Annotated in this window: 45 protein-coding genes and 2 pseudogenes; 22 read left to right on the forward strand and 25 right to left on the reverse strand. The window is 70.8% G+C overall.

The genetic code is table 11. The features are described 5' to 3' along the window. On the forward strand, positions 1-870 hold the full coding sequence (locus tag ACYVPE_RS22440) for an ABC transporter permease (protein ID WP_461035470.1): 870 nt from the start codon (positions 1-3) through the stop codon (positions 868-870). Beyond that, entirely contained in the window at positions 867-2,495 is a 1,629-nt protein-coding gene (locus ACYVPE_RS22445; RefSeq protein ID WP_461035471.1) for a dipeptide ABC transporter ATP-binding protein, read from the forward strand. Before ACYVPE_RS22440 ends, ACYVPE_RS22445 begins: the two co-directional genes overlap by 4 nt. A 22-nt stretch (positions 2,496-2,517) precedes the next feature. Here the strand turns inward: ACYVPE_RS22445 and ACYVPE_RS22450 are convergent, their stop codons facing one another. Next, entirely contained in the window at positions 2,518-3,585 is a 1,068-nt protein-coding gene (locus ACYVPE_RS22450) for an LLM class flavin-dependent oxidoreductase (protein ID WP_461035472.1), read from the reverse strand. Between the two features lie 485 nt (positions 3,586-4,070). On the opposite strand from ACYVPE_RS22450, the gene ACYVPE_RS22455 reads away from it, so the two are divergent. The 5 genes from ACYVPE_RS22455 (at position 4,071) to ACYVPE_RS22475 (ending at position 8,439) form a co-directional block, all read left to right on the forward strand. Continuing rightward, entirely contained in the window at positions 4,071-4,661 is a 591-nt protein-coding gene (locus ACYVPE_RS22455; protein ID WP_461035510.1) for a GNAT family N-acetyltransferase, read from the forward strand. Beyond that, positions 4,604-5,584, forward strand: coding sequence for an amino acid ABC transporter permease (locus ACYVPE_RS22460; protein WP_461035473.1), 981 nt, complete (start codon positions 4,604-4,606; stop codon positions 5,582-5,584). The genes ACYVPE_RS22455 and ACYVPE_RS22460 overlap by 58 nt, the downstream gene beginning before the upstream one ends. After that, positions 5,581-6,351, forward strand: a complete 771-nt coding sequence (locus ACYVPE_RS22465) for an amino acid ABC transporter ATP-binding protein (RefSeq protein WP_461035474.1) — start codon at positions 5,581-5,583, stop codon at positions 6,349-6,351. Before ACYVPE_RS22460 ends, ACYVPE_RS22465 begins: the two co-directional genes overlap by 4 nt. A gap of 45 nt (positions 6,352-6,396) precedes the next feature. Further along, on the forward strand, positions 6,397-7,380 hold the full coding sequence (locus tag ACYVPE_RS22470) for an ABC transporter substrate-binding protein (RefSeq protein ID WP_461035475.1): 984 nt from the start codon (positions 6,397-6,399) through the stop codon (positions 7,378-7,380). Between the two features lie 129 nt (positions 7,381-7,509). Then, a complete protein-coding gene (locus ACYVPE_RS22475) occupies positions 7,510-8,439 on the forward strand; it encodes a class I SAM-dependent methyltransferase (RefSeq protein ID WP_461035476.1) in 930 nt (309 codons plus the stop codon). Here ACYVPE_RS22475 and ACYVPE_RS22480 read toward each other — a convergent pair. The 7 genes from ACYVPE_RS22480 to ACYVPE_RS22510 all read right to left on the reverse strand — a co-directional run bounded on the left by ACYVPE_RS22480 (position 8,417) and on the right by ACYVPE_RS22510 (position 16,008). Further along, complete coding sequence (locus ACYVPE_RS22480; protein WP_461035477.1) at positions 8,417-9,505, reverse strand: NAD(P)-dependent alcohol dehydrogenase; 1,089 nt, start codon at positions 9,503-9,505, stop codon at positions 8,417-8,419. The two genes, ACYVPE_RS22475 and ACYVPE_RS22480, sit on opposite strands and share 23 nt — an antisense overlap. Positions 9,506-9,507: 2 nt before the next feature. Continuing rightward, positions 9,508-10,926, reverse strand: a complete 1,419-nt coding sequence (locus ACYVPE_RS22485) for an aldehyde dehydrogenase family protein (protein ID WP_461035478.1) — start codon at positions 10,924-10,926, stop codon at positions 9,508-9,510. Positions 10,927-10,934: 8 nt separating this feature from the next. Further along, a complete protein-coding gene (locus ACYVPE_RS22490; RefSeq protein WP_461035479.1) occupies positions 10,935-11,678 on the reverse strand; it encodes a (5-formylfuran-3-yl)methyl phosphate synthase in 744 nt (247 codons plus the stop codon). Positions 11,679-11,977: 299 nt separating this feature from the next. Then, entirely contained in the window at positions 11,978-13,171 is a 1,194-nt protein-coding gene (locus tag ACYVPE_RS22495; protein WP_461035480.1) for a cytochrome P450 family protein, read from the reverse strand. A gap of 257 nt (positions 13,172-13,428) precedes the next feature. Beyond that, positions 13,429-14,226 carry a hypothetical protein gene (locus ACYVPE_RS22500; protein ID WP_461035481.1) on the reverse strand — a complete coding sequence of 266 codons (798 nt, stop codon included), beginning with the start codon at positions 14,224-14,226 and terminating at the stop codon, positions 13,429-13,431. A gap of 865 nt (positions 14,227-15,091) precedes the next feature. After that, positions 15,092-15,502, reverse strand: coding sequence for a hypothetical protein (locus tag ACYVPE_RS22505; RefSeq protein ID WP_461035482.1), 411 nt, complete (start codon positions 15,500-15,502; stop codon positions 15,092-15,094). After that, positions 15,499-16,008, reverse strand: a complete 510-nt coding sequence (locus ACYVPE_RS22510; protein ID WP_461035483.1) for a SigE family RNA polymerase sigma factor — start codon at positions 16,006-16,008, stop codon at positions 15,499-15,501. The genes ACYVPE_RS22505 and ACYVPE_RS22510 overlap by 4 nt, the downstream gene beginning before the upstream one ends. Positions 16,009-16,216: 208 nt before the next feature. Between ACYVPE_RS22510 and ACYVPE_RS22515 the strand changes: the two genes are divergently transcribed. Next, positions 16,217-16,555, forward strand: a complete 339-nt coding sequence (locus tag ACYVPE_RS22515; protein WP_461035484.1) for a hypothetical protein — start codon at positions 16,217-16,219, stop codon at positions 16,553-16,555. Positions 16,556-16,604: 49 nt separating this feature from the next. Here the strand turns inward: ACYVPE_RS22515 and ACYVPE_RS22520 are convergent, their stop codons facing one another. Beyond that, on the reverse strand, positions 16,605-17,036 hold the full coding sequence (locus tag ACYVPE_RS22520; protein ID WP_461035485.1) for a peptidoglycan-binding domain-containing protein: 432 nt from the start codon (positions 17,034-17,036) through the stop codon (positions 16,605-16,607). A gap of 376 nt (positions 17,037-17,412) precedes the next feature. Between ACYVPE_RS22520 and ACYVPE_RS22525 the strand changes: the two genes are divergently transcribed. After that, complete coding sequence (locus ACYVPE_RS22525; protein WP_461035511.1) at positions 17,413-18,372, forward strand: glycoside hydrolase family 43 protein; 960 nt, start codon at positions 17,413-17,415, stop codon at positions 18,370-18,372. A gap of 54 nt (positions 18,373-18,426) precedes the next feature. Here the strand turns inward: ACYVPE_RS22525 and ACYVPE_RS22530 are convergent, their stop codons facing one another. Further along, entirely contained in the window at positions 18,427-18,897 is a 471-nt protein-coding gene (locus ACYVPE_RS22530) for a hemerythrin domain-containing protein (protein ID WP_461035486.1), read from the reverse strand. 263 nt (positions 18,898-19,160) lie between these two features. On the opposite strand from ACYVPE_RS22530, the gene ACYVPE_RS22535 reads away from it, so the two are divergent. Beyond that, entirely contained in the window at positions 19,161-20,207 is a 1,047-nt protein-coding gene (locus ACYVPE_RS22535) for an NAD(P)/FAD-dependent oxidoreductase (protein WP_461035487.1), read from the forward strand. A gap of 137 nt (positions 20,208-20,344) precedes the next feature. Here the strand turns inward: ACYVPE_RS22535 and ACYVPE_RS22540 are convergent, their stop codons facing one another. Continuing rightward, on the reverse strand, positions 20,345-21,574 hold the full coding sequence (locus ACYVPE_RS22540) for a Gfo/Idh/MocA family protein (RefSeq protein ID WP_461035488.1): 1,230 nt from the start codon (positions 21,572-21,574) through the stop codon (positions 20,345-20,347). Positions 21,575-21,675: 101 nt separating this feature from the next. On the opposite strand from ACYVPE_RS22540, the gene ACYVPE_RS22545 reads away from it, so the two are divergent. Both ACYVPE_RS22545 and ACYVPE_RS22550 read left to right on the forward strand, forming a co-directional pair. Continuing rightward, complete coding sequence (locus ACYVPE_RS22545; RefSeq protein ID WP_461035489.1) at positions 21,676-22,572, forward strand: helix-turn-helix domain-containing protein; 897 nt, start codon at positions 21,676-21,678, stop codon at positions 22,570-22,572. Positions 22,573-22,641: 69 nt separating this feature from the next. Further along, positions 22,642-23,177, forward strand: a pseudogene (locus tag ACYVPE_RS22550) (MerR family transcriptional regulator); the annotation flags it as partial. 33 nt (positions 23,178-23,210) lie between these two features. Here ACYVPE_RS22550 and ACYVPE_RS22555 read toward each other — a convergent pair. After that, complete coding sequence (locus ACYVPE_RS22555) at positions 23,211-23,852, reverse strand: nucleotidyltransferase domain-containing protein (RefSeq protein WP_461035490.1); 642 nt, start codon at positions 23,850-23,852, stop codon at positions 23,211-23,213. 606 nt (positions 23,853-24,458) lie between these two features. Here ACYVPE_RS22555 and ACYVPE_RS22560 point away from each other — a divergent pair. Both ACYVPE_RS22560 and ACYVPE_RS22565 read left to right on the forward strand, forming a co-directional pair. Next, positions 24,459-25,649 carry an NAD(P)/FAD-dependent oxidoreductase gene (locus tag ACYVPE_RS22560; RefSeq protein ID WP_461035491.1) on the forward strand — a complete coding sequence of 397 codons (1,191 nt, stop codon included), beginning with the start codon at positions 24,459-24,461 and terminating at the stop codon, positions 25,647-25,649. Positions 25,650-25,658: 9 nt separating this feature from the next. Continuing rightward, positions 25,659-26,594: a sigma-70 family RNA polymerase sigma factor gene (locus tag ACYVPE_RS22565; protein WP_461035492.1), complete on the forward strand. Its 936-nt coding sequence runs from the start codon at positions 25,659-25,661 to the stop codon at positions 26,592-26,594. Positions 26,595-26,982: 388 nt separating this feature from the next. Here ACYVPE_RS22565 and ACYVPE_RS22570 read toward each other — a convergent pair whose 3' ends face one another. Further along, positions 26,983-27,279: a hypothetical protein gene (locus ACYVPE_RS22570; RefSeq protein ID WP_461035493.1), complete on the reverse strand. Its 297-nt coding sequence runs from the start codon at positions 27,277-27,279 to the stop codon at positions 26,983-26,985. Between the two features lie 227 nt (positions 27,280-27,506). Then, positions 27,507-28,031, reverse strand: coding sequence for an RICIN domain-containing protein (locus ACYVPE_RS22575; protein ID WP_461035494.1), 525 nt, complete (start codon positions 28,029-28,031; stop codon positions 27,507-27,509). A 1,568-nt stretch (positions 28,032-29,599) separates the two neighbouring features. Here ACYVPE_RS22575 and ACYVPE_RS22580 point away from each other — a divergent pair. Then, a complete protein-coding gene (locus ACYVPE_RS22580; RefSeq protein WP_461035495.1) occupies positions 29,600-31,750 on the forward strand; it encodes a ribosome-inactivating family protein in 2,151 nt (716 codons plus the stop codon). A gap of 272 nt (positions 31,751-32,022) precedes the next feature. Here ACYVPE_RS22580 and ACYVPE_RS22585 read toward each other — a convergent pair whose 3' ends face one another. Continuing rightward, entirely contained in the window at positions 32,023-32,340 is a 318-nt protein-coding gene (locus ACYVPE_RS22585) for a hypothetical protein (RefSeq protein WP_461035496.1), read from the reverse strand. An 87-nt stretch (positions 32,341-32,427) separates the two neighbouring features. Here ACYVPE_RS22585 and ACYVPE_RS22590 point away from each other — a divergent pair, with 87 nt between their 5' ends. Then, positions 32,428-32,709: a hemopexin repeat-containing protein gene (locus ACYVPE_RS22590; RefSeq protein WP_461035497.1), complete on the forward strand. Its 282-nt coding sequence runs from the start codon at positions 32,428-32,430 to the stop codon at positions 32,707-32,709. Positions 32,710-32,762: 53 nt separating this feature from the next. Next, complete coding sequence (locus tag ACYVPE_RS22595) at positions 32,763-33,242, forward strand: hypothetical protein (protein WP_461035498.1); 480 nt, start codon at positions 32,763-32,765, stop codon at positions 33,240-33,242. A 98-nt stretch (positions 33,243-33,340) separates the two neighbouring features. Here ACYVPE_RS22595 and ACYVPE_RS22600 read toward each other — a convergent pair whose 3' ends face one another. The 3 genes from ACYVPE_RS22600 to ACYVPE_RS22610 all read right to left on the reverse strand — a co-directional run bounded on the left by ACYVPE_RS22600 (position 33,341) and on the right by ACYVPE_RS22610 (position 36,383). Then, a complete protein-coding gene (locus ACYVPE_RS22600) occupies positions 33,341-33,586 on the reverse strand; it encodes a hypothetical protein (protein ID WP_461035499.1) in 246 nt (81 codons plus the stop codon). Positions 33,587-35,096: 1,510 nt separating this feature from the next. After that, entirely contained in the window at positions 35,097-35,507 is a 411-nt protein-coding gene (locus ACYVPE_RS22605; RefSeq protein ID WP_461035500.1) for a hypothetical protein, read from the reverse strand. A 633-nt stretch (positions 35,508-36,140) separates the two neighbouring features. Further along, positions 36,141-36,383, reverse strand: a complete 243-nt coding sequence (locus tag ACYVPE_RS22610) for a hypothetical protein (protein WP_461035501.1) — start codon at positions 36,381-36,383, stop codon at positions 36,141-36,143. 1,403 nt (positions 36,384-37,786) lie between these two features. Between ACYVPE_RS22610 and ACYVPE_RS22615 the strand changes: the two genes are divergently transcribed. After that, positions 37,787-38,515 (forward strand): DUF6193 family natural product biosynthesis protein, encoded by a 729-nt coding sequence (locus ACYVPE_RS22615; protein ID WP_461035502.1) that lies wholly within the window; start codon positions 37,787-37,789, stop codon positions 38,513-38,515. Positions 38,516-39,301: 786 nt separating this feature from the next. Here the strand turns inward: ACYVPE_RS22615 and ACYVPE_RS22620 are convergent. Both ACYVPE_RS22620 and ACYVPE_RS22625 read right to left on the reverse strand, forming a co-directional pair. After that, on the reverse strand, positions 39,302-39,586 hold the full coding sequence (locus ACYVPE_RS22620) for a CBS domain-containing protein (RefSeq protein WP_461035503.1): 285 nt from the start codon (positions 39,584-39,586) through the stop codon (positions 39,302-39,304). A 293-nt stretch (positions 39,587-39,879) separates the two neighbouring features. Beyond that, entirely contained in the window at positions 39,880-40,458 is a 579-nt protein-coding gene (locus tag ACYVPE_RS22625) for an HAD family hydrolase (protein WP_461035504.1), read from the reverse strand. Between the two features lie 495 nt (positions 40,459-40,953). On the opposite strand from ACYVPE_RS22625, the gene ACYVPE_RS22630 reads away from it, so the two are divergent. From ACYVPE_RS22630 to ACYVPE_RS22645, 4 genes are all read left to right on the forward strand, one after another. Next, a complete protein-coding gene (locus ACYVPE_RS22630; protein ID WP_461035505.1) occupies positions 40,954-41,571 on the forward strand; it encodes an HAD family hydrolase in 618 nt (205 codons plus the stop codon). Between the two features lie 207 nt (positions 41,572-41,778). Then, positions 41,779-42,036, forward strand: a complete 258-nt coding sequence (locus tag ACYVPE_RS22635; protein WP_461035512.1) for an erythromycin esterase family protein — start codon at positions 41,779-41,781, stop codon at positions 42,034-42,036. 278 nt (positions 42,037-42,314) lie between these two features. Continuing rightward, on the forward strand, positions 42,315-43,145 hold the full coding sequence (locus tag ACYVPE_RS22640) for a hypothetical protein (protein WP_461035506.1): 831 nt from the start codon (positions 42,315-42,317) through the stop codon (positions 43,143-43,145). 80 nt (positions 43,146-43,225) lie between these two features. Beyond that, positions 43,226-44,236: a serine/threonine-protein kinase gene (locus ACYVPE_RS22645; protein ID WP_461035507.1), complete on the forward strand. Its 1,011-nt coding sequence runs from the start codon at positions 43,226-43,228 to the stop codon at positions 44,234-44,236. A 425-nt stretch (positions 44,237-44,661) separates the two neighbouring features. Here the strand turns inward: ACYVPE_RS22645 and ACYVPE_RS22650 are convergent, their stop codons facing one another. The 5 genes and pseudogenes from ACYVPE_RS22650 to ACYVPE_RS22670 form a co-directional block, all read right to left on the reverse strand. Continuing rightward, complete coding sequence (locus ACYVPE_RS22650; protein WP_461035513.1) at positions 44,662-46,146, reverse strand: CHAT domain-containing protein; 1,485 nt, start codon at positions 46,144-46,146, stop codon at positions 44,662-44,664. A gap of 149 nt (positions 46,147-46,295) precedes the next feature. After that, positions 46,296-46,568 carry a helicase associated domain-containing protein gene (locus tag ACYVPE_RS22655; protein WP_461035514.1) on the reverse strand — a complete coding sequence of 91 codons (273 nt, stop codon included), beginning with the start codon at positions 46,566-46,568 and terminating at the stop codon, positions 46,296-46,298. A 517-nt stretch (positions 46,569-47,085) separates the two neighbouring features. Continuing rightward, positions 47,086-47,337, reverse strand: a pseudogene (locus ACYVPE_RS22660) (helicase associated domain-containing protein); the annotation flags it as partial. 375 nt (positions 47,338-47,712) lie between these two features. Beyond that, on the reverse strand, positions 47,713-48,321 hold the full coding sequence (locus ACYVPE_RS22665) for an NPCBM/NEW2 domain-containing protein (RefSeq protein WP_461035508.1): 609 nt from the start codon (positions 48,319-48,321) through the stop codon (positions 47,713-47,715). Positions 48,322-48,913: 592 nt separating this feature from the next. Then, positions 48,914-51,331: a helicase associated domain-containing protein gene (locus ACYVPE_RS22670; protein ID WP_461035509.1), complete on the reverse strand. Its 2,418-nt coding sequence runs from the start codon at positions 51,329-51,331 to the stop codon at positions 48,914-48,916. Positions 51,332-51,911: the final 580 nt, after the last annotated feature.

Genomic DNA, 51,911 nt, shown 5'->3' on the forward strand with positions numbered 1-51,911 from the left:
GTGGCCGACCCGCCGCCGCCGCCGGCGGCGGCGGCGACGGTCGGCGCGGGGCGGCCGCGGCCCCGCCTCGGGTACTGGCTGCGGCGGCCGGGGCTCGTCCTCTCCCTGCTGGTGGTCGCCGCCGTGCTGACGGCGGCCTTCCTGCCCGAGCTGTTCACCTCGCGCGACCCGCTGGCCGGCGTGCCGGCCGAGAAACTGCGCGGCCCCAGCGCGGAACACCCCTTCGGCACTGACCAGTTGGGACGCGACCTGTTCGCCAGGACGGTGCACGGCGCGGCGCTCTCGCTGCGCGCCACCTCGCTCGCGGTGGCGTTGGGGCTGGTGGCCGGCTCGGCCATGGGGCTGCTCGCCGGCGCGCTCGGCGGCCGCGCGGACGACATCCTGATGCGCTGCGCCGACGTACTGCTCGCCATCCCCGCGCTGCTGCTGTCGCTGGCCATCGTGACCGCGCTCGGCTTCGGCACCACCCGGGTGGCGATCGCGGTCGGCGTGACCAGCGTCGCCGGGTTCGCCCGGGTGATGCGGGCCGAGGTGCTGCGGGTGCGCGGCACCGTCTACGTGGAGGCGGCCCACGCGGCGGGCGCCCGCCGCCACTCGGTGCTGCTGCGGCACGTGCTGCCCAACGCGGCAGGCCCGGTCCTGGTGTTCGCGGCCGTCGAGTTCGGCGCGGTGGTGCTCGCCGTCTCGGCGCTCAGCTTCCTCGGCTACGGCGCGGAGCCCCCGACGCCCGAGTGGGGCTCGCTGGTCTCCGCTGGCCGCGACTACCTGGCCGGCGCCTGGTGGCTCACCACCTTCCCCGGACTGACCATCGCGGCCACCGTGCTGGCCGCCAACCGGATCGCCCGCGCGTGGGAAGGCGAGGACCGATGACCCAGGAGACCCCAACGGTCACCACGCCGCTGCTCGCCGTGCGCGGACTGCGGGTGAGCTACGGCCGGGCCGAGGCGGTGCGCGGCGTCGACCTGGAGGTGGCGCCCGGCGAGACCGTGGCACTGGTCGGCGAGTCAGGATCGGGCAAGTCGACCACCGCGCACGCCGTCATCGGGCTGCTGCCACGCGGCGGCCGGCGGACCGCGGGACAGCTCCTGTTCGGCGGGGAGGACCTGGCCGCCGGCGGCGAGCGGGCGCTGCGCGCCAGGCGCGGCTCCGACATCGCCCTGATCCCCCAGGACCCCTATCTCGCGCTCAACCCGGTCCAGCGCGTCGGGCGCCAGGTCGCCGAGAGCCTCCTGATCCACGGCCTCGCCGACCGGGCCGGAGCCCGGGAGCGGGCCGTCGAACTGCTGGCCCAGGCCGGATTCGACGCACCCGAGACGCGGGCCAGGCAGTATCCGCACGAACTGTCGGGCGGGATGCGGCAGCGGGTGCTGATCGCCATCGCGCTGGCCGCCACACCCCGGCTGGTGATCGCCGACGAGCCGACCAGCGCGCTGGACGTCACCGTCCAACGCCAGGTCCTCGACCACCTGGAACGCCTGACCCGCGACCGCGGCACCGCGCTGCTGCTGATCACCCACGACCTGGGTGTCGCGGCGGACCGGGCACAACGGACCGTGGTGATGTCACGCGGAGAGGTGGTCGAGGACGGCCCCACACACGAGGTGCTGCGCGGCCCCCGACACCCCTACACCAGGCGGCTGTTGGCGGCGGCCCCCAGCCTGGCCGGCACCCGGCTCGTCGGCTCGCGCGCCGCGCGCCAGCCGGACGCCGGCCCCCTGGTGGTGGCCGACCGGCTGGTCAAGGACTTCCCGCTGCCACACTCCGCCGGCACCCGGCGGCTGCGCGCGGTGGACGCCGTCAGCCTCACCATCGCCCGCGGCGAGACGTTCGCCCTCGTCGGCGAGTCGGGCTCGGGCAAGTCGACCACGGCCCGGATGGTGATGCGGCTGACCGCCCCCACCTCGGGCACCGTGACGTTCGACGGGAAGGACGCCACCGCGCTCACCGGCGAACCGCTGCGCCGGCTCCGCCGCCGGATGCAGATCGTCTACCAGAGCCCCTACGCCTCCCTCGACCCGAGATTCTCGGTCGCCGAGTCCATCGGTGAGCCGCTACGGGCCTTCCGCACGGCCGGCCGGCGGGAACGTACACGCCGCGCCGCCGCGCTGCTGGAACGGGTGGCGCTGCCCGCCAGTGCGCTCCACCGTCGCCCGGCCGAGCTCTCCGGCGGCCAGCGGCAACGGGTCGCGATCGCCAGGGCGTTGGCCCTCGAACCCGACCTGGTGGTGTGCGACGAGCCCGTCTCGGCGCTCGACGTGTCGGTGCAGGCCCAGATCCTGGAGCTGCTCGCCGAGCTCCAGCGTGAGCTCGGTCTTAGCTACCTGTTCATCTCCCACGATCTGGCCGTGGTGCGGCAGATCGCGCACCGGGTGGGCGTCATGCGCGCCGGCCGGCTGCTGGAGACCGGCACCACCGAGCGGATCTTCGCCGAGCCCCGCCACGCCTACACCGAGGAACTGCTGGCCGCCATTCCCGGCAGGACGGCGGCGAGCTGACCCGCCAGGGCCGCGTGCTCGTTCAGGCGGCGGGGGACCACAGGCGGGTCGGCGCCTCCCTGCGGAGCACCGGGGCGATCTCCTCAGCGAACCACCGGAGTTGCTCCTCCTGCTCGGCGCGGTCCAGGCCGAAGCCGTCCACCGTGACGGACTGGAGGTCATGCCGGTACGCCGCGTGGAAGTCGAGGATCTTCTCGATGATCCGCTGCGGACTCCCGATCAGCGCCGGGCCGTTCTCGATCGCCTCCTCGATGGTGCGGAACGGTGTGTTGTAGCCTGCCCTGCCGACCAGATGCGGCTTGAAGTTCTGTGCCACCCGCGCCTCGTAACGCTCCCTCAGCCGGGCGATCGCCCGCTCGGTGGTGTCCGCGACATAGAGGCCGCCGGAGCCGGCCGCCACGTGCGCGCCGGCCGGGTCGTGCCCGTACGCCTCGAACCGCTCACGGTAGTGCGCGAGCAGCCTCGCGTACGCCGCGCGCGGCTGGATGGCGTTGGCCGTGAAGACCGGGTCGCCGTGTCTGGCGGCCAACTCGGTCGAGTGGGGGCTGGTGGCCGAGCCGTGCCAGACGCGCGGCGGCCCGGCGAAGGGGCGCGGCACGGTGGTGACGCCCTTGAGCGCGGGCCGGAACTCGCCCTGCCAGTCCACCCCTTCCTCTCGCCACAGCCGGCGCAGCAGCTCGTACTTCTCCGCCTGGTACTCCCACTGCCGCGCCTCGTCGAGCCCGAAGAGGTCGAAGTGCCCTGCCTCGGCGCCCTTCCCGACGACCAGCTCCATCCGGCCCCGGGACAGCTGGTCGAGGGTGGCGTAGTCCTCGGCCACCCGCACCGGGTCGAGGATGGCCAGCACCGTCACCCCGGTCATCAGGCGGATCCGGGAGGTCCTGGCGGCCAGCGCGCCCAACAGGACGGTGGGGCTGGAGGAGACGAACGTGCCGGCGTGCCGCTCGCCGACGGCGTAGGCGTCGAAGCCGAGGCGCTCGGCGAGCACGCCGTTCTCGACCACCTCGTCGAACCGCTCGGCGGTGGGGGTCACCGCACCGGTCACGGGGTGCGGCGCGTTGCCGACGATGGTGAGGACGGAGAACCGCATGGCAACCCTTCCGACGGACCCGAACCCCACTCTGCTCGCCGGTTGTTGCGGGGGTGTGGCGGGCACATGGCGGGCTGTCCGGCGCGAGGTCGCACATCGCCGCGACCCGTGGACAAGCCGGAAGCACCTTTGTTAGCTTCGCGTCGTCCCACCCGGCCACGCACGCCGGGTGCCGTCGTTTCCGGCTGAGGGGGTCGGCCATGCACGCTTCACGCCGGGTGCCGCTGGTCCGCCGCCTCCCGATCGACCTGCGCCGCTCCGCCAGCTGTCTCTGTAGCTGAGCCACCAGCGGGCGCGTGCCCGCGCCGCCGTCACTCCTCGCCGGGGCGTGCCCCGACCCGTGCCTCCGCGCGCTCCCGTGCCGAGCGCCGAGTGCCGGTGCCCGAGTGCCCGGCCATCGGCCCACTTCTCCGACTCCCGCTCCCTCGACCAGGAAGCCAGGAAGCGAGATCACCGCCGTGACATCGACGAACCCACGGGCCCGGCTGCCCGGCCAGGACGACGACGACCGACTCGTCGTCATCCGGGCCCGGATCTCCGACCCGCTCACCCGACCCCTGCTGCACGAGCTCGAACGGGAGTACACCTCCCGCTACGGAGGCAGCGCCAGCGACGAGATGACGCGCTACCCGGACCAGGAGTTCGCCCCGCCGGACGGCCTGTTGCTGCTCCTGCTCCGGGACGACGAGGCCGTGGCCGGCGGTGCCTACCGCCGGTATGACGGCGACACCGCGGAGCTCAAGCGGATCTGGACGCACTCCGGGCACCGCAGGCGCGGTCTTGGCCGGCGGGTCGTCCTCGAACTGGAGCGGGCCGCGGCCACCCACGGCTACCACCGGATCTTCCTGACCACGGGACCGCGTCAGCCCGAGGCCCGCGGCCTGTACCTGGCCAGCGGCTACACCCCGCTCTTCGACACCGAGGCCGACCCCGAGACCATCGGCCCCCTGCCGTTCGAGAAGCGCCTCCGCACGCCTCCCCGTCCTTCCGACCCGCCTCAGCGACCGGAGCCGCCGACATGGACATCGCGCCCCCCGGCACCGCCCGCCCCGACCCGGACCTCCACGACGACCTGAGCACGCTGCGGATCGTCCCCGCCCGCTACCACCTCCGCTGGCTCGGCGGGATCGCCGTGCTCGTCCTGCTCGCCCAGTTCGCCCACGGGCTCGCGACCAACCCGGGCTGGGACTGGCCGGTCTTCTTCGACTACCTGCTCGCCGACAGCGTGCTCGGAGCCGTCTGGCTGACCGTACAACTCACCTGCTACGGAACCGCGCTCGGCTTCGCCCTCGGCATCGTCATCGGCCTGATGCGGCTGTCCGACAGCGTCATCCTGCGTGGCGTCGCCTGGGTCTACGTCTGGGCCTTCCGCTCGATACCGCTGATCGTCCAACTCCTCTTCTGGTTCAACCTGGCCTATCTCTACCGGGAGTTGGGCTTCGGCGTCCCCTTCGGCCCGGTCCTGTGGCAGGTCGAGACCATGGACCTGATCGGCGCGACGACCGCCGCGGTCATCGGCCTGGCCCTCCACCAGGCGGCCTACGCCGCCGAGATCGTCCGCGGCGGCCTGCTGGCGGTGGACCCGGGGCAGCGGGAGGCCGCCGCGGCGCTCGGCATCCCCCGGCTCAGACAGCTGCGGCGCATCGTGTTGCCGCAGGCGATGCGAGGCATCCTGCCCAACGCGGCGAACGAGGTCATCTCGCTGTTCAAGGGCACCTCCATCGTCTCGGTGATGGCGATCGGCGAACTCTTCTACCAGGTACAGGTCATCTACGGGCGCAACGGGCGGGTCGTACCGCTGCTGATGGTCGCCACCGTCTGGTACATCGTGCTGACCACCGTGCTGTCCGTCGCGCAGTACTACGTCGAGCGGCGCTTCGCCCGTGGCGCCGAGCGCGAGCCGTCGCCCTCCCCGCTGCGCCGGCTGCGCACGCGGCTCGAAAGCCTGCGAGCCACCGGTCCCGGGCCACGCGGACCCGTGGAGAGGAGGGCCAGATGAGCACGGCGGACGCGATGGTCGACGTCCGTGGCGTCCACAAGTGGTTCGGCCGGCTGCACGTGCTGCGCGGCGTCGACCTGCGCGTCGGAGCCGGAGAGGTCACGGTCGTCCTCGGCCCCTCGGGATCCGGCAAGTCCACGCTGCTGCGGGGCATCAACCACCTGGAGCGCCTCGACCGCGGCACCGTGCGGATCGACGGCGAGCTGATCGGCTACCGCCGCGCCGGCCGGACGCTCCGCGAGCTGAAGGAACGCGACGTCCTGAGGCAACGGGCCCAGATCGGCTTCGTCTTCCAGAACTTCCACCTCTTCCCGCACCTCACCGCGCTGGAGAACGTGACCGAGGCCCCGCTCGCCACCCTCCGCCGCCCGAGGAAGGAGGCCGAGGCACAGGCCAGGACGCTGCTGGCCCGCGTCGGGCTCGACGACCGGGCCGACAGCTATCCGCGCCAGCTCTCCGGCGGGCAACAGCAGCGGGTGGCCATCGCCCGCGCGCTCGCCCTGGAGCCCAAGGTGCTGCTCTTCGACGAACCGACCTCGGCGCTCGACCCCGAACTCGTCGGCGAGGTCCTCACGGTGATCAGGAGCCTCGTCGGTGCCGGCACCACCATGATCGTCGTCACCCACGAGGTGGGCTTCGCCCACGAGGTGGCCGACACCGTGGTCTTCATGGACGAGGGCCGGATCCTCGAACAGGGCCCACCACACCAGGTGTTGGACAGCCCGCGGCACGCGCGGACCCGCGCCTTCCTGTCCCGGGTCCTCTGACCACCCCGCCCTCCCGTTCCGTCCAGTCCGCGGAAGGACCTGCCCATGCCCCGCCGTACCGCCCGTCGCCTGGCCACCGCCCTGACCCTCGCCGCAGTCACGCTGGGCCTCACCGCCTGCGGTGAACCCGAGGACGACCCCGCCCAGGACCCGGACCGCCGGGAGAACGCCTCCGACGTCGTCGACACCAGCCCCGAGCAGGACCGGATCCGCACCGAGGAGGTGCCGGAGATCGCCGCCCTCGTCCCGGACGAGATCCGCGACCGCGGCACCCTGGAGGTCGCCGACTCGGTCGGAGCGGTCCCGCCGCTGAACTTCTACGCCACCGACGACGAGACCGTGATCGGCGTCGAGACCGACATCGCCACCCTGATCGCCGACGTGCTCGGCCTCGAGCCGCGCTTCAACACCGTCGACTGGGCCAACATCTTCGTCGGCCTGGACAGCGGCCGCTACGACGTCGGCGTCAGCAACATCACCGTCACCGAGGAACGCAAGGACAAGTACGACTTCGCGACCTACCGCCTGGACAACCTCGCCTTCGAGGCCCCCGCCCGCGCCGGCTGGACGGTCGAAGAGCCCGAGGACGTGGCCGGCCGACGCATCGGCGTCGGCTCCGGCACCAACCAGGAGCAGATCCTGATCTCCTGGAGCCGGCAGAACGAGGCCGCCGGCCTCGAACCCACCGACATCGCCTACTACCAGACCCCGACCGACTATTACCTGGCCCTCGCCTCGGGCCGGCTCGACGCCTACCTCGGCCCCAACCCCAGCGCCGCCTACCACTCCCGGGTCAGCGGCGAGACCGAGATCATCGGCACCTTCTCCGGCGGTGGGGACGAGATCCAGGGCGAGATCGCCGCCACCACGAGGAAGGACAACGGCCTGGTGGACGCCCTGGCCGCCGCGCTCAACGAGGTGATCGACAACGGCACCTACGCCCAGGTCCTCGACCGCTGGGGCCTCGCCGACGAGGCGGTCGAAGCCTCCGAGATCAACCCGCCAGGACTGCCCCGCCAGGACGGCTGACCGCATCCGGCCGTCCTCGGCACCCACGGGCGAGATTCCTTCGAACGAGCTACTTTCGCCGGTTCTCCGCGCAGCGGAACACCGCGGCTCGGATGATGAAGGCGCTGCTCGCGCCGATGGAGGACACACATGCTCGACACACCCCCTCGCAACACCGATACGGACGGCGGTGTGGACGGCGGCGTCGGCCTGACGGCTCTCCTGGTCGCCGCCGCGCGGGCCATCGAGACCCACCGCGCCGACAGCCTGGCACGCGACCCCTACGCGGAGCACTTCGTGCGCGCCGCGCCGCCGTCCGCGGGCTGGCCGGTCGACCTCCACCAGGTGCCGGACGGGGAGGCGAACCCGCTGTGGGGGCGGTTCGCCCGCTACTTCGGGCTGCGCACCAGGGTCCTTGACGACTTCCTCCTCCGCTCGGCGGCGGGCGGCGCCCACCAGGTCGTCCTGCTCGGGGCGGGCCTCGACACCCGGGCCTTCCGGCTCGACTGGCCCGCCGGCCGCGTGGTGTTCGAGGTCGACAGGGACGCCGTGCTGGCCTTCAAGGACCAGGTGCTCGCCGACGTCTCCGCCACCCCGAGGGCGACCCGGGTGCCGATCCCGGTCGACCTCCGCGCCGACTGGGTCGGCGCGCTCACCGACGCCGGCTTCGATCCCGCGGAACCGACCGCCTGGCTCGCCGAGGGGCTGCTGTTCTACCTCCCCAGCGCCGCCGAGACCTACCTCGTCGACACCGTGGCCAGGCTGAGCGCCCCGGGCAGCGCCCTCGCCTACGAGGCCAAGCTCGAGGAGGACCTGACGAAGTACCGCGACAGCCGCCTCTACACCGCCACCAGGGAGCAGATCGGCATCGACCTGCTCAGCCTGTTCAACCTCGAACCGCGGCCCGACTCCATGGCGGCCCTCGCGGACCGCGGCTGGGACACCTCGATCCACACGCCCTTCGACTTCACCCGCAGCCTCGGGCGCGGCCCGCTGCCCGAGCCGAACGACGCGCTGGACGGCAACCGTTGGGTGTTCGCCACCAGGCCCAGGTCCGTCAGGGAACCAGCACGGGCTTGACCACGCGGCCCGCGTCGAAGTCGCGTTCGGCCTCGGCGACGTCGACGAGCGGATAGGTACGGATCAGCTCGTCGAACGGGAACCGCCCGGCCCGCCACAGCCCGATCAGGCGCGGAATCAGCAGCCCGGGCACCGCGTCCCCCTCGCAGACGTGGGAGATGCTCCGCCCCTGGTCGAGCGCGCCGGGCTCGATCGGCAGCGCGGTGTGGAGCCGCGCCACCAGAGCCAGACGACCGGTCGGGCGCAGGGCCAGGAGCGCGTCGTTGATCAGCGGCGCCGAGGCCGTGGTGTCGAGCGCGTACCGCGCCCCGCCGTCGGTCAGTCGCCGAACGCGGCCCGGCAGGTCGGCCGACGCGGCGGGCAGCGGGATGGCGCCGAACCGCTCGGCGAGGGCCAGCCGTTCGGGGTGCCGCTCCACGGCCACCGCCAGCGCCCCCGCGGCGGTGGCCGCCATCACCGCGGCCAGGCCCACCGCTCCGGCCCCGAGGACCACCAGGGTGTCGCCCGGCCGCACCCCGAAGGTGTTCAGGACGGCTCCGGCCCCGGTGAGGAAGCCGCAGCCGAGCGGTCCGAGCAGTTCCACGGGCAGCGCGGCGTCCACCCGGACGGCGTTCCTGGCCGAGACCAGCGCGTACTCGGCGAACGAGGACTGCCCGAACCACCGGGGAGCCAACGCGCCTCCCGCCGCGTCCGTGAACCGCGCCGCCTGCTCCGCGCGCCCCCCGAACAGGTTCAGCGCGGCGAAGGAGTCGCAGTAGGCGGGCGCCCCGGCCAGGCAACTCCCGCAGCCACCACAGGAGTCGAAGCTCAGCACCACGCGATCGCCGGCACTCAGCCCGGTGTTCGGGCCGCCCGTCTCCACCACGACCCCGGCACCCTCGTGGCCGAGCACCGCCGGCAGCGGCGAGCGGCCCGCCGACCGCCGGACCGCGAGATCGGTCCGGCACATCCCGCAGCCCGCGACCCTGACCAGCACCTCGCCGTCGACCGGCCCCGCGTTCAGGACCACCTCCTCGACCGCGAACCGGCCCTCGTACGAGCGCAGCACCGCCGCGCCGAACCTCATCGTCACGCCCCCTCGGGACGGCGCACCTCAGGACGGTGCACCACGAACGGCCTGAGGTTCCCGTAGAACCCCCACGGCCCGCCCGCCACGCCCACCCCGCTCTCCTTGACGCCCGCGAAGGGCTGCGCGAGCGACAGCTCGCCATGGTGGTTGATCCACGCCGTCCCGCACTCCAACCGCTCGGCCACCGCCTCCGCCCGGTCGAGATCGGTCCCCCAGACCGAGCCGCCGAGACCGAAGCCGGTGCCGTTGGCCGCCTCGACGGCGTCGTCGAGGCGCGCGTACGGCAGCACCGGCAGCACCGGGCCGAACTGCTCCTCCGTCACCACCGGGCTGTCCGGCGGCACGTCGGCCAGGATCGTCGGCGCGAAGAAGTAGCCCGGCCGGTCGAGACGCTGGCCGCCGACCACCGCCCGGGCCCCGTCCGCCAGGGCCCGGGCCGTCCCGCGTTCGACCCGGCCCAGCTGCGGGGCGTTGTTGACCGGCCCGACTCGCGAGGCCGGATCGAGCCCCGCCCCGACGACGACGCTCTTCGCCCGCTGCGCGAGGGCCTCGACCACCTCCGGGTAGATCCGGGCCGGGGCGTAGACCCGCTTCACCGCCATGCAGACCTGCCCGCAGTTGCGGAACGCCGCCCAGAACAACCGGTCGGCGACCCGCGCCACGTCCACGTCGTCGAGCAGCACCGCGGCGTCGTTGCCGCCCAGCTCCAGGGTGACCCGGGCGAGCGACGCCGCCGCCCCGGCCGCGACCGCCCGGCCGGTGGGACCAGAACCGGTGAACGTCACGTGCCGGATCCCCGGATGGGACGCCAGGTGGGCGCCGAGCGGCTCGCGACCGGTGACGACCGTCAGCACGTCGTCGGGGAGCGCGGCGGCGACGACGGACACCAGCAGCCGGGTGGCGAGGGGCGTGAGGGGGGACGGCTTGAGCACCATCGTGTTGCCCGCCGCGAGCGCCGGCGCGAACTTCGCCGACGCCAGCTGGAGGGGAAAGTTCCACGGGACGATCGCGGCCACCGGCCCAAGGGACCGCCAGCGGACCTCGCTGCGCACGGGGCGACCGTCCACGATCGGCAGGGGAGGGGCGTCCAGGTCGGCGAAGTACCGCAGGCGGGCCGCCGTCCTGGCGACCTCCGCGTACGACTCGGCCAGCGGCTTGCCCTGCTCCCGGGTGAGCAGCGGGGCGAGGTCCCGCCCGGCCGCCTCCACGGCGTCGGCCGCCGCGCGCAACGCGGTGGCCCTGGCGGCCGGATCCGCCCGCCAACCCGGCCAGGCCGCGCGGGCCCGGCCGACGATCCCGTCCAACTCCTCGGGGCGCTGGTCGGGAGCCTCGTCGAACGCCTCACCCGTCGCCGGATCGACGACCGCGAACCGCCCGCCAAGACCCGAGGACCCGCCGCGGGACCCACGCGTCGGCATCCGGGCGGTCAGCCGGCGGCGGCGACGGCGGCCGCGTGCCGGTCCATCTCCGCTCGGAAAGCGGCCACCAACTGCGGCTGGATCCGCCCGCCGTTGCGGTCGCCCCGCTCGCAGACCGCCCCGCGCACGCCCACGATGTCCGTGCCGATGCGGGTCAGCGCGCCGAGGTCACCCGCCGTGACGCTGCCCGCGAGCGCCGCCAGCAGACCGGCCCCGTGGGCCAGCCGCACGAACTCCGCGCAGCTGTCCGGCGGAACGTGGTCGAACAGCCGGCTCCCGTCCTTGATCGCCGTGTCCAACATGGCCGCGTCACAACCGGCCCGTCGAGCGATGTCGGGCAGCGCGAGCGGATTGACGCAGCCGATCCGGTGCGCGTCGGCATACCCCGAGGCGACGACCAGGGCGTCGGGCCGATGGTCCTTCACCGCCCGAACCACCCCGCGCATCACGTCGACGGCCTGTTCCGGCGTCGTGCATCCGTAGAGCCCCACCTTGATGTACGAGGCCCCGGACACGACCGCCCCGAGCGCCGCCTGGGCCACCGTGCCGGGCTTGTACGGCACGTCGCCGACCGTGGCGGACACCGGCGTCTCCGCCGGGACCGCGTCGCGGATCTCCCTGATGACCCACGGGAAGTTCGCACCGAGCGAGCCCTCGTCCGGCTTCTTGACGTCGACGATGTCGAGATGCTGCGCGGCCTTCGCGCAGACGAGGGCCTCCTCGACGCTGTCCGGAGAGATGAGAAGCAACAATGTGGACCCTTTCGACGGCATGCCCACCCGGCCGACGGGCGCCTGGGGCACGGGCGATCTGCTCATTGTCGACGTCACCCGGCGATCACCGGGAGGGCGCGCGATCACCGAACGAGTCACTCGCCGTGCCCCCCGACGCGCCGTGCACGCCCCCCGTGGTGACACCGGCGGTGCCCACCGCCGAGCAACGGCCCGACCTGCTGCCGCTGTTGGGCGACGTCAACGACCGGCCCCCTTCATGCGGCAGGATCCGGTCGCGTCGCGGTCCTTCGACGACGCCGAAGCGGCCGCGGCCGGTGTCACCAGCGGACGGGGAGGTGGCGGGGGCCACGCACGATGATGCCGGGGTGCCACGACAGGCTGGCGGGGTGGGTGTCGAGGGCGAGGTCGGGCGCGCGTTCCAGGAGGGTGCGGAGCGCGACGCGGGCCTCGAGGCGGGCCAGTGAGGCGCCGAGGCAGTGGTGGATGCCGTGGCCGAACGCGATGTGGCCGCTGGTCTCGCGGTGGATGTCGAAGCGGTCGGGGTCCGGGAAGCGGGCGGGATCGCGGTCGGCGTCGGCGATGACGGGCAGGACGAGCGCGCGGTGTGGGATCACGGTGCCGGCGATCTCGACGTCCTGGGCGGCGAAGCGGATGGCGGGCGCCAGCACCGGGCCGTCGTAGCGCAGGATCTCCTCGACCGCGTTGTCGAGCAGCGACCAGTCGGCGCGCAGCGCGGCCAGCTGGTCGGGATGGCGTAGCAGGGCCAGCACGCCGTTGCTGATCAGTCCGACGGTGGTCTCGTGGCCGGCGAGCAGCAGGATCCAGCACATGGCGAGGAGTTCGTCCTGTGAGAGCTGGTCACCGTCGCCGTCCGCGGCGTGCAGCAGCGCGCTCAGCAGGTCCTCGCCCGGCTGTTCGCGCTTGTCGGCCAGCAGCCCGGCCAGGTACTCCGTCATCACGGCCCGGATCTTCGGAATCTCCTCCAGGCTCCCCGCCGTCAGGGTGCGAGACCACTGCCGGAAACGCTCGCGGTCCAGGTCGGGGACGCCGATCAGCTCGCAGATCACGGTGATCGGCAGCGGGAAGGAGAAGGCGGCCACCAGGTCGGCCCGCCGACCTGGCGCTGCCAGCATCGAGTCGAGCAGCGCGTCGGTGATCTCCTGGACGCGCGGGGCCAGGGCCGCGATCCGGCGGGCAGTGAACTCGCGCGAGACCAGCCCGCGCAGCCGCGTGTGGTCGGGCGGATCCGAGTTCAGCAGGTGCGCGCCCGTTCGCTCGGGCCCGCCCTCGCCAGGGCCGCCCGCCAGGGATTTGACGAGCCGCGGATCCGCCAGGGCGGCGCGCGCCTCCCGGTGGCCGAGGACGAGCCAGGCGGGAGAGCCGTCGGGCAGACGCGCGTAGTGCACCGGTCCGCGCTCGCGCAACACCGCGAAGTACGGGTAGGGGGCGCGGGAGAAGTCCTCGCCTTCGGCTGCCAGATCGACGATCTCGACCGTCCGGGGCTCCGTCACATTCGCTCCTTGATCGCGAGAGGGGGAGGAAGCCCGAGCGGCATCGACTCCCTCCGGGCGGGCGCCGCCCGGGCCCAGGCTGGCCCCTCGTCCCCCACCCCCGGGCGAAACCGACCACCCATCACCCGTCCGGGGGGACCGGGTTCACCCCTGAGGGCTGCCAACCGGCCTCACGACGGGCGGAAACGGCGCGCGAACTCGCCGGCGTGATGAAGGTGCGAAGGGCCGCCCCGGCCGCGGCACCCGGCAGGCGGCGCTCACGGCACGTCCGGGTTGGCCGGGGTCACCACCACGACCTCGGTCTCGTCCGGCGGCAGATAGCGGGCCCGCACCACCATGCCGGGCTGGAGTCGTCCCACCGCGGTGGCCGGGACGGTCTTGTCCTGGGTGATGTCGAACATCGAGCCGTCGGCGCGCGTCACCCGGAGCGTCAGACCCACCACCGCCGCGTCGCCACGGACCTCGCCGGTCGGCGCCATCGCCAGGACGACGGCCGTCGCGTCGACGCCCTCCTCGCCGATCCGCAGCTGCCGCGGCGTGATCTGCCCCTTGGCCAGCCGCACCCGGTTGAGCGTCCGCTGCACCTCCCGCGGATCGGCGTCCGACGCGAGCACCACCCGTCCGTCGCCACCGCCAGGGCGGTACCTGACGGGCAGTTGGAGGCCGGGCCGCAGCGTGGCCAGCTCGGTCAGGTCCACCACGCGCCGCAGCACGGCCCGGAACGACTGCCCCTCCGTCGTGTCGACGTCGAGCAGGATGTCCAACTGCGGCTGGTCGTTGACGGAGAGCCCGGTCCGCGCCGTCGACGCCACGGTGCCGATGGCGAGGGGCGCCCCGTGGAACGCCCGCGGCACGTCGCCCCGCGCGGAGCGGCCGCCCCACCCCGTGAGCCTCCTGAGCAGGAACAGGTCGGGCACCACGAACAGCAGCAGGACCGGCCCGGCGAGGAAGCCGTTGAGCCAGCCGGACGGGCCGTCGCCGCTCAGCCCCTCCAGCACGTAGGGGACGGTCAGCCCGAGGCCGACGATCGTGACGAGCCAGGTCATGATCCTCATGGACGGGTTCCTCTCGACTACGGGCCGGCGGACGCGTCCGCTCGCCCCGCCGACCGGCGATTCGAACGCGTGCAGCATCGCGACGGCCCCCGCCCTACCGATCACACCTTTTCGATCGGGCCGCGCCCCGCGGGCGGCGGAGGCGTTCTCGGTATCGGCCGAACGGTTCCACCATCGAGAGGAGGGCTACGCCTTGACCGACGCGTTCACCCGAGAACCGCGCTGGGACGGAATCCGGCCGGCTACGCCCCGCCGTCTACACCGCCATGCGCACCGCGGCCCACGACACCGAACTCGGTGGACACCCGGTGCCCCGACGCGCCTTCGTCGCCGCACTGTCCTCCGTCACCCACCTCGACCCCGAGCCGGCGGGGCCCGCCGGAGCCGCCACGGCTGGTCGCGGTAACCCTCGTTCCCAGCCGAGGCGGCCGCGTCGTGCCACGCCGACGCACCCGGCACCGGGGGCCGCCACCCGCTACACGACGCGGCGGGACCGGACGCGACGACTCGCGGCCAGCCGTCTCAACCGGGACGTCCGCCACGCCCGGCGCACCGGAAGGCGGGCGGTCCTACCTCCTCGACGGAGCGGGACCGGGCCGGTACGGGGCGGTGGCGTCCGCTCCCAGGGCCGCGTCCCCCGTACGCCGCCGAAGGAGGCGGCACTCGGGACGGAGAGCGCCAAGCAGCGCGGATACGACGCTTCGTCGTCAGACGTGTACTCACCTATGGCATAGCTCACGGAAAGGATCCTCAGCACGTGCGGTGGGGTCAGGACAGCGGCGGTCGCGACGTAGAGAGATCACAGCACGCATGATGCGCGCGCCCCGGCCCGCGGGCAAGCACGTTTTTGGGCCCGCCGGCGCGGTCAGCGGGAGGCGGACGGCGCGTTCTCCGCCTCCTGGGGATTCGAGGAGGGCACGGCCTCGTCGACGTCTACGGGCGGATCCTCGGGACCCGCCGGCCGGGGCGTGGGCTCCGGGGGCGAGGGGGTCCCCGCCGGCTGGACCGGCTCGACGGGTGGCCGCTGCTCCGCCTGCCACAGCGTGCCGGTGGCCGACACCGCCACCAGCAACGCGGTGACGACGCCCGCCAGCACCGCGGCCCCGCGGCGCCTGCGGACGCGACGACCGCCGGCGACCGCCGCGTCCGTCAGATCACCGAGCGGCGGCTCGGCACCCGACCCGACGACGATCTCGAACACCTCCCGCGCGTCGTCACCCTCGGTGGGCCCGCCCCACTCCTCGTCGCCGCCCGACCTGTCCATGACCTGTGTCATCTCCCGCGCACCTCGCCGACCTCCCGCTCGATGAGCCGCCGCAGGTGGGCCAACCCCCGGGCGCTCTGGCTCTTCACCGTGCCCGTGGAGATCCGGAGCGCCTGCGCCGTCTGTTCCACGCTCCAGTCCTCCCAGTACCGGAGCACCAACACCGCCCGGTAGCGCGGCGGAAGGGCCATCAGCGCCGCCTGCATCACCATCCGCAACTCCGGCTCGGGGCCCTGCCCCTCCGGCAGCTCCGGCACCCGCTCCACGGCCTCCTCACGCCAACCGCGCCTACGGTGCTGGTCGATGAAGGTACGGGTCAGGATGGTTCTGGCGTACGCCTCCACGTGGCCGTCGCGCCGCACCCGCCCCCACGCCGCGTACAGCTTCATCAGCGTCGTCTGCGTCAGGTCCTGCGCCTCGTGCCAGTCACCGCACAACAGATAGGCGCTGCGCCGCAGCTGCCGCTGCCGCGCCTCGGCGAACTCCCGGAACTCGCGTTCCCGGGCTGCTTCCCTCACCACGGACCCTTCGCCACGCCTGACAGTCGTCCTCTCGCCGGTAGTACGGAGTGGGGCGCCCGTGGGTTGCACGCCGCGGGGGAGAGGTTCGTCTCGCGGGCGCCGGGCAACCCGCCGGGCGGCGACGCCCGTACTGGGTGGGTGCAAGGCCTTCGCCGGCCGGCGCGGCGGTTCGCCGCGGCCGGCCCACTCACAAGGGAGTCACGACATGACACGACGCGCTGTGCGCCGCCTCGCCATCGGGGCGGCGGGCGCCTTCCTGACGGCCGGCACCTGGGCCGCGGTGGCGAACGCGTCCTCGGACGGAACCGACCACCGGCCCGCACAGCCGGTCGCGGAACCGCCGGCCGACGAGGCCCCGGCGGAGCCCGCGCCCGCCGACGAGGTCCCGGCCGAGGTGCCGCCCACCGACCAGCCCTCGCCGGAGCCGGTGCCGGCCCCCGCCGAGCAGCGGCCGGCGGAAACGGCGCCGGAACCGGTGCCCGCCGAGGAGGTCCCGGCCGAGGCGCAGCCGGTGCCAGCGGAGGCCGCGGTCCCGGCCCGCTGACGCCGACCACCCGACCGAGCCGCGCCCGCGCCCGCACTCGGGCTCGGGCTCAGCTGGGGTAATCCCTGCAGATGAGGAAGGACCCGTCCAGGTACAGGGGCCATGCGAGCGCGTCGCGGGTGTTGGGGCCGTAGACGCCGTCGGGGGTGGTTCCTCGCCGTTCCTGGGCGTCCTCCAGGGCCTGCCTGGTCAGGTTGCCGAAGGAAGCGTCGACGGCGAGCTGGTCCTGGTGGTTGCACCTCCTCAGCGCGTCCTGGAGCGCCGTGACCGCGCTGCCGGAAGCTCCCTGCGCCAGGGTGCAGTTCGTGCTGTTGGAGGCGACGTTGTAGGGCACCCGGATGTACCGGCCGGCGAGCGGGATTCCCTTCGAACCGTCGCACCAGCCGGCGGCACCGGCCGGCCCGGCGGTGGCGATGGAGGTCAGGCCCAGGCCGGTGACCAGCGCGGCCGCAGCCGTGATCGTGGAGAGAAGTCGACGCATGGTGGATGCTCCCTTCGCCGCCGCACGTCCCCGCGCGACGTGTGCCTTCGCCGTCCGCCACCGTGGCGACGGCGGGGCAATCCTCGCCAGGACCGCTTTCGTTCCGCTTTCATCAGCCGCGCCGCCTGGATCCCGTCGACCGCGGTGACGCTCCTCTCTTGACGGTCGCTCACCTCGCGATGACTATGTGAGAGCGCTCTCAGTCGTGGACATGATCAGGAGGAACCTGATGCGACCCTCCCGTTGGTTCGCCCGCATCGTTCCGTTCGGACTCGTCGGCGCACTTGTCCTCGGGCACGTCGCGACCACCACGGAACCCGCCGAAGCCGTCGCCGCGGTGACGGACGAGCAGCCCTCCACGCTCGGCCGCCCCCTCATCGGCGGCGCCGACCCGAGCATCATCAGGGTCGGCGACCTCTACGTCTCCGCCAAGTCCGTGGACGGCGGCATCGCGGTGCGGACGGCCTCCACCCTGGAGGGCGTCGCCACCGCGCCCAGGCACCAGGTGTGGCAGGACACCGGCGACCTCGGCGAGGTCTGGGCCCCGGAGATCGTGCATCACGACGGTCGGTACCGCATCTACTTCGCCGCCGGCCGCGGCGCGGCCCACCGCATGTACCACATCAGCTCGACCAGCCCGGACTCCGGCTACTCCGCCGCCGTCAAGGTCGCCCTGCCCGACGACAAGTGGGCCATCGACGGCGTGCCCTTCACCTTCGGCGGCCAGCGCTGGTTCGTGTGGTCCGGCTGGTCGGGGGACACCAACGTCGAGCAGAACCTGTACATCGCCCGGATGAGCAGCCCGACCACGTCCACCGGCGGCCGCTACATCATCTCGCAGCCGCGCGAGCCGTGGGAACGGGTCGTCGGCAACCCGTACATCAACGAGGCGCCCCAGCCGATCGTCGACCCCAACGGCCAGTTGCACATCGCCTACTCCGCGAACGGCAGTTGGAGCGACAACTACTGCATCGCCGACCTGCGCCTACGGGCCGGCGGCGACCCGACCTACGTCTGGGACTGGTACAAGAGCAACGGCTGCCTGTTCGGCTCGCACGCCCAGACCATGATGTCGGGCTGGGACCCCACGCTGAACGTCGACGGTCCCGGCCACCACACCTTCGTCCTGCCGCGTGGCGACGTCGCCGCCGGCCCGCCCTCCGGCAACCGCTTCCCGACCATGTTCCACGCGGTCGCCAAGGGCACGCCCTACTCGTGGTCCAACCGCTACTGGTACACCGGCACGGCCGTCTGGTGGGGGAACACCACGTACCGCCGAGCCAACGTCCCCGGTTCCCCCACCAACGTCGGATACAGCCTCAAGTTCTTCGAATGAGAACCTCCCCGGGCGCGCCGCGAGGCGCCCCCGCCGAGCCCTCGTGGCCGGCCGTCACAGCGGGCCGAGCACCTGGCGGGGCAAGGCTGCCAACTCCAGGGTCTCGAGCACGGTGAGGAGTTGCCGCTCCTCGTAGCGGAAGTGGCTCTCCACGATCGCCGCGATGCCTTCGAGGTGGCCGTCGAGCTCCTCGGGGGGAGCGGCCCGGTCGACCGCGTCACGGAGACCGCCGAGCAGATGGGCGATCATCGAGTGATCCTGCTCGAGCGAGCGCAGCACCGGGCGCAGCTCCGGGTGCGCGGCCGCGATGGCCGGGAACAGGGTGCTGTCCTCGCCCCGGTGGTGGCCATCGAGGGCGGCGCAGAAACCGTGGCAGTACAGCAGCAGTTCCCGGGCGGTGGCCTCGCTCCCCACCCCCTCGGCCAGGGATTCGCGGGTCACCCGTAGCGCCTCGCGCAGCCGGTTGTGCACGCGGCGAAGTTCTTGGCTCCAGGCGACGAGCCTGGTCGTCTCGCGCTCAGTCACGCGAGGACGAAGGGTTCGACGAGCGCATCGTCGGTCTCCTTCGGTTCGGCGCCTCCACGCCTGACACGGTCTGCCACCGGCACGCGACGCTTCCCCCACACTACCGCGCCCGATGTTCCGTCGACACCACGGCCGAGCAAGCCGCCGCTGGCCGAACCGGAAAGGTCCCCATATTCCGTTGCGGGTTCCCTCCGGCAACCCGACCATGTTCTGACCGCTCCAGCCTCAGCCCGAGCGGTCACCGGCCTGTCGAAGAGGAGCTCATGTCAGCCGTTGTCGTCGTCGGTGCGGGAGTCACCGGCTCCTCGGTGGCCTACCACCTGGCACGCCAGGGCGTCGCCGTGACCCTGCTCGACCAGGGACCGTCCCCGGCCACGGGGGCCACCGGCGCCTCCTTCGCCTGGATCGGCGGTCACGGGGGAGACTGGCCCGGCGGGGCGGAGGACCTGCGTGGATCGGTACTGGCCGACTACCGACGGCTGGAGACCGAGCTGCCGAGCGTCGCCGTCCGCTGGACAGGCTCGCTGGCCTGGAACGATGCCCAGGCCATGCGGAACTCCCGGTTGGGGTCCGGCCGGTTCTGGGTCGGAGGAAGCGACTTCGCGACGCTGGAGCCCAACCTGCGACGCCCGCCCGAGCGGGCCATCCACATCCCGAGCGACGGAGGCGTCGATCCGACGGTACTGACCAACGCCCTCGTGGATGCCGCTCGCGCCCACGGAGCAACGGTGATCCACGACTCGGTCGTGACGTGCCTGAAGACGGCGGGCGATCGCGTCGACGGGGTGCTGTCCTCCACCGGATTCCACCCCGCCGCGACGGTCGTGCTCGCCGCCGGAACCGGCGTCCCCGAGCTGTCCGAGCCGTTGCTCGCCGGTCTGCCCGTCGCCACCTCCCCGGCCTGCCTGGTGCGACTCGCGGCACCTCCCGGCCTGGTCAGGACCATCGTGGCCAGCCCGGACTTCGAAGTCCGCGAGGTACGCGACGGCGAACTCGCCCTGACACTCCCGTACGCCGAGGACGAGTCGTCGCTGGAACGATCCGCGCACGACACCCTCCGTCGCTTCCAGACCCTCTTCCGCGGAAGCGACAGCTGCCGCTTGCTGGGCTACCGCGTCGGCAGACGACCCATGCCCGCCCACGGACCGATCATCGGACACGCGACACGAGATCGATCCCTCTACGTCGCCGTCACGCACTCGGGCATCACCCTGGCACCCACCGTCGGACGACTCGTCGCGGACGAACTCGTCACCGGCAGACCGGCCCCGGAGCTACGACGTTGTCGCCCGCCCGGCGTCACCCGGTAGCCACGCCTCCGAAAGCATCGTGACCTCGCCGGGTCCGCCGCGCCCCCCCGACTGCTTGCGAACGAGCGGCTCGCCGGTCGATGCGACCTGCCGGGTCTCCACACCCCGCTACACCCCGGCCAGACCCGCGGGTCTGGCTAGGCCGGGGCGTCCCCGAAGTCGGGGATCTCCAGCCGGGTGCCGCCCTGGCGGGCGGACTGGTGGGCGACGATTCCCGGCAGCGTGTAGCGCGCGGCGACCCAGGCGTTGACCGGCGGCAGCGATCCCGTCGTCACGGCGGTCACGAAGTCGTCGGCCAGGAAGTGGTGGCTGCCCTCGTGACCGTTGGAGGCGTGGGCGAACTCCCGCGGCAGCCGCGAGCGGTCGTGGACGGGGGCCGACCCCGACGTGAAGGCGTCGCGCAGGGCCGGGGCCACGTGGGCGAGTGAGGGGTCGTCCGGGGCGGTCGTGGCCCTGGGGCGCAGGTGTTCTGTGACGTCCTCGACGCCCGACTTGTCCTGCCAGAGGCTGACCGTCGCGAGCTGCTCGAGGCTCCCCTCCGTTCCGAAGAACCGGAATCGCGATTCCCGTATGTGGGAGGGGTATCCGACCCTGCGGAACTCGTTGATGCGGAAGGAGCCGCCGCCGGCGGCCTCGAACAGCGCGGTGGCGTTGGAGAAGTCGTTGCCGAACTGGCTCACCGAGCGGTCGAAGACCCCGTCCCCGCGGTCGTCGACGACCCCGATCGCGCTGACGCTCGTGGCGTGGGTCCGCCAGGCGCCCAGGATGCCGCCGAGGGAGTGGGTCGGGTACAGCAGCGGCGGGTAGCTGGCCGTGGCCTTCCAGTTCTCGCCGCCGCTGTACTGGTAGGCCGCGTAGAAGCCGAGGTCCATGTCGTGGACGTAGTCGCCCTCGGCGTGGAAGAGCCGGCCGAAGGCACCCTCGGCCGACCGCTGGCGGGCGTAGACGGTCGCCGGGTTGTAGTGGCTGGTCTCGCCCATCATGTACGTCAGCCCCGTCTCCCTGACCGCCTGGACGATGGCCGCGATCTCCTGCTCGCTCACCGCCATCGGCACCGCCGAGTAGACGTGCTTGCCCGCGCGCAGCGCCCGGACGACGAGCTCGCCGTGCGTCCAGCGCTGGGTGAAGATCGCGACCGCGTCCACGTCCGAGTCGAGCACGGCCTCGTACGACGGGAGCGTCCCGGCGAGTTCGTGGTCGGCGGCGAGCCGCGCGGCCCGCTCAGGCCGCAGGTCGCAGGCCAGGATGTCACCCACCCCGGGGTGCAGCCGCCACAGCTTGGCGAACGACCCGGCGAACTGACCGCACCCCACGATGCCAAGAGAGAACACAGCGGACTCCTCACCGCGGACCCGTGGCCGCGTCATCGCACCAGGAACCGACGGCCGAACGGCCGCCGGCACGACACCACATGCGACGATATGGGCCTAGGAAGCGCGAAGTCTTCATCGATGAGAGCAAGGATTTCTTGGATCCTCAGGTGCCGTCCGGGGTCGAACCGGCGAGTCTCACCGGCTGGGCCGGCCGCCCCACGCTGATGGACGCCGCCCACCAACACGACGACCTCGAGATCAACCTCGTGGCCGACGGCGGCACGATGCTCTACCTGTTCGGCGGCGTGCCGGTGGAGGTCGGCCCCGGCAGCGTGGCCGCGTTCTGGGCCGCCGTGCCGCACCAACTCGTCGCGAACTCGGCCACCCGCGTCCACTGGATCTACGTGCCGTTCGCGGAGTTCCTGCGCTGGGGGCTGCCCGCCCCGCTCGTCAGCCGCCTCCTGGCCGGCACCCCCCTGGTCGCCGCGCCGTCGGCCGCCACCGCGACCGATCCGGCGAACTTCGCCCAGTGGGCCGACGACCTGACCAGCGGCCAGCCCGAACGCCATCGGATCGCCATGCTGGAGGTCGAGGCCCGGGTACGCCGACTCGCCCTGGCCACGCTGGGCGAACCGGTGCGCCACTACACCGGTGGCTCGCCCGCGCTGCGCCAGGTCATCGCGATGGTGCGGCACATCGCCGCCCACTTCCGCGAGCCCCTGACCGTCGCCGACATCGCCGCGGCGGCCCGGCTGCACCCCGGCTACGCGATGTCCCAGTTCCGCAAGGTTATCCACACCACGGTCGGGGACTACCTCACCCGCTGCCGACTGGCCGAGGCCCGCCGGCTGTTGGTCACCACGGACCTGCCCATCGCCCAGGTGGCGGCGGCGTCCGGCTTCGGCTCGGTCAGCCGCTTCTACGGCGCGTTCACCGCCGCCTGCGGCATACCACCCGCCAGATTCCGAGCCGAACACCCACCCGCCGGACCACGCCGATCCACGGAACACGGACTCGACCACCGGACGGCGCCGAGCAGAGCCCTCGGTTGACCTTCACCCTGGGGGAGCCCCCAGCATCGGTGGGGCCGGGCGACGTGCTCGGCATGAGGAGGAACGAGCGTGGGGTTGCTGACCATCGGGGCCTTCGCGATGGCGTCCCGGCTGTCGCCGAAGGCACTGCGTCTGTACGACGAGCTCGGCCTGCTGCCCCCTGCCCGCGTCGACCCGGTGACCGGCTACCGCCGCTACGCACCAGAACAGCTGGACCAGGCCCGACTGGTCGCCTGACTCCGCCGCCTGGGAATGCCCCTGGCCCGCATCCAGCACGTCGGCACGCTGAACGCGGGCGCGGCAGCCCAGGAGGTCGCGCGTTCTGGGCCCAGGTCGAGGCCGACACCGCCGCACGGCGGGACCTGGCCACCTTCCTCATCGACCACCTGTCCCGGAAGGACCCTGCCACGACCCCCACGGCCAAGCCCCTGGGAATCCGATACGCCACCCTGTCCGACACGAGCCTGGTCCGCGAAAGCAACCAGGACACCGCCTACGCCGGACCCCGCCCACTTGCCCTCGTCCACGTCGGCGACTCCCGCGCCTACCTCCTGCGCGACGGAGAACTGTCCCAGATCACCCACGACCACACCATGGTCCAGTCGAGCGCTTCCGTCATAAACCGACCGAAGCGGGGGCTATAGGTCCCCGAGCCAGGGATGCCCCGGATGTGCGCGGGCGAGTAGCCCGGCCAAGGTCTTGCGCTGAGCCGAGGTCATATGCGGGACGGTCGCGTCGAAGTCTGCTTGATCCTTCCGGCGGGCGTGTTTGGCCTTGAACAGCAGGACCAGTTCGGGCGCCAGATACGGGATGCCGTCTTGGGTGTGGTGGACGATTTCGCTGTAGGGAAGCCGGATCCTCTCATCGTGTCGGCAGATCCAGATGTCGCCGTCGTGCGGTTCGCGGAACACGTCGAGCAGGTAGTCGCTGGTGGCCGGGTCGCGTACCCATGTCTGATGCGTGGCGGCCAGCGCCTCCGATGCGGCGTCCTCCCAGATCCGGCCGCTGCCTATCGCGTCGAAGACGTATCCGGGGAAGCGATCGCGCACCTCGGGAAGGCTCGCGGCCGGAATCGCGATCTCGATGTCCCCGTGCGCGCGTGTCTGTCTGCCGCGGAACAGGTCCAGTGCCCAGCCCGCGGCCACGTACCAGGGCGTGCCGAGCCCGGCCAACTGCTGCGCGACCTCACTCGGGGTCCAGCAGGATGACCACCTGGCGTGGAGGGCTTCGATCTCGTCCGGTGACAGCTCGATGCCGCCGCTGGGCAGTTGCTCGCTCACCGCGGGAATCTATCAGCGGACTCGGAGGCCCCTGGCCGTGGTCGATGAAGGAGACCAGCGGGTCCTGGAGCCGTACGCCGCTGGCGATCGCACAAGGTCACCGGCCGGTTGGACTGCTCGGCGAACTGGCGACAGTTGAATACGCGGCCCACCGGTACCTCGCTCAGCCGTCGCAGCGGTGGCTCCGGCCAGGACGGGAGCCGTTCGGTCGCGTCCCGGGCCTTGAAGGACTCGTGTCACGAGGCGGCTCGTCACGACGGCGTCCACGAACCGGTCCTCCGGCGCCAGATTGGCGGACCGGCTCGCGCCGGAGCAGCGGCGTAAGGATGTTCCTTGCGGCGTCGGCCAACAGCGACGACATCCCGCCTCGGTCCCCAACGCCGCGCGGTCGGGTCCTGGCCGTCCCCGGTGATCGCGTCGCGCAGCGCGTCCAGGATCCGCGCCTGCCGCTCGGAGGTTGTCATGCCGCCCGGGCGAGGGGCTGGTCGACCAGCCGCTGGCTCAGCTGCCCGTCTCAGTCGGGTGACCCGCGTCACACCCGGTTCCTGTCAGCAATCGGGGGGCCATCTCGTTCAAGGTGCACGCGAACGAGAGAGGAGCGACGTCATGAAGCACCGCATCGTCGTGCTCGGCGCTGGATACGCCGGGGCCTTCGCCGCCGGCAACCTGGCTCGCCGGCTTTCCCCCGCCGACACCGAGATCACCGTCGTCAACGCCGCGCCCGACTTCGTCGAGCGGATGCGGCTCCACCAGCTCGCGATCGGCCGGGACCTCGCGTCCCGCAGGCTCGCCGACGTCTTCGCGGGCACCGGGATACGGCTGCGCCTGGCGCGCGTCACCGGCGTCGACCCCGAGCGCGGGACGGTCGCCGTGATCGACGAGGACGGTGAAGCCGAGCTCGGGTACGACACGCTGCTCTACGCGCTCGGCAGCTCCGTGGCCCACCACGGCGTTCCCGGCGCGGCCGAGTACGCCTTCGACGTGGCCGGCCTCTCCTCGGCGTTGCGACTGCGCGAGCGCTTGGCCGGCCTGGGGGAGGGCGGCACCGTGCTGGTCGTCGGTGAGGGGCTGACCGGCATCGAGGCCGCCACCGAGTTCGCCGAGTCCCGGCCCGACCTCTCGGTCGCGCTCGCCGCCCGCGGCGAGCTGGGCGCCTGGCTCTCTCCCAAGGCCCGCCGGCACCTGCGCCGCGCCTTCGACCGGTTCGGCATCACCGTGCACGAGCACACCGGCGTCGAGGCCGTCGAGCCGACGCGCGCGATCGCCGCCGACGGTACGTCCATTCCGGCCGATGTGACCGTGTGGTCGGCCGGGTTCGTCGTGCACCCCATCGCGGCCGCCAGCGGCCTGGAGGTCGCCGAGACCGGCCAGATCGTCGTCGACCGCACCATGCGCTCCGTCTCGCACCCCGACGTCTACGCCGCCGGTGACTGCGCCTACGCGATCGGCGAGAACGGCAGGCCGCTGCCGATGTCCTGCGCCTCGGCCGGCCACACCAACATGCAGGCGACCGCCGCGATCATCGCGCGCCTGACGGGCCGCGAGGTCCCGACCACCGCGCTGAAGTACCTCGGCAACCACATCAGCCTCGGGCGGCGCGACGCGATCTTCCAGATGGTGGACAGGGATGTCCGGTCCAAGTCCTGGTACCTGGGCGGACGGACCGCCGCGCGCCTCAAGTCGGGCGTGCTCACCGGGGCCGGGTGGAGCATCGCCCACCCGACCTTCGGCATGCCGAAGCGCGGGCGCCGCCTGGCCACCGCGCCTGACCGGGCCGCGGTGCGGGGCGCCGCGTAGGCTCCCCGCATGGACAGCGCGGCCATCGACCGGTTCGAGGCCAGCCGGGGCCGGCTGGCCTCGCTCGCGTACCGTCTGCTCGGCTCGGCCGCCGACGCCGAGGACGCCGTGCAGGACGCGTTCCCGCACTGGCTGGCCGCGGACCGGGAACGCATCGAGGTTCCGGAGGCGTGGCTGGCCAAGGTCGTCACCAATCTCTGCCTCGACCGGCTCCGCTCGGCGCGGGCGCGCCATGAGCGCGCGGTCGGAGACTGGCTGCCCGAGCCGCTCCTGGAAGGCGACCCGATGCTCGGCCCCGCCGACACCTTCGAGCAGCGCGAATCGGTGTCCCTGGCCGTGCTGATCATCATGGAACGCCTCTCGCCCGTCGAGCGGGCCGCCTATGTGCTGCGCGAGGCCTTCTCGTACCCCCACACCGAGATCGCCGGCATCCTCGACATCACCGAGACCGCGAGCCAGCAGCATGTCCACCGGGCCCGACGCCGGGTCACCGCCGAACGCCGCGGCGGCGCGGTCGACCCCGCGTCGGCGCGCCGGATCGTCGAGGAGTTCCTCGCCGCCGCCGCGTCAGGGCGTACCGAGCGGCTGGTGGCGCTGCTCACCGCCGACGCGACCGCGATCTCGGACGGCGCGGGACTGGCCAGGCGGCCGCTGCGGTACGAGACGGCCGAGCGCGTCGCCTCCTTCGTGCGGGCCGGCTTCAAGCCCACCCCGGCGAAGCGGCGGCTGGCCGGCGGCTCCCCCGTGTTCCACATCGCGCCGGTCAACGGCTCCCCGGCCATCGTCGCGGTGGTCGACGACCGGGTCGTGGGCGCCGTGGCGTTCGACATCGGAGACGGCAAGGTCACGTCCCTGCACGGCATCGCCGCCGCCGACCGGCTCGCCCGCCTCAACGAGGCCTGGCGCCACCACGAACCCGACGCGCCGGTCATCAACGCATGGTGACCAGCACCCACCGAAACCAGTGACCTGAGCCGGACAGACGCGGCGACTCCTCCAGCACCCGCGCCACGAAAGCCGAAGCACGTCGGTCTCCCAGAACCGGACTCGGCCACACAGTTCGCCTCCCCGATGGCCAACCATCGGTCGACACAGCGGCCAGGGGGGCGTGGTGGGCCCGATGCCGCTCACCACGCTGACGAAAGGTGTGAGACAACCAGTCAGTGACCGGTGCCCAGATCACAGCGGCGCTGTCCAGCGATGTCCTGGAGAACACCGCCAACCAGGCCCAGGCCACCACCGCGGAAGCCGCCGACCAGATCGCCCGAGCGCTGCCGCGATCGGCAGCGCTGGCGTCTCCGAACCGCACACTCGGCGCCCGAGAGAAGAGTTACTACTTCGCCGCAGCGGCGCAGGCTTTTGCCGCGACGGCCTCACGGACCCCCAGCTGGTTGTGCATGACGTCAACGCACTTTTCGAAGTCGTATGCGCCGCTGGCGGCATTGATACACACGCTACCCGCGTGTGTAGCGTTGTTGTCCTGAAGAACCTCGATGCAGTCGTTGAAGTCGGCTTGGGCGGAACCGGTGCCCGCCAGGGTGACTCCGCCAGTGACGAGGACTACTGCCGCCACCGACATCAAAGGCCGCGTAAGTTTACGCACAATCAATCTCCCATCCCTTTCCGGCATACGGGTCGATCCTTTGCTTCTCGCTGGGTATGCACCCCACTCACCATCGACCTCTGCGAGATTCGGGGGAGGTGCCACCGTGATGTTGGGCCGCAGTGCCACAAGTGGGCAGAGTGGTCGTGCCGATTAGGGTCCGGTGGATGGATGCCAACCGCTGGTGAAAGCGGTTGGCATCCACCGGTGACATGAGTCCGGATGAGTCGGTGTCATCCTCTCCGCATCTCACATCAGTTGTGGCCACCGAACCAGAGGTAGTACTCGAGAGGGATATCGGGGTTGCTGGTCGTGGCGTAGACGTCGTCGTTCGCCGGGCTGGTCCGCAGGAAGTGCCCGGTGTCCATGGACTGGATCGTCAAGGTCGAGGCGCTGTAGTGCCACAGCTGGTTCGGCTCGTCGCACGGTGCCAGCCAGACGGGATCCGGTCCCGAGCTGCTGCCGGTCGTCAGGCAACGGCCGGTCTCCCGGTTCCTGATCCGGCTCTGTTCGCCGCTGTTGCTGAGGAAGTCCCAGTGCTGGTAGAAGCCGCCTTGGCTACAGCTGCCCGCCCAGACATTGCCGCTCGGCGCCCCGGAGAGGCACCTTTCCGTCGCGACGTTCACGAATCCCCAGTAGGTCTCCTGCTGCGCCGACGCGGTGGAGAGGGTGCCCGACACGGTGAGGGCCATGGCGGCGCCGGCGGTGGCGAACGCCGAACGCCTGGCCCACGTGCGCCGTGGAGTGGAAGTCGACTCGGTCGCCGGTGCCTTGCTCATTCTGATCACATCAACCCTTCGTCTGCTCCCGAACTCGTTGGACGGACGCCGGTCGTTCCTTCACGCGAAAGACGGTCCGTCACCACGACCGTAGAAGAGGCCATGACAGCCAGCCAGAATGCACGGTGCCCAGTTCCGCGTGCCGGATGCGGCACGGTGCACAGGCCCCGCGCCGCATCCGGAGGCGGATTCAGGACGGTGGTGACGGCACGCCGTCGTGATCGATGGTGGACTGCGTGAGGTTCGAGTGTTTCCAGGCAAGGCATCTTCGACGATGCCCTACCAAACACTGAGCACCGTGACCCGTCCCGGGACCTGAATCGAGCAGGATGCACGATAGTCCGCCAGCGTTTCCTCCTCGCCGGTGAGCGGGAGCTGGTCGACGTGCCACCCGATCGATCTACCCGTGCCCGATGGGGCCGCGGGGACGTCTGCTGGTGCCCAAGACCACGGATTCCTGCCTTCCGTGTGGGGACGCCTCACCGGCAGGAAGCAGCTGTCACCCCCAAACTCGTCGACATCACCCATCCGTGAATCCGGGCGCCTCCCAAACACAGCGACAAGTGACCTCACCACTGCTCGACAAAGCCACCGAGGCGATCGCCACGCAGGACCCAGGTGACCGGGACGCCTGCCGCGAACTCCACGCGGCGTGACCACCCGCTGCGACGGCTACACCGACCTCGACATCGAATCGCGGCTGCTCAAGGAATCCGGCCCGCCCTGGGCCGCGCTGCGCCTCCGTGCCGTATCGACCGGGGTCAGGTGGCGGAGAAGTCGGTGACAGGCGCCGTCGTCGCGGCGGCGTCGATGTTCTCCCGCAGGGCCTTGGCCTTGGCCGTGGCGTAGGAGTGAGCGTCCGAGCCGAGGAGCTGCCGCAGCGGGCCGTCCCCGGCCAGAACCTGGCCGATGATCGCTCTGGCGCTCCCTTGACCGGGTCGCCAAGCTGGCTGCCCTGAAGCCTGAGGTGGTCACCGGTCACCTCCCGGATGGCCGGGTGGTACGCGGTGGTCGTCAACATCCGCACCGAAGCCGGCGTCTCCCGCGCTTCCTTCTACCGCTCACCCCTCGCCCAGGAGCATCCCCACGTCACAGCCCTGCCCTCACCCCGACAGGTTCGCGCACTCCTTCGATCACCATCCGTTCAGCACGAGCCCCCGCCGTTTCCGCATCGTTGATCCGGTCAGCCTCCTGCGGTTTTCGGTCGCCGCTGGTCGTGAGGGGCGCGGGCCGGCGCCGGTTGGTGTGGGATGGGGGCGGCGCCCGGTCCGGTCTCGCGTCCGCAGTCGCCGGAGTTGTCTACCGCGGCCGTGACGATGTGGGCAGGGGGGCGATGCCGTCGTCTCGCGAGTGTGGGTCGATCGTGGTCGGCGGGTCGGTCGGGTCCTGGCGCGTACGCCCGCGCCGCCGACCGCGAACCGCGGGACCGGCGGGCCGTGGGCGTCGTGTCGCGAACGGACCGTCAGGTCCGGTGTGCGCCGGGTGACGCCGAGGGCGGCGCGCGGGCCACCCGGGCGTGGGTGTGCCCGGACCCGTTGCGACCCTTTGAGACAGGACAGGACACCGACATGCCTGCGCCCCTCGTGGCCACCTTGAACCTCGACGACCTCGACGTCGCCGTCTACGACGCGTTCATCACGGCCATCCGGGATTACGTCGCCGTCCCCCACGGCGATCCGATCGACACGTCCCCAGACTTCGACGGGACCGGCCGGGTGGGGATGTTCCGGCTGCGGCGGACCCACACCCGCGACCAGGTCGACAGCGTGTTCGTGGTCCGCCTCGTCGGGAGTGACTCGACGAACCCGGAAGTGAAGTTCTCCGTCGACTTCCACATCCAGGACACCGACCTGCACGGGTGCGGTTTCACCCTGACCGGTCGGCCGGACTTCTACCATCTGTCGAACCCGCCCGCCGGCGTGCGGGCGATGGCCGAGGACGAACGGTTCACGCTCCACGACACCGGGATCCTCGGAGGCTACCGCTCCGGCGGTCTGACACGGGACCTGCTGAGCTGGGACGGGCTGCGCGACGCGCTCGCGCGACTCCAGGAGGGGCCGGATCTGCGCGACCACCAGCGGCCGGCGTTGAGCCTTCTGGCCGAGATGGTCTGCGAGGGCACGCGGTTCCGGGGGATCGCGACGATCCTGGGACGAGGGATGTGGGGCGCCGGCGGCGCCATCACCCCGGTCCAGCGCGACCGGATCACCGAGTTGGAGACCAACTGGAGCACGCTGTCGGGGCTGTTCACCCAGTACGACCGCGCCCCCGGCGAACCCGTGGAGGAGACGTCCCTCTCCCGCGACTTCGACAGTCTCGCCGCGATCGCGGCGGCCTTGACCGTCCTGCACGTGCGGCCCGCCACGACGGGCGCCTCCACCACCGGGAACGTGTCGTCCCCGCGTCCTGGCCTCTACCCCGTGCTGGACGCCGGCGGTAGCCAACCGGACTCCGGCAAGGCGTGGTTCCTGCGCCCGGGCACCTGCATGACCTACGACCTCACCCACGACACCGTGGCCTCCGGGGACCCCCGCCCCATCACGTCCGTGTGGCCGGGCCTGAAGGGCACCGACTTCCCCTCGCGCATCGACACGGTCGTCTGCGTCCCGGACAGCACCACCGTTGTGTGGCTGTTCAGCGGACACCGGTACGTCCGCTACGACACCGCCACCGACCGCATCGCCGGGCCACGGGAGATCGCCGACGGCTGGCCCGCCCTGGGCACCACCTCGTTCGTCGACTACGTCGACGCCGCCGTCCTCGACCCCGGCAACCGCGCCGGGGGTCTCTTCTTCTTCCGCGACTCCGAAGTCCTGTACTACCACCTGGACACCAACACGATCGACGGCCCCCACCTCATCGCGCAGCACCTGTACGGCCTCGCGGACACCCCGTTCGCCCACGGGGTCAGCGCCGCCCTGAACGTCCCCGACAGCACCGAGGAGCTGTGGTTCCTGCAGGGCGAGGACCGCGTCCGTTACAACCTTCGGACCCACACCGTCACGGCGGGCCCCGAGCGCATCCACGCGGACCGGCCCACCCTGCGGCGCAAGACGTTCGTCGACGGCATCAGCGCCGTCCTGTCGTGCCACCCGACCGACACCGACTGGGGAAAGGTCTGGATGTACCGCGACGACCTCTGCCTCCGCTACAGCCCCGACGACAACACCGTCGTCCAGCAGCCGCAAGCGATCGACTCGGTATTTCCCGGCCTGGACGATTACGGGTTCGCCGACCGCGTCGACGCCGCCGTGCACGCCTCTCCCACGCGGCCATTCGATACCGGCCAGGCGTGGTTGTTCCGCGGCGACCAATACCTGGGCTACGACCTCCGAAACAGCCGCGTCAACGTCCCGCCCGCCCCCATCGCCGACGGCTGGCCCGCCCTGAAGGGCACCGTCTTCGCCAGCGGCGTCGACGCCGCCGCCTACGATTCGTCGAACGGCGTGCGGTTCTTCGCCGGCGACCAATACACCTGGTACGACCTCGATCAAGGTGTGCTGCTGGTTCCCCCGAAGCCCATTGCCAAGGAGTGGAAGGCCCTGCGCGACACCCCGTTCAGCCGACGCATCGACGTCGTGATCGACAGCGACAACTACGAGGAGGTCTGGCTGTTCCATGGCGACGTCTGCCTCCGCTACAACAGTTGGGAGGACGAGATCGTCCAAGGGCCCCAACGTTTCATGGACGGTTGGAACTTCGGCTTCCCCGCCCCCTGACCACCCAGCACGACACCCTGGGTGAGCGAGAGCCTCCGGGCTCCGCCGGCGGCGGCGCCCGGGTGGAACCGCCCCCACGGAAGTGCCGCCATGGGTGAAGCCGCAACCTCCGTCACGCGGGCGCGGGCACGGGTGACCGATCGCCACCCATCCCGCCCCGCATGCACGAGACAGAGCGAGGCTGGACAGTTCGACAGCCGACATGACGACGTCGACGACAACCAGAGCCGCGGCACCCGGGCATACATGTACGACCGCTACGGCACCACCATCTACACAACGCCTGGCGCGTACAGTTCGGACGGCGACGCGAACTGGTCTCCCGTGTGGTCCATGATCCCATGCTGACGCTCACCGCCCGCGTCGAATCGGGAAGCCGCGGGCGGGGTGGGCCCTCCTCCTGACCGGGTGTCGGCTCGCTTCAGCACGACATGGGGCGTGTTGAGCGGCGCCGACGGTGCCGCGGGGGATGGTGCCGGCCGGGCGAGGGTGACGGTGACGGTGACCTCGGAGCCGTCGCAGCTGTGCGCGATCTGTTCGGTCTCGGCGCGCTCGGCCGGGTCGGTGGCCAGTCGCCGGCCGGTCTTCACGACGACCCAGTCGGTGATGTAGCGGCAGGTCGCCTCCTGCGCCGGCGTCGCGGTCGTCGACTACCACGGCAATACATGGAGATGCGCATGGACAGTGACGTACAGGAGGGTTTCTACCGCCGGGTGGACGCGGTTCTGCGGTCCCGGGACAACGGGGACATCGCCTGGTTCTTCAAGGACACCCAGTACCTGCGCCATGAGCTGGCGGCCGACAAGGGAGTCAGCGACGCCGCACTCAACCGCAGGAATCTGCCGGACGTCGGCTATCTGTTCAAGGACGATCAGTACGTCCGCTACGATCTCGCCGCCGACCGTGCCGAGACCGGCTACCTCGAGCCCATCCGCAGCAACTGGCCCTTCTTCCCCTGAAACCCCTCCAGCCCGCGGCGCCCGAGAGCGCTCCGCCGCTGCCGTCCCTGTGCGTGGAGGTGGACACCGGCACGGAGAGTCCGCCCGTGCTCGCGGCCGAGTTCGACCGGTACCGGCGGTTCTTCCGCCGCACCCTCTACGCGCCCGCCGGCCGTGAGGGCCACCCACCGGGCGCCGGCCCCCGCACCCTGGTCACCCCCCTCACCCCGCTGCGCACCCACGGCCCCTACGGCCCGATCTGGTGGCGCTACGGGCCCGCCGACCACCACCAGCGCCTCGAGGCCGCCCTGGGCAACCCGAACGGCAACTCCGCCTACTACGACCGCGACGACCGCCGACACCAAGCCGAGCGGGCCCGCCAGCGCGCTGAGGAAGCCGAACGCGAGCGCCGTCGCCCGGCCTGCGCCCAGTGCGGGGAGGAGTTCACCGACACCCCCTGGTCGACCATCGAGAACTGGCGCAACGCCCCTTACCCGAAGCTGTGCGAAGACTGCCCGCCAGCACGCCGAGGCCGACGGTCAGGCCGCCGCTGACCACGCACCGGCAGCATCCTGACCTGCACGTCGACCGCGGCGGTCGATCTGGCCCGCAGGGTGTGCCGGAACCGTGAAGTGATGTCATGCGGCGTTCGTCAGTACTCCAGCCGCCACATTTGGAAGGACGAGTTGTTGCAGGGGTATGCGCGCAGGCCGTAGTCGCCGCTGTCGTCCAGGCAGGCGTTGGTCGCCATGTTCATGAGCGTGGTGCCGGCCGCGGCCCGTATGGTGCCGGATCCGACCGTGACGGCGCCGGGCACGTGGGACGGAAGGGGAGCGGCTGCCGCCGTCGCAGTGGTGCCCGTGACGAACAACAGGCTGGCGGCTGCTGCAGCCAACACGCCGTACGGCGTGTCCGTGGACTTGAGAAGCTGCGTCTGATCTCTAAGCGCTTGGGTCTTCCCCGCTGTCCGGTGTCACGATGGAAGGTTCGGCCCAGCGAGCGCAGATCCGGGACCCCTCCCTCGGGCCATGGGTATCGTTCTTTCTGGTGCTGGCTGCGGGGAGGATTCGGTGTGGGGAACTCACTTACGCCTTGGGCGGGTCGTGATCGGCTCCGCGATCGCAGTAGCGCTGATAGCCGTGGCATGGACGCTGGTGCTTCCGTGGGCGAGCGACACCATTCTCGGCGAGCGCCCTGACGACTTGGACGACTTCGCCCGGCTCTGCGAGGACGAGGGGGCTTCGTTAGGCGGGGCCGCCGCTTACAGTGAGCAGGTTCCGCACCCAGGTGTGCTCTTCTCCGAGGGCGGATCAAGTCCTACACATGCATTGGGGGAGGACGGTACAGATCCTTTGCCCGCTGAGGTGCAGATAGTCGCCTGCAGTCGGCGTGCCCATGTGTCCGACGAGCCGGTGGAGAGCTGCGACTACGGATTCGGTCCAGGTAATCCGGTCCTGGGCACGGTGAATGTCTACCAGGCCCGATACCGCGTTGACGTCTACGAGGCACACACGGGCCACAGGATCGGCAGCCGCATGCTGGTCGGCTACGCGAGCGAGGAATGCCCATCCAGGGCGAGCGCAGATGAGCCGGACTTCTACACCTTCCCCGGGTGGGGTCAGTACAACAACGTGCTTGAAGAGTTCGTCACTGGTGAGCAGGACCCGAACCAGGGTCCTCATACTCAGGCGGCAGCGAGGGAGGTCCGGGCTGTGGCTATTCGGGCCGACCGGCTCTTGCGCGTGAGGTGGCGGGTCATCAGAGTGATTGCTGCCCCAGCACTCCGAGTCACTCATCACCTGGGCCGCCATAACACTCATGACCAGGCGAACTACCCGCCGAACGGCCCGTAGAAGCGGACAACCCACCTCCCGCGAAGCACAGCGGGACTGATCATTCTCAGGGTGCCGGTCGTCACCTTGGCCTACACCGGCCCGGGCACCACCAACGCGCTATCGACGCCTGGGCCTGCCGGCTGAGCAGGGTGTCTGCCTACGGTTCCTCTCCCCGGCGCGACACCGCAGCGACGGGCTGCGCCAGGGACAGCGGCCGGCCGTGTGCCGACACCGTGCGACCAGTCGTCGGCCGGTAGCGGCCCGATGTGCCAGGACCAGCAGAATGCGAGCGCCTAGCCCACTCAACAGGAGCAGGCAAGGCACCCCAGGGCGGTCCTGCGATGCTTCGGCGTCGACAGGACCGAAGGCCGGAGCAGTTCCCAGGCCCAAACGGGCGCGTCTGAGGCCGCCGGCTCGTTGTCGATCCACCGGGCTGTCGACGGGCCCTGGTGGGGGAGGGGGGCCAGGCCCAGGAGTGGGCTGCAACTCGGATGCCCGACGTGGTGTCGGCATTCTCACCCACAGCGCTGTTTCTGCATGGTGCTGCGGCCGAAGACGAATGCGGGGCAGTGATCACTGCGGCCGGGATGGAGTCCGGACCAGGGAGTGATAGCACTCGATCTGCCACTGCGCGCGGTCCAGCGGCTTGCCTCGGGGCAGGACGCGGGTTCCCGTGGCCAGCGTCACGTTCCGGTCGGCGGACAGACAGAAGAGGGCGAACAGGCGCTGGCTTGCGAACTCGACTGATTCCCCGTAGTAGAAGTCCGCGACAACACGCCGGTCGTCGCGCAGGAAGGGGCGCTGGAGGAAGTCCTGCACTTCGATGGGGAAGTTCCCCAGGACGCCCAGGGTGTGAGCGGAAAGATTCAGCGGGTGCACGGACTCGGTGCGTGGAGAGGCGGCGGCCGGGGCGCGGCGGAGCCTGCGGGAGACGGCTCGTGACCAGATGGGAGGTGCCGCTGTGCTGAAGGACTGCTGCCGCATCGCTCCTGCGTCCAACCTGAGGCGCTCAACCAGATATACCCGCTTGCCATTCCGGGTCGTGGGACTGGCTTTGCACAGCCCGTTGGGCCCGAAGACGAAGGCAGTGGGACGTCCATCACCACCATCTTCCAACCGGGCCCACCATTCCAGCACGGTGCCAGCCATCTCCCGAAGCCGATTCTGCACACTCGGGCTGAGCATGTCCCAGCATCGTCGCCGGTCGGGGGCGGAAGCATCGGTAGGAAAACCACCGGGCTGATGGACCGGCGCCACCAGGAGAGGCGGCGGCGGAGCGCCTAAGCGTGTTTCCCCCTTGCCCCGCTGCACAGGCAAAAAGCCACTGCCTGACGGTAGTGCGGGACGACTTCCTTGCCCGGGAACCTCCGGAAGCTGCTCACCCGCCATGTGTCCCCCTTGATGGACGCAACGACTAACCCTTCTTACCGAAGCCGGGTCTACGGCCTGTACCAGCGTTGTGACGGTTCGACACACGCCCCTCGGCGCGACGAACCGTCTCTCAGCTTCCGTCACAGAACGCTGCCCCGGAGTAATTGTCTGTTTATGGCGACTTCGGCGCCAGACCCCTGCGCCAGCCGCCCGCAGGGGCAGCGGCAGACGCGTCGCGTTGGCTCGTCACGCCCGTGAGCTGTGGCCGGGGGCGGTGCCGTCCACGGCGTGGCGCCAGCGCTGGTAGAGCGGGGTGAGTTCGTCGAGGGTGGCGGTGCTCCAGATGCCGGCGCGTTGCCGGACGAGGCGGCTGATGTTGTCGTTGATGGCGGTGGCGATGCCGGCCCGACCGGTGGCCGGCGGGGCGGTGGCGGTCAGGAGACCGACCAGGACGAGGAGGAGGACGGTCAGCGAGGCGAGCGTGGACACAGCGGGTTCTCCCTGGTCGCTCGGACAGGCGGCACCGGGCACCGACAAGGGGGTCGTTGGTCTGTGGCGGCCGGGCCGTGGCTATGTCCAGCGTCAAGGGCAGAGAATTCTTGCTCCAAACGGAAGAATGCCGTGAGCAGGACTTTTTTGGATCGAATGTCGACATGAGCAGCCCGTGCTGAGCTGCCGTCAGACGAGTGAAAGCGGGCTGCCGAGCGGCCGCGGAGGACGATCCGACCACACCTCGTCGGAGGGCAGGTCCTCAGGGCCGGGCCACCTGCGAGGTGTGACCTCGGACACATGGCGGACACATCGCGTCAGAATCCGGAGCGCTGTCTTGTCGTACTGATGAGACGAACACTCCACCCATCGAGTCAACGATGGGGCCGAGGCGTCACCGTGGAGGTGGCGCAGACAAGGGAGGGGATTCCGATGAAGAAGCGACTGTTCAGGTTCGCCGCGCCTGCGGCTCTCGCCGGAGCGCTTGTGGGCGGCTCGGTGGTCATGGCTGCTCCAGCGCAGGCAGATACGTCCGACTGCACTCGACTCCTCAGGGGGTTGGGTTACAGGATCACGCAAGAGAGGGTCGAGGCTTGTGAACTCGGAAGCAGTGGTGGGGACTGGGCGGTCGAGGGATGCATGATCCGGCTCGGCGTAAGTGGCGTGAAATCTGACCACACCGGGCCAGCCTGCCGAGAAGCAGCGTACTGACGCCCTGGGCCGAAGACAGCCACGCATACGGAAGCCCCACCGTTGTGTGGGGCTTCCGTATCTGGACATGCCGGACTTGGGGCCGGTGAGGAAATTCTTGGGGCAGCCCACGGGACCGCGACAAAGGACCAGCCTGACGCTGCCAGGAGTCGGCATCGCCGATGACGAGGACTGGTGAGGTGTCTGGTCAGGCGCGGTGCCGTGACAGCGGCTGACCAGTCCGGCCGGGGCTGGATTGCGACGTCTTCTTCGCCCAGGAGGTGGCCGGGCCCTTGCGGGTCAGGCTCTTGGTCACCACCGTGATCCAGGTCAGGTGTGCTTCGGCGTGCCATAGTCGCCTGCTCCCTGGCACCAGAAGGTCCGAAACCGGAGTAGATCCGAAAACCTCTACGATCGCGCAACCGCCCCCGCTCGGCTCCGGCCGGGCGGGTACGTTCGTCGTTGCGGCATGCCGATGCGCCGGTCGGCTCTCGCGAACCCATACGGGGCGGACTTGTCCCGTAGCAAAGGTCTGGGGTGCTTGTCAGCGGCCAAGATCGTTTCCCCGAGTATGGCCAGCATTTTCCCGCTAGCGGTCCCCACTGGCGGCCAGCTGCACTCCCCAGGCCCGCGACCGTTGGACACGCACCGTTACGTCGAAGCGGTTTCAGCCCGCGGTTCCCTTCGTGGCGTGGGGACGGCAGACTGCCTACGTGGACACCGATCTCTATCCTGACCTGGCTGCCGCAGGCAGCCTGTCCGCGCTGCTGGAACGGGTGGCGGCGGACCTCGGCGTCGCCCTCGTGGTCGTGCCCGGCACGTGGGGATCACTCACCTCGGCGGGGATTGCTTCCTCGGTCTCCGAGCGGCGACCGCTGTCCGTCCACATCGGGTCCGAAAGCCGCTGGTTCGGTGTCTCCGGCTGGAGCCAGGGCATCGAGCTCATCACCGGCGTGACGTCCGACTTGGCGGCCGTCGTCCAGGCAGGCGTGGCATGGGGCGAGGGCAGGAGCCTGCGGGATCTTCGCGGGGAACTGCCGTTCCTGCGCTCCAGTGCGCGTGCCGAGGCTCACGAACGTGGGCCGGCCGCAGTAGTGGAGTTGCAATGGCAGGCGATGCGGGAACAGGCGGCCGGGGCCCCGGACTTCCACGCGTTTGCGGAACTCGTGGAAGCGGCGCATGCCGAACCGCGGCTGCGACAGCTCTACGTGTTCTCCAGCCACTGGACGCTCGGCTTCAGCTCCTGCACTGGATACCCGTTCCGCATTGAAGTGGCCATTTGCCCGTCATACGACGGCAGTCCCTACCGTGTTCAGGAGCACCTGCACTCGGGTGTCATCGGGGAAGCTGCCACGGCCGGGGAGGCCATCGCCATGGCGGTAGCCCAGCTCCCAACTGGCCTCGGGCCGGCCGTCGCGGGAAGTTCTGCCGCCGATGAGTGACCCGAGGACTCCGTCACCGAAAGTGACAGTTCGAGCGGCCAGATGACTTCCCGTCAGGTGGCCATGGGCGGGGAAATCCAACTGGCCACCGACAGGTGCTGCGCCAGGCCTGCGCCATGCTGATCACACGTCATGAGGGTCACAGCTCGTGGTCGAAACGGGTGGACGACGGGGCGCCCATGGTGCTGGCACACGGGCATCACGGTGACCGCACCACCTGCGTTCCGCCGGCCACGTCGACGCACTGGCCGACCCACACCCGCGAGGTGCGCTCGTCCGCGAAGGGACCCGCGGCGCGTTACCTGGCCAGCCCCCCGGTGGAAGAGGCAGACCGTGCCGCGGCCATCTCGCGGAACTTCACCCGGAACGCCGCCGGATCTGCCGCCGGCAACCGCCCGAGGCGGTGTCGAGGACGGCGAGTAGCCTCTCGCGACCCCCTCGACCCGGGCCGGCGTGACCCGCTGGGACGACATGGCAAGGTTCCTCCTGAGTGGCCGACACCAGATCCGCGCCCCGGGTTCTCGCCCGAGCCTCCTCGCGGTGCCTCGACCGGACCGCGTGAGTCGGCGGAGTCCGCCGAACCCGTACCTGCCGATCACCGGCCGTTGACCCGGCACGACACGGCCCCGGCTGTGATCTTCGCGCAGGTCGGACGAACTCCGCGACGCCACCCGAGTCCAGAGGCGGTGAGCACGAGCTTGATTCCCCGCCTGGCGGGGGCGGCGAACGAGCCCGGCCTCCATGGCCGACTCGTCCGCGCCCCCGCGTCGCCGCGGGCCAGGTGGGCTACCGCGTGCTCAGCGGAACGACGGTGGCGTTCTGGTCACCCAGAGGTGACACCGTGACCCAGTCATCCCCGAGGGGCGAAACCGTGGCGTGGTCCTCTCCCTGGGGAGCTGTGGTCACATTCTGGTCGGCCAGGGCCGAGGCCGTGGTGCCCGCCGTCATCAAGGCGGCCATTGCGCCCGCCACCGCGAAGCGTCGTATTCGTGTCATCACATACTCCCCGCATGGAATGAATCGATCTTCTGGCAGGGCCGGCCCCTTGACCTCATTCTCGATCCCCCGCACGGCGAAGTCCTTAGCCGACGGTCCACAGTCCCTTGTTCCAGAGGTGACGACCGTGACGTGGAAGGTAACTGATCTCGCCTGCTATCTACATCGATGGGATTTGGGTCGCCTGATCCCGCGGTCGCGTTTTCAGCGCCCGTTGCCGGTATTCGACTGGCGGGATGCCGTGGACAGCGCCGACATGGGGGCCGCCACGAACCGCCGCGAACCGCCGCGAACCGCCACGACGGTCAGTCCGTGTCAGGCGGTGGGCCTGTCCACCTCACGTGCGCACAAGGAGGGGTGGCGCGCACTTATGCCATCGCCGCGTCGAGATCGGCCACCGTGCGGTAATGGACGCCGGTCATGCCAAGCGCTCTGGCTCCTTCGACGTTCTCCAGCCTGTCGTCGACGAACAGGCAGCGCTCGGGCGCGACGCCGGCGAGCTGTGCGGCGATCTCGTAGATGCGCCGATCAGGCTTCGCGACGCCGACTCGCGCGCTGCTGACCACGGCGTCGGCGAAGTCTGTCAGCCCGATCCGCTCAAGGTGCTCCTCCAAGGTGTCCGTGGCGTTGGTCACCAGCACCAACGGAACCCGCTCCCGCGCCTTCGTCAGCAACGCCCGGACCCCCTCATCCACCGTGAACGGCACCGCCACGAACTCGGCAACCGCCTGCCTGGCCCGCTCGTCGCCGCCGAGGGCGACAGCGATGGAGTCGACCCACTCCTGCTCGGTGACAAGCCCGAGAGTGGCCGGCCCGATGAGAGCGGGGTCGAAGGCGGTGCGCATCAGGGGGAGCCCGTAGCGGGCCTCGATGTCGGCCTGGGCACCATGGTCGAAGTGGCGGAGCACACCGTCGAGGTCGCAGAGCACCGCGTCGAAGGAAATCATCTCTCCCCATTGTGCCGCGCGGCTCCGCAGATCCCATCTCCTGGTCCTACTGGGCCCCGGCTCTTCGTGCGGTGAGGGGGCCGTATGCGCACCGACATCGCTCAGGAGGTCGACTCGGGGGCAGGTCTCGACGGGACGCGCACCGCCATGAGCGCCGCCACGACAGCTGAGGGCGTGCCCGGGTGTGAACTCGCTGAACAGCGAGGGAAGAGCCCTCCCGGCCGCGCCCAGGACACAAGTGTTGAAGACCAGCCTTCCGGCAACGGAATCAACGGCCTCGTCGCGCTCCCGGGGCCCAACCGGATGACGCCGCCCGTGGCCGGTTCGGCGGCCATCGCCGCTGGACACCGGGCTCGGACTGAGTAGGCTTGATGAGCCCCACCCCGACCCTGCCGCAGTGCGGAGCCGTCCGCACCTTGCCGAGGATCTCCCCGGTGTGACAAGGACGCCCTCGACCGCTGCTCGTGTCCGTTGTTCAACGCCGGGAAGACGTTCATGAAGCAAACCGAGCCGCCCATCGAGGCCGTCATCTTCGACCTCTTCGGCGTGATCATCGGCTTCGACAATGACATCGTGCCTGCGCGACTCGCCAGGCACTGCGCCGATCCCGCCGACGCCCTTCGGCGCTTCGACGGACTCATGGCCCGCTACGAGATCATCACCGGCGAGGTGACCTTGCGGCAAGTACACCGCCAACTCGTCGATGCCCACGGACTCACGCTGACCTACCCGCAATTCGAAGCCGCCTGGCTTGAGCCCTACTCCTGGCCGATGCCCGGCATGGCCGACCTGGTCAAAGCGCTGTCCGAGAACCATCCCCTGGTACTGCTGTCCAACATCGACCACGACTACTGGCAGGTTGTGCGAGCGACGCAGCCGGAGCTCGAGCTTTTCACCGAGCTGCTGGTGTCCTGCGACCTCGGGTACGCGAAGCCGGAATCCGAGGCTTTCCTACGCGCGAGCCAGGCGGCCGGCGTGCACCCGGAGCGGTGCCTCTTCGTCGACGACACGAGGACTAACGTCGAGGCCGCTCGGGCACTTGGCTTCCAGACGCACTGGTTCCGCGATGCTGCCAGCTTCATCGAATACCTCGAGCCGTGTCCCATCCGGTGACTCGGCGTAGGCGGTTGTAGCAGTACAAGGCAGCGCCAAGCCCGAGAATGGGCAGTCGCGACGAACCGCGTCCAAGTCGATCTCCGTGGCAGGACGGATGGCCAACCGCTCCCTCTACCCTGGTGAAGCGTCAACCCTGTGCGTGGGCCAGTGACGAGGCAACAGACGGCTCGCACGAGCTGTACACGCTGAAGCACCGGGCTGCGGCTGGACGCGTACGTCCGCACCGGCGCCGGCCATCCGCGTCGCATCATGGACGAGGAGTTCGGCCGCGGGACAGCGCCCTGGCACGTGCGAGAGTACCTGGACCTCAATCGCTGGATGCGCGAGCACAACACGCGGCAGCCGGACCAGCGGGTGCGGTTCCTGGGCGCAGACTTGTCGGACCCGCGGTTTGGCGACACCCTGTTCCAGGACGTCATCGACCACGTCGGCCGGCGCCTTCCAGATCTGCTCTCCCTCTGAGCGGTGCGCGGTGGCCTCGGCGGCAACACCGCTGCCCAGACATGTGGACGTGTCTGACACTCGCAAGACATGCCCCAGATCAGCAGTGTCGGACGCGAAGCATTCCTGTGCGGGCACCCCCGCACCCGATACTCCGTCAATGGACGTCGTCAAGCTTTGGGCGTCGCTCGCTGAGCTGGGCGAACGGGTTCAGGCGTTCCCTTCGAAGCAGGAGTGGATATACCGATATGCCCTATGAACAAGACCGCGGGGTCACGCCTCCGGCTGCGGGAAGCGCGGTGTGGCTCAAGGGGCAGCTGCTGGAGATCGCTTCCGCGTTGCCTTCGCACCGCCGCCCAGTAGTGGTCCGTGAGTGGACGGACCCGGTACAGCTGCGCGACCCCGAACCGGTCGGCCACCGGTTCCTGTTCCTCATCTGCCTCGATCCCGACGAGCGCCCCTCGTCTTACGGTTTCGACGACGTCCTGACCGCCTTCACTGCTGCCAGTTGGATCACCACGCACCGGCGGTTCTCGGGCCAGCCCGGGGAGAGCTGGGCGACAGCTCGACGGGAGGATTTCGAGGTCAGGGTCTACGAGGGCAACGGACCCGGGATCCTGGCCCTTACCGGCTGGACACCGGTCGTGTACACCGGACGGCAGCTGGCCCAGCCGCCCTTCACTCTCAGCACGGCCTGCGGCGTGCTGTGCGACGACTGCCACGGCTGGGGAGTGTGCCTGCTCTGCGAAGGCAGGGCCTACAGCGGCGGCGAGGGCGGCTACGGACGATGCGACTGCGCCGCGAACAACGCTGGCCCCGGCAACTGCATCGAATGCGGCGGGACAGGGCTTCTCACCGCCGAGGAAGCGTCGTGGAAACGAAGGCGGTACGGGGTGCCCGATCCCGACGCAGGTGACGCCTTCGGGCAGACACCGGCCGAGGGCGGTCACGCCTCCAACACCAGCGCCTTTATCGCTGTCAGCCAACGGGCTTGTGGCTGCGGGGAGTTCCGGTGCTTCTGGCGGAACGTGCTCACCGAGGTTGGCGACCACGCCATCTCCCGGTTCACCGGCGTCTGCCAGGGATGCGCCGCACAGCGTGCCTACGCGTTCGAACTCCCCCGGCCATAAGCTTTGGTGGTGGGAGGATGCCCGGACGGTCGGGGGGATGGTGCGGGGCTGGCCGGACCGGAAGGGGGAGGGAATCGGGCATGGCCACCGTTGTTCCTATTCTGATCGGCGTCGTCGTGGCGGTCCTCGCAGCCTTGGCCCTGGTGCGCCGCCGCTCGCGGCGACGGCAGCTGGTGGCCGGGGCGCCCGCAGGGCCGGCTCGGCCGTCCTTCCCGACACCTGCGCCGGCACCACTGCCGCCATCGCGTCCGGGCACACCGCCGACGGCGTCACCGGACTCGGCCATCCTGTCGACCGACCGGTTCACCTTGCTGGAGGGGCTCGGCCGCGGCGGGATGGGGGTGGTCTGGCGGGCGCGGGACAACGTGCTGGGCCGGCAGGTGGCGATCAAGCAGCTGCTGCCGGCGGCGGACGCGGCACCGCAGGTGCGGGCGACCACCCGCGCCCGGATGCTGCGCGAGGCCCGGGCCGCCGCCCGCCTCGACCACCCGGGGGCCGTGACCGTTCATGACGTCCTGCTCGACCACGACTCGGTTCTCATCGTGATGGAACTGGTCAGGGCCACGACACTGGCGGTAACGATACGGAACGGGGGGCCGCTGCCGCTCCGACGGGTCGCCGCGATCGGGCGGGACCTGCTGGACGTGCTGATGGCGGCGCACGAGCTGGGCATCGTCCACCGGGACGTCAAACCGGCCAACGTCCTGCTCCCACCCGACGGGTCCGTGAAGCTCGCCGACTTCGGCATCGCCGAACTGGCCGGCGACCCCACGCTCACCACCACGGGGGCCGTCCTCGGCACCCCCACCTACATGGCACCAGAGCAACTCCGCGGGCTGACGAGTTCCCCCGCCACCGACCTGTGGGGGCTGGGCGCCACGCTCTACCACGCCGTCGAGGGACAACCAGCATTCGGCGGGCCGGGCCCCATGGCCGCCTTGGCCGCCGTCCTGACGGACCCACCGGCGGCACCGCGCCGGGCGGGCAAACTGGCCCCGCTGCTCGTCGGACTTCTCGCCAAGGAACCGCAGGACCGGCCGGCACCGACCTGGCTGCGCGCCGAGCTGGCCGAGCTGGCGCTCCAGGCCTGAACCCGCGCCAGGAGCCCGGCGGTGTGATGGGGCGGTGGGGTGGCTTCGGACGGGTGTCAGCAAGGGCATGGTATTGAGCTGCTGGTGGTGGGTGGGCCTAGAAGCCCAGTCACCTTGCCCCTACTCGAAGCCCGATCTCATCTAGCGCGGTCTGTTGTTCGATGGGGAGGGTGTCGCGCCGGCTGCGCATGTTGCTGCGCCACACCCCGAGCTTCACTGCGACGGTCTCGCCCGGCTCCTGGTCTCTGCCGCCGGCACCCTCCTCGAGGACCAGGTGCTCGACATGGCCGCGGGGGACCTTCAGGAGCCCTGGCGGGCGAGGTACTGCCGGGCGGTGGCCGGGCCCCGCTCGAACGACCCCGGTCGCCGGACGGCTTCCGCGCGGCCGGCACCGGCAGGCCGCCAACCCACGGTGTTCCGTCCGGTCAGCCCGAGCCGCTGGACGCCGAACCGTCTCCGCCGAGAAGCTCACGGCGCACGGAAAGCGCCCAGCTGTTGTTGGGTTCGAGTTCGAGGCCCCGGTTGAGGTCGATGAGGGCTTTCTCCGTACGACCGGCTAAGCCGTGCAGGCTGCCGCGTGCGGCGAGGGCGACGACATTGTCGGGGTCGAGATCGATGGCCCGGTTCAGATCGGCCAAAGCTTGTTCTTGTCGACCGGCGTTGTAGCGGGTGATTCCGCGGTCTGTTAGTTCGCGAGCGGTGAGCTGCTCGGTTTCCCGGGGCGCGGCTAGCTGGTCACTGGTCGGTGGTGTGGGATCTCCGGTGGGCACGGGGGGCGCCTGCGCGGGTGTGGGGTGTGGTGCCTGCCGCTGCAGGGTGAGGAGGTGGGTGTCGTGGCTGCGCATGTAGAGGACGGGGGTGATCCATTCCAGGGTGTCGGGGTGCCAGCTGGAGATGGCGATGCGTGCGATGCGGACGGCTTCGTCGATGCCGCGGTTGGAGGCCAGAGCCCGGTAGAACGCGCGGGAGAAGGCTTTCGCGGCGTCGTCGGTGATGGAGTACTGCATGGCCACTACCGCCGGGATCCGCCTGACCAGGGAGGCGCCGGCGCTGGAGAACACGTCCGTGGCCACGGCGGTGGCGGTGGCGCAGCTGTTGAGGACCACCAGGTGCGGCATCACCCCGGCAGCGGTGAGCACGTCACCCACATGGGAGGCGGGCACCAGATGGGCCTTGCCTCGGTCGTCGGCGAACGCGATACCGCCCTCGCCGCGCGCGGCGTCGAATCCGCCGTGCCCGATAAAGTGGAACAGATGGTAGGGCCCGCCGGCCAGCAGGGCGTCCATGAGGTCCTCCAACCGCTGCCCGTCCACCCACTCCAGGTCCACCAGCCCCTGCTGCCGCAGCGGCTCCAGCGCATCGGTGAGCTGCTCGCGCTCGGCGTCAGCGTCCAACTGGGCCAGGTTCCCCGGCAGCGCGGTCATGCCCAGCACCCGCAGCGGGCCGTCGACCCGCACCTGCCTCACCGTCTCGGGCGCCTCGACGTACCGCACCAGGGCGCTGCGGCGACACACGTACTCACCGCGCAGGTCATCGAACAGCAACTCCCACGGCAGGACCGCCAGCTCGGCCGGCAGCCGCAGCACGATCCGGAAAGGCTCCCCCTCCCGTTCGACCACCTCGCGGCTGGCCGCCAACAACGCACCGGAGTGTCCCCCCAGCACCGCGGTGAAGAGCCCCGCTCCGAGCTTCCGCAGCGGCGCCTCGATCGCCGACATCAGCGGCCGGGCCGCCCGAACCCGCGAACTGGACGCCAACACCCTCGCCTGCACCGCCTCCAGCCCAGCCACCAGCGCATCCGCATCCAGCAGAACCGGGCCGGTGTACTCCCCAGCAGGAGAACGCACCCCCACCCGAAAGCCCTCGCCCTCCCGAACCAGCTCCACCACGAAATCCAGGCCGCCCGCCACGCCTTGACACCCTCCCCACCACGACGAAGTCGTCCCCAAGGCATCCAACCAGCAACCTCGCCCCGACGACACAACCCGGCCACTCCTGCCATCAGGACCGGAGGCAGCAATCGCACCGGACAGCCAAGCGAGCCGCGCGCCCGGCTCCCCTACAACCCGATCTCGTCCAGGGCGTTCTGCTGCTCGACGGGCAGCATGTCCCGCCGGCTGCGCATGTTGCTGCGCCACACCCCCAGCTTCACGGGCACGGTCTCGGGCTGCTCTTGGTCCCCGCTGCCGGCGGCGTCTTCGAGGACCAGGTGCTCGACATGGCTGCGGGGAACGCGGAGGTGGCCCTCCCGAGCGAGGTACTGCCGGGCGGCGGCGAGACCCCGCTCGAACGACCCGGCGCGCCCGCCGGTGGGCTTCCTCGCGGCCGGCACCGCAACACTGCCGGCCTCCCGGCCCGACCGGCTCCTGCACGCCCTCCACGGCTCCCTGAGCGGCTTCAGGGGCAGCCTGGAGCGGGCCGATGCCCAGATCCGCCAGCAACCCGCGCTGCGCCTCGGAGAGGTGTTTCCAGCTGTGCCGCTGCCGGCGCAGCCATGTCCCGACGTCGATGCCGGCCACGGTGACGCCGGGGAGGATGTCGTCGGGGTGGGCGCCGCCCTCGACGCAGGCCTGGACGCCGGCGTAGTTCCTCTGCCACTCGATGGGCCAGGCCGGGTTCCAGGACGGGTCGATCGCCGCCAGCTGGCGCGCGCGGCGCTCGGCTCGGGCCGTGTCCTTCCCGAGCCCGCCGGGCCGCCGCAGGTTCGCCAGGAGCATCCCCACCGGGCGGTCCAGGATTGTCGCGGACCTCGGCGCCGCCAGCGTCCCGTACTCGCCGTGGTAGGCGCGCAGGACGTCGAGGGTCTCCTCCCACGCGAGCTCGCGTTCGTCCCACACCATGCCCAGCGCCTCCAGGCGCCGGGCGCGGCCGCCGTTCATCGCGCCGGCCTGGAAGACCTTCCGCTGGTCGGCGACCCACTGCCAGAGAGGGAAGGCGCCCTCGCGGTGGGAGAAGGGCACCCGCGCATGCTTCTCCCACTTCCGGTAGGCTCGCAGCGCCTCCAACCTCCGGCCCCAGTCCTGGCGTTCGGTGTCGATGACGTTGTAGGCGATCCACTCCGCGACCGCCGCCGGATCCCGCTTCGAGGAGAACCGGAGCAAGAGCCGACCTTCCTCCTCACCATCCTCCGGCGGCAGGCTGATGTCGGCGGGCTCGCGGCGCGGCTACGCACCGCGCCGCTGCACCTGGCCGACCAGCTGCTGACGCTGGACCAGGTCTGCGCAACCGCCGAGCGGATCGACGGCCTGGCCCTTCCGCAGGTCAGGCGTGGGCCTCGGTGGCCGTCTTGAGGATTCGGACATCATCTGAGGCTCAGCGGCCGGGCACGGCGTGAGACAGCGCGAGAAGCCGCAGGTCACAGCATCGCCACGTGACATAGGAGCGCTCGCCGCGCCCCGGTCCCTGGCACACCTCGTGTCAGGCGCCGGCGTATTCCGTTCGGCTGCCCCGCAGGACACAGGCGAGCACGGCCCGGTTCAGTCGTGAAGCACCGCGTTCCCTATCGCGAGTTGGGTATCCGGGCAGCTGTCGCCTGCCAGCTCGGTTGTTATGAGCAGCCGCGCCACCCCGGTGACGTCCACGGTCACTTCCCTGGGACGGTTGATCTCCGCTCCCACGGATTCCAGTTGCTGCCCGTCACCTGAGATCGTGATGCTCGCGGGCGTTGCGATGGTGTTGTCGTCTAACCCGAATATGAGGGTGAGGGTCGTGTACCGCTCGTTGATGCTGTAGTCCATATCCTCGTTGCACGAGTATGCGATCAGCATGGCGTCTTCGTACCGAACGCCGCCCATCGTTGCCGAGCCGAGCTCGTAGGAGGGATAGTTGCCCACCTCCTCCAAGTCGGCGAGCGCCACCTCTCCGGGCGGCAGTGGCGCTGGCTCCTCCTCCTCTCCCGACCCGGTGTCCTCACCGCTGCCACTGTCCGCGTCCGGTGACGCGGTGACGGTGACCGTTGCGGTGGACCGGATCGTCTCCGTCACCGTCACCGCCGTGGCCGTGGGGGAGTCGATCACGGTCGGCAATCCGAGGAAGCCCAGCAAGAGACCGACAAGACCGGTGACCGCGGTGATCAGGGCTGCCATCTCGCCCAACACCCGGACTGGGCGCCCCCGTTCACCCGGTCCTGGCGATCCGGCGTCGGAACCGTCGTCGCCGCCCGGCCTGGGCCGCGGAGGTCCAGGCGGCATCGGCGGGATTCCGCCTCCCGACGACGTCACCCCGCTCACGGACGGCTCGTTCGGGCACGGCGCGCGCGACGGACGGTGAAGGCGCCTCCTAAAGAATCCATCCACACATTGAACCCGAACCAACCCCTGCGTGACAGGCCCACAGCAGCAGAATGACGCCGTCGGCTGTGTACGCGGGGGCGAGAGTCGTTTCGACGTGGTTCAGGGAGTCACTTCGAGGCTCTGCCTCGTGATCAACATCGATGGATTCGGGAGTCACTACGGCCCTCCTCGCGGGCCGAGTGCGGCCATCGCTCTCCACTCCTCACAGATCAGGCTCCGCCGACCGGCTGTGGCAGTACCGGTCACGGGCTCGTCTATTCGCATCGAAGGGCATTGGCGCTGCTTCCGAAATCGCGACCGTGCCCGAGGTGCGCCCTACAACCCGATCTCGTCCAGCGCGGTCTGCTGTTCGATGGGCAGGGTGTCGCGCCGGCTGCGCATGTTGCTACGCCACACCCCGAGCTTCACCGACACCACCCTTGGGCTGCTCCTGGTCCCCGCCTGCGACAGCGTCTTCGAGGGCCAGGTGCTCGACGTGGCCGCGGGGAACGCGGAGGTGGCCTTCGCGGGCGAGGTACTGGCGGGCGGCGGCTAGGCCGCGTTCGAAGGACCCGCTCCGGCCGCCTGACGGCTTCCTCGCGGCCGGCACCGCAACACTGCCGGTCTCCGGCCCGGCAGGCTCCCGCGTGCCCTCCACGGCGCCCTGTACGGCCTCAGGAGCCGCCTGGAGCGGTCCGATGCCCAGATCCCCCAACAGCCCGCGCTGCGCCTCGGACAGGTGCTTCCAGCCGTGCCGCTGCCGGAGCAGCCACGTGCCGACGTCGACGCCGGCCACCGTGACGCCCGGCAGGATGTCGTCGGGGTCTGCGCCGCCGTCGACGCAGGCCTGGACGCCGGCGTAGTTCCTCTGCCACTCGATGGGCCAGGCCGGGTTCCAGGACGGGTCGATCGCCGCCAGTTGGCGCGCGCGTCGTTCAGCACGGGCCGTGTCCTTCCCGAGCCCGCCGGGCCGTCGGAGGTTGGCCAGGAGCATCCCTACCGGGCGGTCCAGGATGGTGGCTGACCTCGGCGCCGCCAGCGTCCCGTACTCGCCGTGGTAGGCCCGCAGGACGTCCAGGGTCTCCTCCCACGCGAGTTCCCGCTCGTCCCACACCATGCCGAGCGCCTCCAGGCGGCGGGCGCGGTTCCCGTTCATGGCGCCGGCCTGGAAGACCTTCCGTTGATCCGCCACCCACTGCCCCAGCGGGAAGGCTCCCTCGCGGTGCGAGAACGGCACCCTGCTGTGGCCGACCCGCTTCCGGTAGGCGCGCAGCGCCTCCAACCCGCGGCCCCAGTCCTGGCGTTCGGTGTCGATGACGTTGTAGGCGATCCACTCCGCGACCGCCGCCGGATCCCGCTTCGAGGAGAATCGGAGCAAGAGCCGGCCCTCTTCCTCACCCTCCTCCGGCGGGACGCCGATGTCGGCCGTCGGCGACTCCGAGCCGGTGTTCGTCTGCGGAATAGCCAGCAATTCAATGGCCTGTTCATCATGTGCACGGAGCCCTTCGAGTACCTTCACCAAAGGCTTATACGAGGCCGAGGAGAACATATCGTCGGGCTGCTCGCCAGGTGCCAGGAACACCGGCACGATAAGCGAGGCGAGCTTACCTTCACCAGGCTTCTGCCGCAGGGCGCGGCCGATGGCCTGGACGATATCGACTGGCGATCCCTTCGGATCCAAAAGAGCCACGGAATCCACCGCGCGAATGTCGACGCCTTCCCCGAGGACGCGGCAATTCGAGAGGACCGCGAGGCCGGCTCGGGTGCCGAATTCTCCGAGAACGGTCCGGCGGTGGTCGGCTTCGTGCTCGCCCTTCAACCACCCCGACCAGACCCTCGCCGGATACCGCTCCGGCTCCACCTGGTGCAGCTTCTTCCCGACCGCCGGCAGCCCGGTGGCGAAAGCTTCGGCCTCGACGGTCCGGTGGTGGAAGGTGATCATCGTCTTCAGATCGTGCTCACGCGCGGTCTTCAGCATCGCCGCCTGGAGCGCCCCGAGCCGCAGGCCGCGGATCTTCTCCTCACGCTTCTCCGGGCCGTAGAGCTGGTCAGGAGGCAGCTGCGGGTCGACCAGCTCGACCACGATGATCTGATACCGCGCAAGCAGACCCCGAGCGACTCCCGAGGCCAGGTTCATGCGGTAGACGACCGGCCCGAAGACGGCCTCATCGTCCGTGCTGGCGGCCATCTCCTCCGGCAGCGGATCCCGCAGCGGATCGGTGGGAGGCCGCTCCTGCCAAATGCGGGGCGTCGCCGTCAGGTACAGACGCCGCAGCGAGGGCAGCAGGCTGTTGTCGTGGACGTCGGCCCACGCCTTCCCCATCGAGCCGGACGTCCGGTGCGCCTCGTCGACGACCACCAGGTCGAACGGCCTCATGGGCAGGCCGTAGGAGCCCTCGAACGCCTCCACCAGGACCGGCAACGACGAGTAGGTCGCGTACACGATCACCGGGCCAGAGCCGTGCCACAGCGCCAACTGAGGGGCGCTCGTGGTCGCCCGCACCCCGCGCCCCCACAGCACCGGGTCGTCGCCGAGCGAGCACACCGCGACCGCCGGCCCCTTATGGCCGGCCGCCTGCCACGCGCCGACCGTCTGAGTCAGCAGATCCAGCGTCGGCACCAGGACCAGCACCCGGCCATTCCGTGCTACCTTTCGTGCCGTGAAAGCGGCCACCATCGTCTTTCCCGAACCGCACGGCATCACCACCGTCGCACGCAATCCCGCCGCCGGAATCCGCGTTCCCGGCGGAATATCCAGCGCCCGCGCCCCGGCCTCTACCGCCTCAATTTGATGATCCCGGAGCTTAAAAGGCGCCGTCGCCATTTCATCTCTCCCGACAGAGAACCGAAACACTGAAGACCGTCGACACCCTTCCCGCACGCTCAACCGGGAGGCCGTCACGATCCCTGAGTCTACACAGATGCATCCTGCCCCATGCAGAGCTTGATGCACTGTTATACACGTCACGCGAGCAGCGTGACGCCTTGTCAGCACCCGGCGCCCCGGGCGCACTTGACGTCCTGAGGAGAGCAGTTGACCGGACGGCCAACCCTCCCCGTCAACCCGACGCCGCACCCGGAATGCACCCGAACGAGACCTGGGCCAGGGTGGAGCCGCGCCCCGCCCGTCGGTTCTGTCGACCCGCCTCAAATCTCGGGGCCTGCCCGGGATTCCTGTAGTTACACAGGCTGCATCATCCCGCGATGCAGCCACCGCCATCCCTTGCTGCCGTTTTTCGGGCGGAGCGAAGCGGAGCCCGCACTATCGCCGCGAAGCGGCGATAGTAACTGCGGTCGGATTCCCGCGAAGCGGGAATCTGTTGCCCCGCGCGAAGCGCGGGGCCCCGTCCGCGAAGCGGACGGTCTTACAAGCGCGCGCAGCGCGCTTGTACCCGCTCCGCGGG

It is taken from the genome of Streptomyces mayteni (genome assembly GCF_054783955.1).

Coding starts and splice junctions, on each gene's coding strand:
- ACYVPE_RS22445 (WP_461035471.1), top strand. CDS start 867: ATGACCCAGGAGACCCCAACGGTCACCACGCCGCTGCTCGCCGTGCGC.
- ACYVPE_RS22450 (WP_461035472.1), bottom strand. CDS start 3,585: ATGCGGTTCTCCGTCCTCACCATCGTCGGCAACGCGCCGCACCCCGTG.
- ACYVPE_RS22460 (WP_461035473.1), top strand. CDS start 4,604: ATGGACATCGCGCCCCCCGGCACCGCCCGCCCCGACCCGGACCTCCAC.
- ACYVPE_RS22465 (WP_461035474.1), top strand. CDS start 5,581: ATGAGCACGGCGGACGCGATGGTCGACGTCCGTGGCGTCCACAAGTGG.
- ACYVPE_RS22470 (WP_461035475.1), top strand. CDS start 6,397: ATGCCCCGCCGTACCGCCCGTCGCCTGGCCACCGCCCTGACCCTCGCC.
- ACYVPE_RS22475 (WP_461035476.1), top strand. CDS start 7,510: ATGCTCGACACACCCCCTCGCAACACCGATACGGACGGCGGTGTGGAC.
- ACYVPE_RS22480 (WP_461035477.1), bottom strand. CDS start 9,505: ATGAGGTTCGGCGCGGCGGTGCTGCGCTCGTACGAGGGCCGGTTCGCG.
- ACYVPE_RS22485 (WP_461035478.1), bottom strand. CDS start 10,926: ATGCCGACGCGTGGGTCCCGCGGCGGGTCCTCGGGTCTTGGCGGGCGG.
- ACYVPE_RS22500 (WP_461035481.1), bottom strand. CDS start 14,226: ATGAGGATCATGACCTGGCTCGTCACGATCGTCGGCCTCGGGCTGACC.
- ACYVPE_RS22505 (WP_461035482.1), bottom strand. CDS start 15,502: ATGACACAGGTCATGGACAGGTCGGGCGGCGACGAGGAGTGGGGCGGG.
- ACYVPE_RS22515 (WP_461035484.1), top strand. CDS start 16,217: ATGACACGACGCGCTGTGCGCCGCCTCGCCATCGGGGCGGCGGGCGCC.
- ACYVPE_RS22520 (WP_461035485.1), bottom strand. CDS start 17,036: ATGCGTCGACTTCTCTCCACGATCACGGCTGCGGCCGCGCTGGTCACC.
- ACYVPE_RS22535 (WP_461035487.1), top strand. CDS start 19,161: ATGTCAGCCGTTGTCGTCGTCGGTGCGGGAGTCACCGGCTCCTCGGTG.
- ACYVPE_RS22540 (WP_461035488.1), bottom strand. CDS start 21,574: ATGACGCGGCCACGGGTCCGCGGTGAGGAGTCCGCTGTGTTCTCTCTT.
- ACYVPE_RS22560 (WP_461035491.1), top strand. CDS start 24,459: ATGAAGCACCGCATCGTCGTGCTCGGCGCTGGATACGCCGGGGCCTTC.
- ACYVPE_RS22565 (WP_461035492.1), top strand. CDS start 25,659: ATGGACAGCGCGGCCATCGACCGGTTCGAGGCCAGCCGGGGCCGGCTG.
- ACYVPE_RS22570 (WP_461035493.1), bottom strand. CDS start 27,279: ATGCCGGAAAGGGATGGGAGATTGATTGTGCGTAAACTTACGCGGCCT.
- ACYVPE_RS22575 (WP_461035494.1), bottom strand. CDS start 28,031: ATGAGCAAGGCACCGGCGACCGAGTCGACTTCCACTCCACGGCGCACG.
- ACYVPE_RS22580 (WP_461035495.1), top strand. CDS start 29,600: ATGCCTGCGCCCCTCGTGGCCACCTTGAACCTCGACGACCTCGACGTC.
- ACYVPE_RS22590 (WP_461035497.1), top strand. CDS start 32,428: ATGGACAGTGACGTACAGGAGGGTTTCTACCGCCGGGTGGACGCGGTT.
- ACYVPE_RS22605 (WP_461035500.1), bottom strand. CDS start 35,507: ATGCGGCAGCAGTCCTTCAGCACAGCGGCACCTCCCATCTGGTCACGA.
- ACYVPE_RS22625 (WP_461035504.1), bottom strand. CDS start 40,458: ATGATTTCCTTCGACGCGGTGCTCTGCGACCTCGACGGTGTGCTCCGC.
- ACYVPE_RS22630 (WP_461035505.1), top strand. CDS start 40,954: ATGAAGCAAACCGAGCCGCCCATCGAGGCCGTCATCTTCGACCTCTTC.
- ACYVPE_RS22645 (WP_461035507.1), top strand. CDS start 43,226: ATGGCCACCGTTGTTCCTATTCTGATCGGCGTCGTCGTGGCGGTCCTC.
- ACYVPE_RS22665 (WP_461035508.1), bottom strand. CDS start 48,321: ATGGCAGCCCTGATCACCGCGGTCACCGGTCTTGTCGGTCTCTTGCTG.
- ACYVPE_RS22670 (WP_461035509.1), bottom strand. CDS start 51,331: ATGGCGACGGCGCCTTTTAAGCTCCGGGATCATCAAATTGAGGCGGTA.